The following is a 47460-nucleotide window of genomic DNA, read 5'->3' as shown; positions in this document are numbered from 1 at the left end:
TTTGAATGATATATCATATCTAGCCCTTTCGCATAGATCGCGATCTGACAAAGGATTCAGAATTTTGAGAAGTAATAGTTTCAACATATAAACAGGATCAGCAGCCTTTCTTCCGAAATCAACCGTATAATTCTTTTTTATTTCGTCATAAACAAAAGAGAAATCCACCAGTGTATTTATTTTTCTTAATATATGGTCCTCAGGGACCAAAATATCATAAAGTTGAGCGTAAGGACTCACTGTGAGCCTTTCTTCATTGCGTAGCATAATTATCACCCCTTCATATCTTTATTTTCCTCCAAAATACAAAAAAAGCCAGAAATTTATCTGACTTTTTCAGCAGCCTCAAGCCACTTTGGCGGGGAATGCCACTATGAACGCTACGAACTCGAACCCCATTCCAGACAAACATACCCCCAAACCACAAAGAAGAGGCTGGGACAAAACTCCAGCCTCAAATTATATATTCGAATATTATTTGCGTAAACGTGCGCCAAAAGGCAGGCCCTGGCTCCACTTCACGGAGAATGCTCAGATGGTCTGCGACCATCCTGCGCTTCTTCGCTCCAGTGATCCGGGTTTAAACGCCTATTGACCCACTCTCTTTCTTCTTATTTCGAATACAGCAGAAAGGCTTTCGGCACCGGTGCGCTGAAGCGGACGAGCTCACCGGTCGCAGGATGGATGAAAGCGAGTGTGGTAGCGTGCAGCCCCAAACGCTTCATCGGATTGGTACGGGCACCGTATTTCTTATCTCCGGCAACCGGATGGCCCAAGGATTCCATGTGGACGCGGATCTGATTCTTGCGTCCGGTCTCCAGCTCCACTTCCAAGAGCGAATATTCCTTGTTTGCGCGGATCTTGCGGTAATGGGTCACGGCATGCTGGCCGCCGTTGTCTTTCGGACTGGAATGAACCTTCATGGCTTTGCTCTCGGTCAGCCACGAGGAAATCGTGCCTGCATCCTTCTTGATTTCGCCCTCGACCAGAGCGGTATAGATGCGTTCTTTGACGATTTCTTTCCAATTATTTTGCAGCTTTTCTTTCAGCTCTTCGGATTTTGCGAACAGCATGACGCCGGAGGTATCCCGGTCCAGGCGATGCACGACGAATATCCGGTTTGCTTTGTTGTCTTCTTTGACGTATTGGCTCAATTGGCGATAAGCGGTCGGTTCCTTTGGATCGTCGGTTGCCATCGACAACAGGCCGGCATCCTTGTTGATCACGATGATGGATTCGTCCTCAAACAGGATCTTGAGGCCTGATAGGGAAGTTTTTTTGAGGGCTTCCTTATTTGCCAGAATGCCGACAGTCTGTCCGGGTTCCAATGGGTGATTGTGTTTGGTAATGGACTTGCCGTCGACCGTCACTTGTCCGCGGGTAAGGATCGATTTGACCGAATTGCGGCTTTGTTTGCTGAGGATCTGCAGCAAGAAGGGCAACAATTCGCTCGGTTCGGTCACAGGGTATTGGGTAACCCCTTTGGTGGACGGGCTTTTTTGGGGTTCTGTCGCCTTGACCTGACGATTGCGTTTATTGTTATTTGTATTCTTTTGGTTTGTTTTTTTCATCTGATTTCGCTCCTGACTCTGTTCGCCGCCTGAGTATCGCGGTCGTCTCTCTTCTGAAGTATAACAGAAAACTGAGCATCCATCCCGCCTAATCAGGACAAAAATGCAGCAAGTGGCATATAATTGAAACAAAAGGATATCAAAAGGAAGCGAGGGAGCAGTCATGGAATACATAAGCATCAGCGGTGCCAAGGAAGGGAATCTGAAGAACATCACGGTGGACTTGCCCCGGAACAAATGGATCGTCCTCACAGGGGTATCCGGTTCCGGGAAAACGACGCTGGCGATGGATGTGCTCTATCAGGAATGCCAACGCCAATATCTGGAGGCGATCGGCTACCAAGGTATACGCAAGCCGGATATCGATGCGATCCGAAATGTGTCCCCCGCTATCCAAATCCAGCAGCAAGCCTACAATAAAAATCCGCGTTCGACTGTGGGAACGGTCACTGACATCTATACCGATCTGCGGATGCTGTACGAGAAGTTGAGCACAAGGGACTGCCCGGCTTGCGGGAAGGAATTCAGTTCGGCGGATTGCCGTGAGGAAACCGAAAAGACCGCTGATGACTTCAAGGTGTTCCAGTATTGTCCGCATTGCGCTCAGCGGATGGAAAAGCTGACCCGCACCCATTTTTCCTACAACACCCGTGAAGGGGCCTGCGCCACCTGCCAAGGTTTGAGGGAGGTAATGACAGTTGCTGAAGGGAAAGTGCTCCATGAAGAGCTATCGCTGGAAGCTGGCGCGGTCGTTTTTTGGGAAAAACGCTACCGTGAGTATCAACTGGAGTCGTTCTATGCCGCTTGTGACCATTACGGGATTCCGCTGAAAACAAATATGCCTGTGAAGGGCTTTTTGCCTTCGCAGCGCGTGCTGTTGCTGCAGGGAGCCGAAAGTGAAGCAGTGCGTCGGTTGGTCCCGGATGTGCCGGTGCCCCGAACGGTTGCTGAAGGCCGGTATGAAGGTGTGTTGCCGAACCTTTGGCGCAGAATGGCAGATCAAAAAGGGGCTTCCAAACTTCGGGAAGCCTACTTTGAATCTGCTATCTGCCCGGAATGCCATGGCGAGCGATTGAATGAGCTGAGCAGGAGCGTGACCGTGAAGGGGACGCGCTTGCCTGAACTGTCCGGGTCATCATTGACCGGTCTCGTGGATTGGATCCGCGAACTTGATGCAAATCTGACGCATTCGGAACAACTGTTGGCGGGCGTCTATGTGACGGATCTGAAGACCAAACTGAAAAGGATCCTGAAGTTGGGATTGGGCTATCTGTCGCTCGACAGGCAGACGATGACGCTGTCGGGAGGGGAAGCGCAGCGTCTGCGGTTGGCGGCTGTCCTCGATTCGGATCTGACGGGTGTCATCTACATCCTGGATGAACCGACAATCAGTCTGCATCCAAAAGATACAGCCGGGCTCCTGACGGTCCTGCGCTCGCTGAGGGACAAAGGCAATACGGTGCTCGTCATCGAACATGACACAGCCGTCATGGCGGCAGCGGATTACCTGATTGATATCGGTCCGGGAGCCGGGAAATATGGGGGCGAAGTCATCGGATCGGGAACGCTGCAGCAAATCAAAGATCAAGCGACATCCGTCACCGGTGCCTATCTGAACAGCAACCCGGAACCGCGCGAAATTTTCCGCAAAGGATCCGGTGATTTCATCGAGGTGAGCCAAGCGAACAAGCATAACCTGCGGAACCTGACAGTCCGTTTTCCTATCGGTTGTCTGGTTTGGGTCACTGGCGTATCAGGGTCCGGGAAATCGACACTCGTGTTCGATGTGCTGGCGAAAGGGGACACTGGCCCTTCGGAGGAAGCGGATCAGGTGAGCGGGACCGGCTCATTCGACCGGATTGTCGTCGTGGAACAGGCCCCGCTCACCCGGATGAAACGTTCGAATGTCGCGACCTATTCGGATGCCTACACGGAAATCCGGAAAATTTTCGGCCAACAGCAGACTGCCATTGATAAGGGAATGACAGCCAATCACTTTTCCTTCAATGTGAAAGGGGGGCGCTGCGATCATTGCGAAGGCTTGGGGGTCGTCACTAACAACCTGTTGTTTTTTGAAGACCAGCAAGTCCCTTGTCCCGTCTGTTTGGGTAAACGCTTCAAGGATGAAGTCTTGTCCGTGACCTATCGTGGCCATTCAATCACTGCGGTGCTGGGGTTGTCGGTTGAGGAAGGTGCGGAACTGTTTGCGGATTCGCCCAAAATCAGTGCCATCCTGAAACTGCTCCAGGAGGTCGGCCTCGGATACCTCGAGCTCGGCCAAACGACAACGACTTTGTCAGGCGGGGAAGCGCAACGGCTCAAGCTGGCAGTGGAACTCCTGGCAAATCGGGGGAAAAAGAATCTTTATTTGATCGATGAACCGACTACTGGTCTGCACCCGCTCGATGTCGAAAAATTCCTGAGATTGTTGGATCGGATGGTAGATTCCGGCAGCACAGTGATCGTTGTGGAACACAATCAACAGATCATCGCGGCTGCGGATTGGATCATCGACCTTGGTCCGGGTGGCGGAACTGCCGGCGGGAAAGTCATTGCGGAAGGGACCCCATCTGATATCCGGAAAGACAAAAATTCGGTGACGGGAAAATTCATTTAAGGCCGAAAAAGTGAAAATGATTGACAGATGCCGGGAAAATCGCTATCTTATTAGAAAGCGATGAGGACAGAAGGGGAGGCAGAACCATGCAGAAGATGATGTGTTGTATGTGCGGATGTAAGAAACATGCAAGTATATTCTTATCATCTTTTGATCTCCGCAGCCGGGTGAGCGTGGCCACTCTGTAAAGGGGATCAGGGGCAGATTGTGCATCCACATCCAAGTGAAGCGCTGAAATGATGATGAATACTCGTGCATGTGTGTTTTGTTGACGCGCATGCACTTTTTTTGTGGAAACGATGGGACCCCATCGGAAAATAGAGCCAAGGAGGCAAAAATATGAACCTGCAACAATTGCGTTATGTCATCACAGTAGCGAAATACGGCACTTTTCGGGAGGCCGCAAGGCAATTATATATGGCGCAGTCCAGTCTGTCGTCAAGCATCAAAGATCTGGAGGAAGAATATGGCATCCAGATCTTCGAGCGTTCCAAAAAAGGGATCGAAATAACCAAAGAAGGGGCTATGCTTTTGGAATTCGCCGATCAGATCGTAGCCCAAGCGGACCAATTGGATTACCGCTATCTATCTGCGACCGAAAACAGGAGACTTTTTTCCGTCTCCAGCCAGCACTATGATTTTGCTTCGGAAGGCTTTGCCCGACTGGTTTCGGAAAAGAAGGAAGAATCATTGAATTTCCGTTTCCTGGAGACGAGCACCTCGAAAGTGATGGAAGACGTGCGGGATGCCGTCAGCGAAGTCGGCTTCATCTATCTGAATGATTTCAACGGGAAGGTCATCAAGCAGTATCTCGAAGCCTTCGACCTGAAATTCGATCCGTTGATCGCGTTCCAACCGCATGTGTTCCTCAGCGAATTCCATCCGTTGGCGAAGAAGGAGAGAATAACGCAGGAGGAACTCCATCCGTACCCTGTCATTTCCTTCGATCAAAGCAAAAATAGCACCTTGCAGTTGATGGAAGAATCGATCCAAGTCGATCAAAATGCTCAGCGGATCAGTGCCAGTGACCGCGCAACCGTATTGAATCTGCTGTCCGTGACGAATGGTTACTTGGTCGGATCCGGTCTCCTGAAATCAAACACGCAGGACCATATCGTCGTGGTACCGATGGATGTCGATCAAAAAAATACCATCGGCTTCATTTATTCGAAAGTGCGTCCGCTCAGCAAAATCTCCAAGCGCTACATGGAAATCGTAAGGGAACTGTTGGAGGGAGATCAACGCATCGAACTGACGGATCATGTAGACTGAAACATCCATATTACCGTTTGTCCGATTCTATGCGGATATCGGACAAAGAAGCACAAACCCCAAGCCGCAAAAACATAGCAGCCAACCCCAAACAAACAGGAGGCAGTCCCGCAAGCGGGATAACCTCCTGTTTGTTCATTCTGCGAACAGCGAATCGATTTCCACACGCAGTACCCGGTCGATGCTTGGGTTGCCATGGGCGCGGTAAGGGTAAGCACCTGATTCGAAGAGAATGTAGAGCTGCTTCCCGACCACGGCAATCTGTTCCAGATAGGACGGCATCGTGATTTCGGTGCTGGCGTTCTTATCGGTGAAATTTTCGGTTTCCTTCAAGCGATCGAAAGAAAGCAGCGTCGAGTCCTTCTTTCTGCCGGCAGAGCGCGACAGCATCAGCTTTTCGCGATAAAAAGCCAGACCTTGGATTTCTTTGCCGATCTTGTCGACATCGTCGGGATAAGCCTCTTCTGTGCTTTTTCCTGTATCGAGCGCATGGACTTCCTTTCCGTCTTCGTCTTCTGTTGTGGAAATGAGGTAGCGGTGCATGACACTTGTCTCTTCGTCATCGAAATGCGCTACGTAGAGGTCATCGCCGTGGACCGTGATTGTTGAAGCGCGTTTGATGTCAGGCAGTTCGATGCTGTCCGTATAGGTAATCGGTTCAGCGGAATCCGCGAAGTCATAGGCTTCAATATCCTTCAAAGACAGAGTGATGACCTGCGCGGTGTCGCCTTTTTCCGAGGTGACCCAGAGCAGCTCATGGTTGTTGTCGTAGGCGAGGCCGCCTGCATGCGGAATGCCGTCCAAGACGATTTCCTTGATGAAGGAACCGCTCTTTTTTTCAAGCACATAGATGACGGAATTGTGTTCTTTGGTTTGGCAATAAGCCGATATGAACAGGTAATCTTTGTTGACGGCCAAACCTTGCGGCGTCATGGTGGTGCAGATGTCCGCTTCTTCGTGTTCATGATGGAGCGTCAAAGTGGCATCCATTCCCGGGATGATGAAAATGTTGTCTTCCGGATCGATGCCATCCTCTTCAAAAGCCGCTCGGTACAGTTCGGGATAGTCGGACAATCCCTCCTTTAGTTCATCCAGTGAACCGAGGCTGGCTTCCGTGTTCGTTTCTTCGGCAAAAGTCAACCGTTCGATTTTTCCGTTCTTTGTGAAGAGAACGAGTGTAAGAATGCCTGCAATCACGATGCCGATGAGGGCGAACTTCAATTTTCCCATTTTCCTTGCCATATGATCACTTCCTAAACTATATATTTCGACAAATTTGTTATTGTATATAGTTTACTATAGGAGTTTATCAGTAACCAACGAAAAGCCTCTGGTGCAAAGGCAAGTGAGGAATATCTGTCCTTACAAAAGCATTTTTTGATGCAGTAAAATAAAACTATTGAAGTATTGATAATAGTTGGGAATGTTATCCAGTCTGAAATCGAGTACCTATCCATAACAATGTAGATAACGTATAATAGAAGGACGCAATCAGGCGCAGCGCAATCGGCCTGACGAAGGGATCAACACTACCAATATTGAACAGAAAGAGGATTTTACCATGTCGAAGTTAGGTTTGCAGCTCAGCCCGGCAGACAGCGAAAGCAAATGTTTGGTGGCGGAAATTACCGGAGCGGACGAAGTATACATTTTAAAAAGAGACTTCATCCCGGCCGAACCGGAAGGCGGATGGATCCTCTACGATGGCTGGTACCAGCTGAATGGAGCGGTGCCCGGTGTCACGGAGTTCAAAAAGGAATATATCCGCATCAAGGACGGAAAAGTCAGAAGGAACCTTCCATTCCGGGAACTCGTCGAAAGCCTGGATGAAATAAAAGCCGGTGAAGGCCCTCGTGTTGAAAGGATGCGCAAGGAAATCATCGCCATTTTGGATGAAATCAAAGAAGCGGCCTACTGTGAGCCTGTGGTGGAGGGCATCGAAAAACAAAAGGAAGATTTGGATATGGCGGATGAGCCGGATCAGATCAAAAACGCGCTCTACATGCTGAAAAAACAAAAGCAATCCTATATCCAGCAGTACCGAAAGATGTTCAACCTATAAGAATCCAGATTGTCGGGGATGAAAACAATAAAAATGCAGGAAAACAATAAAATTTCCGGTATAATCTTATTTAAATGGAAAAATGGAAGGCGGTGGAGCAATGATCAGAAAAGCAATGCCAGCGGATCTGCCTGCAATCATGGAAATCATCAATGAGGCGAAAGTCACACTGAAGGCATCCGGCATCGATCAATGGCAAAAAGGGTACCCGAACGAAGCGGTCATTCTTCAGGATATGGCCGGAGGGTACAGCTATATCTACTTGCGGGACGGTATCCCAGCGGCAACTTTTGCATTTTTTTACGGCGAGGACCCTACCTATAAAGTCATCACCGAAGGCCAATGGCTAACGGATAATCCTTACACGGTCATCCATCGCATCACGATAAAAGGAACATTCCGTGGTCAGGGCGTTCTTGGGGAAATCGTCGCATGGGCTGGGGATGAATCGCGTAAAAGAGGCTATACGAGTATGCGCATCGATACGCATCCCGACAACAAAAGCATGCAGCGGGCCCTGCAGAAAGCCGGCTACACCTACTGCGGCCACATCCTGACGAGCATCGGCGATATGCGTTGGGGTTACGAAAAGCTACTGTAAAAAGAACTCTGCAGATTTTCAAGAAGGATTGCGCCTGACCAAGAGGCGCAATCCTTTTCGCATGGAATGGTCGACCAGTGGAAACGATGAGGAGATAATGAAATGAACGTGCAACTAAAAAATTTACCATTGAACGAGGAACTGATCCAGGCAGTGTGCCGTTGGGAAAATGACCCGGCTATTTCACCGTTCATCACGCCGCACTATGTTGAAACAAGTGAGCTGCCTTCGGTGACGGAAGGCAATGTCCGCGAGAGCCTGTCCAATCCGGACAAACGCAATTATTTCATCTGCGTGGATGACAAGCCGATTGGGATTGCATCGATCATCCGCGACTTTCCTGCCCTGTTGAAGAATGACGGGAAAACAGCTTGGCTGGGAATCTATATCGGCGATCCGGATTGGCGCAACAAAGGCATCGGCAAAACGGTCATGGCTCTGTATGAAGAGGAATGCCGGAGTCTCGGCTATCGGCGCATCGAACTGGGGGTGTTTTCCCACAATGCCGGCGCAATCAGATTGTATGAAAGATCCGGCTTCACACAAATAGGCGTCATTCCTCACTTCACCTATTCACAAGGCCAATGGCGCGACGACATCCGAATGGAAAAGATTCTCTGTCACAATCTAGGATAAAATCCATGCGGCAATCTATTGGAGGGAGGAAAAACAACGGATGAAAAAAGGAGTGCTGGTTAGATCTAAACGTATATTACTGACCTTCTTTGCGGCGTTGTTGGGGCTGCTGACACTATTCAGCTATCATAACTACGCATGGTACGAAGAACCGATCGCCAAAATAACCGCAGCGGAAGTTGTTGGAACCGATGAAACGATTGGTGCAGGTCAGGAAAACTATCCCATATACAACCAAAAACTGACGGCTGTACTGATGAACGGGGAGTCGAAAGGGACGCAAGTCGTGATAGAAAACAACTATTCCGACTCACTTGCCTATAGCCAGATGTACCGTTCAGGGGATGAAGTGTTCCTTTCCTTAAGCGAGCGTGCTTCGGGTACCCTGACAGGTAAAATTTCCGGAATAAAGCGGGATAAATATGTTGTCCTTTTTGGATCCTTATTTCTTTTCGTATTGGTGGCGGTAGCGGGGAAAAAAGGTCTGCTTTCCCTCGTCAGTATTGCAGGGAACATATTGCTGTTCAATATCGCTTTGGACAGCTATGAAATTGCAGATAACGCACAGCTATTATGGATAAGCAGTGCTGCAGTGATCGGATGGACCGTCCTGACACTGCTCTTGGTCAGCGGCCGAAACAGAAAGACTTACGCGGCTATCCTTTCTACTTTGATCGGAACATTCCTGACTTTGATCATCGCTTATGGGGTCATTGCCGGGACGAACGGGCAAGGCCTGCGCTATGAGGAAATGCAGTTTGTGACGCATTACCCGCGACGAATCTTCCTATCCAGCATATTGATCGGATCGTTGGGTGCGGTGATGGATGTCGCCATTACGATGACCGCGGCCATTCAGGAACTGTACGAAAAAGACCCCGCAATATCCGGCAAAGCTTTATTCCAGTCGGGACGCGAAATCGGCAAGGACATCATGGGAACGATGGCAAATGTGTTGCTTTTTGCCTATGTTAGCGGAGCGATTCCGACGCTCGTTTTTTATCTGGAGAACGGCTCCGATGTGTTCCATACCTTTTCGATGCAATTATCTTTGGAAATCACCCGAGCTTTGGCGGGCAGTTTGGGTATCGTTTTGACGGTTCCGTTGGCAATGCTCACAGCTGTCCGTCTGATTCCCAAGAAAGCGGGTGATCGGCGATGAGCGTGCAACTGGTATTGGCGCTGTTGCTTTTGCTGCTGATGGTTGTAGTGGGCGGCAGACGTGGTATTTCTTCGTTCCTGTCGTTGTTTTTCAACTTTGCTGTCCTCTATGTATTGGTGTTGCTGTTGATAAATGGCTTTCCTGCACTTGTTGTTACCCTGCTGGCTTGTGCGGTGGTCAGCTACATCAATTTATTCTACATAAACGGCGTGAATGTTAAAACGAAGGCGGCCTTTATTGCGACGATCGTTACGACTTTTTTTTTGTTGTTACTGACTATTGTTGTGCATCGGTTTGCGATGATCCAGGGCTTCGGTCCCGAGGAAGTGGAGGAGTACACCACGCTTTCCTTTTTTGTGAATGTTGATTTTGTCCAAATCGGAATTTGTACCATGATAACCGGAACGATAGCTGCCATTACGGACACGGCTATCTCCATTTCATCTTCATTGTATGAGGTCTATAACTGCAATCCGCAGTTGGGGGAAAAAGAATTATTCCGTTCGGGGATGACAATCGGAAAGGACATCATCGGAACAACGACGAATACGCTCTATTTTTCTTTCGTCGGCAGTTATCTCGCACTTTTTCTCTGGTTCAGGGACCTGTCTTATCCTTTCGGGGAGGCGCTGAACGCAAAAGTGCTCGTTTCGGAAGTCCTTTCCATGTTCGTCATCGGCATCGGAGTGACCGGCATTATCCCACTCACCGCGTGGGTTACGGCTCGCATGTTGTTGAACGAATCATCGCGGGATTAAAATGCTTATTGCCAATCAAAGAAATTGCTCTATAATAGTTAGAGTTGAAAACAAAGCTTTTTGGATGAGGCAGATCATACAGTTTCGCATCCGGGAAGAGACGCATAATAGTAAGTATACAGATACACCATTCAGACAATCGGAGGAAAACAGATGAAAAAAATCGGCTTTGATCCACAGAAGTACATTGAAGAGCAATCGAAATATATTCTCGAACGGGTCAACAATTACGATAAATTGTATCTTGAATTCGGAGGGAAACTGATCGGCGACAAGCATGCGAAACGCGTATTGCCTGGTTTCGATGAAGACGCAAAAATCAAATTGCTGCAGAAACTAAAAGACCAAGCGGAAATTTTGATTTGTGTATATGCGGGGGATATCGAACGCAATAAAATCCGCGGCGACTACGGCATCACTTATGATATGGATGTCTTCCGCTTGATCGACGAGCTGAGGGATTATGGATTATCCGTCAACAGTGTCGTCATCACGCGCTATAACGGACAACCGGCCACTAAAGTGTTCATCAACAAACTCGAAAAACGCGACATCAAAGTCTATACCCATGGCGCCATCGAAGGTTATCCTTCCAATATCGAAAAGATCGTCAGCGAAGAGGGGTTCGGCCAGAACACTTATATTCCGACGACCAAGCCGATTGTCGTCGTTACCGCTCCGGGTCCCGGCAGCGGCAAGTTGGCTACCTGCTTGAACCAACTGTACCACGAACGCCGTCAAGGGCGCGTGGCCGGCTATTCTAAATTCGAGACTTTCCCGGTCTGGAATGTTCCTTTGAAGCACCCGCTGAACATTGCCTATGAAGCCGCAACAGTCGATCTGAAGGATGTCAACATGATGGACAACTATCATTTTGAGACTTACAACGAAGTGGCAGTCAACTACAACCGTGATCTGGAGACTTTCCCGGTCATCAAACGGATCATCGAGCGCATCACCGGCAAGGAATCCGTCTACCAATCACCGACTGACATGGGCGTGAACCGAGTAGGCTTCGGCATCACCGATGATGAAGCGATCCGTGAAGCGTCGAAGCAGGAAATCATCCGCCGCAGCTTCGACACGGAATGCGACTATAAGAAAGGTTTGAGTGATGAAGAGACGCGCGATCATATGCGTCTGATCATGGAAGAACTTGAGCTGAAGCAGGAAGACCGCGCACCAGTAAAACCTGCCCGCGCATACGCGGAACGCTTGATGAAACGTACGGTTGACAACGAAATTCCTGCGGTCATCGCTTTCGAATTGAACGACGGAAGAATCATCACCGGCAGGACTTCCGATCTGATGGATGCTTGTTCCTCAGCCATCTTGAACGCTATCAAAGCCTTGGCGAACATTTCCGACGACATCCTGTTGTTGTCTCCGGTCATTCTCGAGCCAATCAAAAAGCTGAAGAGCGATGGCTTGCACAAGCGCATCCCGACATTGACTGCGAACGAGATCCTGATCGCGCTATCCATATCAGCGGTCACGAATCCGACAGCCCAGTTGGCTTACGATAAACTTTCCGAGCTGAAGGATGTGCAAGCCCATTCGACGGTCATCCTTAACAAAGATGATGATCAGATCCTCCGGAATCTTGGCCTCGACATCACCTGCGATCCGGTTTACCCATCCGAGAATCTTTACTACGTATAATAGAGTGTGATGAATCGCGTTTAGACACCCGTACGTTGGAGAAACCAGCTGCCGTTCACCTCTTTTATGGACGACAGCTGGTTTCGAAACGGTAGTGGTGTCTGCGAATCAGAACACGTTTGCGATAAATCGTCAGAATCCAATTTCAAAGGCTATCCGCTCCCTATCATTTTCGGGAGCGGATAGCTTTTTTTCGGGGCTGATGCGGATCGTTATTGTCATTGGTCCTCAAAATGGATGCCCCTGGGACCGACCGAGGTTGAGAAGACGATCTGCGTGTAGGTCTTGCCGAACTGCTGCAGTTCGCCGATGAAAGTATCCAATTCCTTCGTCGTCGGAAAGGCGACCTTCAGGAGCATCGAAAATTCTCCGGTCACGCAGTTGCATTCCAACACATTCGGGATGCCTTCCACGAATGGATAAAATACCGGCTTTTGCTTGGGATCGACCTCCAGATTGATGAAAGCTTTGATGTTGTAACCCAGCGCCTGAAGGTTCACGTGAGCGCCGTAATCAGTGATGATGCCGTTCCGCTCCAGCTGGGCGATCCTTGCGGAAATCGCCGGCGAAGACAAAAAAGTGGCCTCACCGATTTCCTTCAGCGAAGCCCGCGCATTCGTCTGCAGAATGTTCAAAATTTGTTTATCGATTTTATCCATTGGAGGTTCCTTCCCTTTTCTTGTTTGCTTTGTATTCTTAAGATTTTATATCATACCTATCATGGGAAGCAAACCAATACTGACATGTCTTAAGAAAATAAAGTTATATCGGAAACAGCATGGGATTCTTCTGTGAAAAGGTCGAATATGCAGGTTTTGTTCGCAACTTCTTGTGAGTTGTTTTAATCAGTTTGTCAAGGTGGTATTGTTTCCTCTATGAAGTACAGAGAAGTACAGAAAAATTTCAGGGGGCAAACAGAGATGAATATGAGAATTGAAGCGGACTCGATCGGAACGTTGGCAGTACCCACAGAAGCGTATTATGGTGTGCAATCATCGCGTGCAAAGGAAAATTTTGCCATCACGGGCACGAATCTGCATCCGGAATTGGTCAAAAGCTTGGCATGGATCAAGAAAGCCGCAGCTGTCGTGAACGCTCAATCCGGGAACCTGACAGCCGTTAAAAAGGATGCGATTGTCCAAGCCTGCGACGAAATTATGGCGGGATATTTTCATGAAGCCTTCATCGTGGATGCCATCCAAGGCGGTGCCGGTACTTCAGCCAATATGAACGCCAACGAAGTCATCGCCAATCGCGCCATCGAAATATTGGGTGGGAGAAAAGGCGACTACCGCATCGTTCATCCAAATGATGATGTGAATCTTTGCCAGTCCACCAACGATGTCTTCCCGACAGCGGGTAAAATGACCGTGCTGCAAATTCTGCCTGAGCTGATTGCCGAACTGGAAAAGTTGGAGAGCGCATTGGGTGAAAAGGCCGAAGCATTTGCCGGTGTCATCAAGATGGGGCGTACGCAAATGCAGGATGCGGTCCCGACTACGTTGGGGCGGACGTTCCGGGCTTATCAATCCTTCGTCAAGAGGGATATCCGCCACCTCATGAGTGCCGCGGAAGAGATGAAGATCCTTAACCTCGGCGGGACCGCAATCGGTAATACCATCAATGCGACGCCGGAATACCTGGAAAACATCACAGCTTTTGTGAGCGAGGAAGTGGGGATTGCTTTCACGCAGGCGGATGACCTTTTCGATGCGACCCAGAACGTGGATGGCTTTGTCAGGGTCTCGGCGGCAATCAAGACGGCGGCGGTGAACTTGTCGAAGATGAGCAATGATCTGCGCTTGTTGTCGAGCGGACCGAAGGCGGGCATCGGCGAAATCAATTTGCCTGCCAAGCAAAACGGCTCTTCGATCATGCCGGGAAAAGTAAATCCGGTGATACCCGAAGTCGTTTCGCAAGTCGCTTTCCGCGTAATCGGAAACGATTTGACCATCACGATGGCCGCCGAATCGGGTCAGCTGGAGCTGAATGCCTTCGAACCGATCATTTTCCATTCGCTGTTTGAATCAATCGACTGCTTGACGCATGCAGTCGCCACTCTAACCGCCAATTGCATCACAGGGATCCAAGCGAATGAGATGATCTGCTACAAACAGGTGGAGGAGAGCGCCGGTATTGCGACCGCCCTTTGCCCGACAATCGGGTACCAAAAAGCCAGCGCAATCGCCAAAGAATCACTGGAGACAGGGAAAACAGTCAGGGAATTGGTGCTTGAAAAAGGCTTGTTAACAATTGCGGAAACGGACAGCATCCTCGATCTAAAGCACATGGCCGGCATCCCAGCTGCGATATTGCTGAGGGATAAAGTCATCTGAGCGACAAATGAAAAGCAAGCCCAGGAGATGATCCTGGACTTGTTTTTTTGTTGGACATATGCGTGCCCAGCAAGCCGTAAATTGCTAACTGGTGAAAGTCCAGTCCGAGTAAGCGCCAAGGCGCTCGGTAGCTATCAGACAACTGGTGAAGAAATTCTAAGGTTGAAGCTCTGTGATAAAGTACCAACGAAAGTTGGGCAAGCAAGCCATCAGGTTGTAACATAAAGTGAATTCTGCAGCTTCGTCAAAAGAACCCGCTTTGCGGCCAAGGAGAAGTCGAGCCTTTATATGTTGGGCGAAGACCATGGACGGTGTATAGAACTTGGAACAGCACTCAAGAATCTCTCGGAGTATGGGAAGCGACATGATGGGAAAGTAATTTACGGAACTGGGGAGACCCTCCCCGCCACTTCCGAAGGAAGTAAAGTTGAAATCTATAAGGGCAACCGAAGTGAGGACAAGGCGGAAGGGAGTCGGAGGGGAACATAGTACCAATGATAATCAAGACAACAAAACTTGTTTTAGGGAAGGTTCCTTACTTCATTCAGTACATTTGAAAGGAGGATTCTGTATATGAATGTCAAACAAATGACTAATACCATGTTGAAACAAAAAGCGGAGTCCTTCGGACAGATGCTATATCACTGTGCCAAGGCACAACCGAAACGAAAGTTTCATGCACTATATGATAAGATTTACCGTCCGGACATACTCAAAACGGCATGGCTGAAAGTGAAAGCTAACAAGGGCAGTGCAGGTGTGGACAGGCTGACCTTCGATTATATCCAAGACGAAATCGGTGAAAATAACTTCCTGAACAGCTTGTATCTGAAACTGAAAAACCAGACATATCAACCTCAGCCGGTTAAAAGAGTATGGATTCCAAAAGGAAATTCAAAAGATATGCGTCCCTTAGGGATACCGACAATCGAAGACAGGGTTGTTCAACAGGCAACAAAGATGGTGATAGAACCAATCTTCGAAACGATGTTTAAAGATTCATCCTATGGGTTCCGTCCAAACCGGAATGCCCATCAGGCTATGAAGGCGATTCGCAAAGCCAGCCAGAAAAGCTATTGGGTGGTGGATATAGATATAAAAGGATACTTTGACAATATTCACCATGACAAATTGATGAAACTGGTGAAACAGCGTGTCTCGGATAGAAGGGTACTGAAACTGATTCGGCAGTGGTTGAAGGTAGGGGTGCTTGATGAGAAGGAGTTGAAACCTTCTTTTCTGGGATCGCCTCAGGGCGGGGTAATTTCACCGTTATTGGCGAACATATACCTGAACTATCTGGATACAATTTGGGAAAAGCGGTATGCCAGTCTGGGGACGTTAGTGCGTTACGCAGACGACATGGTCATACTATGCCACACGAAGAAGGATGCGATACAGAGTATCCAGATTCTTAAGGCAGTTTTCCAAAAGCTCGAACTGGAGATGAATCTGGACAAGAGTAGGTTGGTTAATATCTGGGATGACAAGGGAGGATTTGACTTCCTAGGATTCCACAATAGAAAGTTCCCAAAAAGGAAGAAAAACGGACAAGTGATGTACTTTCTCGAGCACATCCCTAAAAAGGGAGCTATGAAAAAGATGAGACAAACGTTTAAAGATTATATATCTCCAAGGAGTAAGTTGGTCTGCAATACAATGGACTTGATTGACGGTATCAACCGCAAGGTTGTTGGAATGCGAAATTACTATCGCATTTCACCAATTGCCACGAGGTGGCTAAATCGGATCGACTGGTACATTCTGGAATTGCTGACACTACACTACAACAAACGGAGAAATAACAAGAATAAACGGAGCAATCTGAGCATAGTGAGAGAAATGACCAAATATAGGCTTAAGAAACTGTCGGTTGTATGACCGTAATGCACATGACGAAGAATGTCGGAAAGCCGTATGAGGGAAAACTTCACGTACGGTTTGATGAGGGGGAGCTGAAAGTAAAACAACGACCCGCTAAGGAGTCGTTGTTAGAAATCAGTCCTCTACTCTACAGGAATTTATAAAATTTTTTCAACTCAAAAGTGCATCACCGTAGGTGTTTCACAAGTTTGCAACATGTTTCATGCATCTAAAATGATGTCCAGCTTCACGGGTTAGCCCTTCGGAAAAAGGATATAGGAACCTCTTGTCTCTGCGAGCCAAGACATACTGTTCGACTTGTCATGGTTCTTGCCATCTTTGATGGCTTAGAAACATGATACAACTGACCGGTACGGTCACGTTGATTCCTTTGTTTCGGAAGTCTCTCAGCAATTGCGCTCTGCGATGCTCAGTTGCATGGGACTCTTAGGGATTCATCCCTTAGAGCCCCAGTACAAGGTGACCGTAGGGAACGTTGCGTGGACAGATTTCCTAAATTGTCATGACTCTTGCGATTTCAATCGCTTAGTCCTGTCATCAGGCCATCCAACTGGTCTCGTAGTGAGGCCCTCTGATGTCGCACTGTGACATCAGAGTACTTGACCGATTAGGTCACAGTGTTTCCTTAATCAGGGCTGAACGAACCCGTTCAGCTTTCCTTATTGAATTGGATCAGGTGCCAAGTTTCCGGATAACACCGGTTTCTGATAAATGCTTTCCTTGCTTGGAAATAGTATAATTGGGGCACATAGAGAGGCTGATTTTCAGATTTACAGAAAATGGGGAGGGGATGATGATTTGAAAACCAGAGTCAAGGAAATTTCGGAAGAATTGAAATTGGTCATCTCAGGGAAGACGGTCGATGCTGTATTGCCGCCCTTACTGTTTGCCGTGGTCAACAGCCGTTATCAGTTGACTGTCGCCAGTATTATGGCTATTGCTTTGGCTTTGCTGTTGGCCATCATCCGGTTGGCACGGAAGCAACCGTTGCGCTATGCCATGGGTGGTTTGGTCGGGGTTATGTTTGCCTCCGCAATCGCTTATTTTTCCAATAATGCCGCTAATTATTACCTGCCCAAAATAATGTCCAGCGCCATGTTCGTGTTGGCGGCGTTGGTGAGCCTCATCATGGGGAAACCGATGGCCGCTTTGACGAGCCATCTGACGCGCGGGTGGGATCTGGAATGGTATTGGCGTAAGGACGTGAAGCCGGCCTATCAGGAAGTGACAATCATTTGGTTACTGTTTTTTCTGATGCGATTGGCTTTGCAGGTCATTCTTTTCCGACGCGGTGATGTTGCCGAGTTGGCTTGGACAAATACGCTCCTGGGACTTCCGTTCACGCTTGCTGGATTGATCCTTAGCTATCTTTACGGCATTTGGCGTCTCCGCAACCTGAAAGGGCCCAGCGTGGAAGAACACCGGGAAGGCAAGCAGCAGCCGTGGGAAGGGCAGACACGTGGTTTTTAGTCGGAAGGGTTTCGGAAAGAAGGCATTTTGATGAAAAAAGTGAAAAAAGTCGGAGCAAAGTGCCACTATAATAATCGCATTCTCAATAAATGCCTAGTTCTGTTGCTTAGTTTGTTATTTTTTGGTTGTGGAACATCGAATGATGACACTTCAAGCCAAACTGATCTTCAAGAACTGACCAAAATCGAGGTGACCGAATACGAGGGGAAAGATTTATCTTCCTTGACCGATTTTCGGGAAAACTCCATCAAGGGCCCGCAATATATAAACACTGATGTCTACACGCTGACGATCGATGGTTTGGTCGAGCAGCCAATTTCCCTGACCTACGACGAAGTGCTGGATAATCAGAAGTACACGAAGGTTGTGACCTTGCATTGCGTGGAAGGATGGAGCGTGGATATCCTTTGGGAAGGGATCCTGCTTGCGGATCTATTCGAAGCAGTGGACATTCAAGAAAGCGCCGATACGGTCATTTTTCATTCAGAGGATGGCTACAGTACAGCCTTGCCGTTGCAGACGATCATGGACAGGCAACTGATGATCGCCTACAAGATGAACGGTGTTGTCCTGCCGCCGGAAAGAGGCTTTCCGTTCCAACTGGTGGCGGAGGATAAACTGGGATACAAATGGATCAAATGGATCACCCGCATCGAACTGTCCGATGACGCGAACTATAAAGGGTATTGGGAACAGCGCGGCTTTGACAATGAGGCGGATGTCAACCCGTAAAAAGAGTGACGACAGTGAGGGCAGGTTGTAACCGCGTATGCTGCCGATTTCGGGAAAGACAGAATGGCTGGGGCAGTTGTCCTGGTCATTTTTTCGTCAGAAGTCAGTTTTCCCAAAACTATAGGCTGGAGTCTCGGCATTTGGTATGATGGACCTATCATTTTAGGAGATTTGACAGAAAGAACGATAGAAAAAATAACAATGATGATGAGGGACCGTATGATACTTGTAATAGATAATTATGATTCCTTCACCTACAATCTCGTCCAATATCTGAGGCAATTGGATGAGACTGTTGTGGTGAAACGGAACGATAAAATAACAATCGAAGAGATAGCGGCACTGAATCCGCTGATGATCCTGATTTCTCCGGGTCCGAAGACACCAAATGAAGCGGGCATCAGTCTGGCTGTCGTCAGACATTTCGCAGGAACGATCCCGATTCTGGGTATCTGCTTGGGTCACCAAACGATTGCAGAGCTGTTCGGCGCGGAAATTGTGAAGGCGAAAGAGCCTGTCCATGGCAAAGTGCATGCCATCCAACACACAGACAAAGGCGTCTTTCAAGGCTTGAAAAACCCGCTGAATGTCACAAGATACCATTCCCTGATCGTGGCAAATGGGAGCTTACCGGAAGCGCTGGAAGTCACTGCCTGGACAGAAGCTGGCGAAATCATGGGCTTTCTTCACCGGGAAGAGCTGATCGAGGGGGTTCAGTTCCATCCCGAGGCGATTCTGACGGAGCACGGTTTGGATATGTTGCGCAACTTTTATGGGCGCGCCCAAAAAAAGCGGGAAGGGGTGATTTTCGATGAAAAAAAGAGCGACTGATATCGTGATCAAGGAAATCGTCACCGGGCTTTCGAGCTTCGAACTCTTTTCTTTGTTCCGCGACCGCAAGCATTGTTTTTTCCTGGACAGCGGCATGGATCCGGGGAAATTGGGACGCTATTCCTTCATCGGATTCGATCCCGAACGGACGCTGACTGCCAAAGCGGGCGTAGATTCGTTCGAAGAATTGAAAGCATTGCTGGAAGACTATCAGCTGGACTATACGGGGGAACTCCCTTTCATCGGCGGAGCTGTCGGCTACTTCGGCTATGAACTGCGCCATCAAGTGGAACGGTTGCCGAAGGAAGCGCACGATGATGTCCAGATCCCTGACAGCTTCTTCGGCATTTATGACGGGGCGATTGTGGTGGACCACCTTTTTGGAAAAGTCCAACTTGCCTCGCCGGGGTTCTTCGGTAATCCGGAAAAGTGGGTGGCTGAGGTGGAAAAAACCATCGTGGCTGCGGAGGGGATGAGATTCCCTCTCCGTGCCTTGGAGTTGGCCAGTGAAGCCAGACCAAAGCTCACCGCGAACATGACAAAAGACTATTATTTGGATGCAATCGCGCGTATCAAGGAATATATCCGGTCCGGCGACATCTATCAGGTCAACATGACCCAACGCTTCCAGTGCCGGACGGAAGCATCGCCCTACGAGCTGTACACGCGTTTGCGCGACATCAACCCGGCTCCATTTGCCGCCTACATCGACTTCGGCATGGGTCAGCTATTGAGCAGTTCGCCTGAACGGTTCCTGCAAATCCGCAACGGCAAGGTACAGACGCGGCCGATCAAAGGTACCCGGCCACGCGGCGCTACCGAGCAGGAGGATAGCGCCAATCGCCAAGAATTGCTGGAAAGCGAGAAGGACCGTGCCGAATTGCTGATGATCGTCGATCTTATGCGCAATGATTTGGGTCGAGTTTGTAAAACCGGCAGCGTCAAGGTAACGGAAATGTATCATATCGAAGACTACAGCACCGTTTTTCAGCTTGTTTCGACAGTCGAAGGGGAGTTGGAGGAAGGCCTCCACGCGCTCGATTGCATCAAAGCCGCCTTCCCGGGCGGATCGATAACGGGTGCGCCGAAAATCAGGGCGATGGAAGTCATCGATGAAATCGAACCGACGCAACGCAACGTCTATACCGGATCGATCGGCTATGTCGGGTTCAACGGCGATGCCGATCTGAACATTGTCATCCGGACGATCCTCCAAAAGGGAGATACTGCCTATTTTCAGGTCGGCGGCGGTATCGTCTGGGATTCGGATGCGGAAATGGAATACGAAGAGACGCTTGTGAAGGCGAAGGCACTCATCGAAGCGCTGCAGGCGGAATTACCGGAAGGAGAATGACAATGCAAGTATTTTTGAATAATGCCTATCTTGAGGAAGATGCAGCATTGATCAGCCCACTGTCCCCGGGTTTCATGTACGGATACGGGGTTTTTGAGACGATCCGTGTCTCCGGTAAACAAGTGTTGTTTCTGGACCAGCACTGCACACGCATGGTCCAGGCGCTGTCGGTTCTGGGGATGGTTTGCCCTTATGAGGAAAATGAGCTCCAGCCGATCGTCGAAAAATTACTGGAGCTGAATGGCGTTTCCGAAGGCTTCGTAAAGGTCGTCTGCAGCAAACCGACCCCTACAAAACAGACACAACAGAAAGCGGATATCCTTATCCTGACAGGAACGAAAACTTACAAAGAGGAATATGCGAAAGGCTTGAAAGTATGTCTGGCTGATGCGAGAAGGAACGAATTCTCGAAAATTGTCGGCATCAAAAGTATGAACTATGCGGACAACATTCTGGAAAAGGAAGCGGCCGTTCAGAAAGGCTTTGATGAAGCCATCTTTTTGAACACGCATGACCATGTTTCCGAGGGGTGCGTTTCGAATGTTTTTTGGGTGAAGGACGGAATCGTATACACTCCGTCGCTGCATTGCGGTATCCTGGAAGGAACGGCTAGAGCGCGGATAATCAAGAAATGCGCTGCATTACAGATTCCGTTCCAAGAAGGAGCGTACGTTCTGGAGGAGCTTTTGAGTGCGGATGAAGTATTCGTCACCAATGCCTTGATGGATGTCATGCCGGTGAGTCTTCTGGAGGAGCGTCATTTGGACCTCGGGGCATATCAAGTGGTGCCCCAGCTCCAGGGAAACGGGCGCTAACCGGAGCAAACGATACACATTAAAATCAACCGGATAACCTGCAAGAAAGGAAACCCTTATCAAATGGAAAAATGCGATCAAATCGAAAGAAGCCTCATCAAAAAATACCGGAAACCCTTATGGCGGCCCTTCATCAAAGCGATCCAGGAATATGACCTGATCCAGAACGGTGATAAGATAGCCGTCTGCATCTCCGGCGGAAAAGATTCGATGCTGCTGGCCAAACTGATGCAGGAACTGCAACGGCATGGTCCGCTCCGGTTCGAGTTGGTCTTTTTGGCGATGAATCCGGGCTACAGCGAACAGAATCAGCAACAGATTTTGGACAATGCCGCATTGATGGACATCCCGCTGACTGTTTTTGAGTCCGCTATTTTCGATGTCGTGGAGAATGTGGATTCGTCCCCTTGCTATCTTTGCGCGCGCATGCGCAGGGGCAACCTGTACCAAAAAGCCCAGGAAATCGGCTGCAACAAGATCGCTTTGGGCCATCATTTCGATGACGTCATCGAGACGATTCTGATGAATATGTTTTACGGCGGAACGATCGAGACGATGATGCCGAAACTGCACAGCCGGAACTTTGAAGGGATGGAGCTGATCCGGCCACTTTATCATGTGAAGGAAGCAGATATCATCGCTTGGAAAGACTATCATCAACTGACCTTCCTACAGTGCGCTTGCCGTTTCACGGAAATGTACGAAAATCAACCGAGCGATCTGGGAGGTTTTAAGCGCAAAGAGGTGAAGGCATTGATCGGGCAACTGCGCGAAACGAGTCCGCTTATCGATGCGAACATTTTTCAGAGTGTGCAGAGCGTGAACCTCGAAAAGATCATTTCCTACCGCGATGGGGAAGGAAGGCATCATTTTCTTGAAAAATGCGCTGATGGGGCTGAACGCCCGCAGCCGGATATGGTAGAATGAACCGAGCCTCCGCAAAATCGGAGAACATTAACGAGGAGTGAATAAAATGACCCTGTCATTCGAAGAAAAAAAAGCGATATTTGATGATTACGAGGAATTGACGGCTGTACCGGTTTCGATGAACCGGATCAATTATCATTTCAATGCGAGTGCGGTGGACCACAAGATAGTTGTCCGCTTCCTGCATCCAAACGGCAATGCCTTCATTTATGCAGGCTATCTGCCGAAAGAAGAGACGGATAAAGGCTATATTTCCGTATTGGAAAGCGACGAAGGAACGATCCGTTTCCTTTTGGAAAAGGCGATTTCCTTCCTGAAAAAAACCGCAGACGGCTATGTGGAAGGTTACTCGGAAAAATGGGTGGACCGGTCCGGAGATGTTCTGTTGCTGATCTACGATAATCCGATGTGGTCGGTTGCGTTGAAGAGCGGTCAAATGGAAGGAATCTTCAAGACACGTGATGCGGCTGTCGGTTATCTGAATGATGAAGGTTTCTCGCGAACCAATTAACCGCTAAAAGCATGTGAAAGGAGGGCTATCATGGAAATCAGACAATTGCTTGCGGACTATTCTCCCTTTAATGAACAGGAAGAAAAAGATCGTGAGCTGATGCTTCGGTATCTAGATCAATTCGATGATTTGTTCAAGCGCGAGAATCAGTTAGCCCACTTCACCGCTTCGAGTTGGGTCGTCAATCGCGATCGTACCAAGGTGCTGATGGTTTACCATAACATCTACCAGTCTTGGGCTTGGATGGGTGGTCACATGGATGGCGAAACCGATTTTCTGGCGACAGCCATCCGGGAAACGAAGGAAGAGACCGGTATCGAGCGGGTAACGCCGATATCGCAAGAGCTCTTTTCGCTCGAAATATTGAGTGTGGACGGGCACGTCAAAAACGGCAAACAGGTAGGGACGCATGTACATCTGAACCTGACTTACTTGCTGGAGGCGGACGAAACGCAACAGACGAGCGTCAAACCGGACGAAAACAGCGGCGTCGCTTGGATGGGGTTGGAAGAGGCGCTCACCAAGTGCAGCGAGCCTTACATGAGGATCATTTACGCCAAGCTGAATGATAAATTGAACAGAATACAATAGCCGCTCAGCGCCGATGGTTCTCATTTTCCATCGCCAACGAAAAGTGGCATAATGGCAGTGGAGAGCATCGACTTCGCCGAAGAACTTCTTCGGCGGGTCGGTGCAGCCGCTATTTTTTTTGTCCATTTGCACTGTCGGGATCGGTATGAAAAAGATCAAGGAGGATTTTATATATGAATAAAATTGTTCCGCATTTTTGGTTTGATACGCAGGCTACAGAAGCAGCCGAATTCTATATCTCGCTGTTCGATAATTCCAAAATCACAAACATCAGCCAAATCCAAAATCCACCACCATATGGAACGGCCGATATTGTCTCGATGACGTTGGCTGGTCAGGATTTCATGGCGATTGCGGCAGGTCCGTATTTCCGCTTCAATCCATCCATTTCCATCCGAATCGATTGCGCATCGATGAAGGAAGTCGATTTCCTTTGGGAAAAGCTTTCCGATGGCGGCACGGTGCTCATGCCGTTGGACGCTTATCCCTTCAGCAAAAGGTATGGTTGGACAGAAGACCGCTACGGCCTGTCCTGGCAGGTCATGCATGTCGGCGAACGGGAGATAGAACAGAAATTGACACCAACCTTGATGTTCACAAAAAAACAGTGTGGCAAAGCAGAGGAGGCCATCCTTTTCTATGAGGCTGTATTTTCAGATACTTCAATCGATGCAATGGATTACTACGGAGTGGGTGAGGAGCCGGATGCGCCAGGGACGGTAAGGTTCGCCTCGTTCAAGCTGGAAGGCCAAACGTTCGCATCCATGGACAGTGCTCAGGCCCATGATTTTGAATTCAATGAAGCCTTCTCTTTCATCGTCAATTGCGAAAATCAGGAAGAAATCGATTACTATTGGGAAGCCCTTTCTTATGTCCCGGAAGAGGAAAACTGCGGATGGCTGAAGGATAAATACGGGGTATCTTGGCAAATCGTTCCAACGGACATGAACGAGATGATGCAGACCGCGGATCTTGAAAAATTGGCACGCGTCACAGAGGCGACTCTGAAAATGAAAAAATTAGACCTTGGGGAACTGAGAAGAGTTTACGAAGGATAGTCAATTTGTCACTTGCGCTTTATTTGAAAGAAGGAAGCAAGATGAATAAGAAGGTTTGGTGGAAAGGGTTCTTCTGGAGCATCAACTTGTTATTTTTGGTGATTTTGTTGGGATTTTCAGGTGTTGCTTCGGCCACTACCATGAATGCGGAAAATTTGGATACTTTAGCTGCAGGTGAAACGATTGAAGGGCCTGGTTTCTTTGCGGGCAATGTGGTGAAGGTGGACGGAAATGTTGAAGGGACTACGTTTGTGTCCGGGCAGGATGTCCGGATCAACGGCAACATCAACGGCGATCTGTTCGTGGCTGCCCAATCGATTACCATCAACGGGACGGTGATCGGCAATATTTATGGAGCGGGGCAAGCGCTCACCTTTGATGGGCAGTCGGAAAGCGATGTTTTCTTTGCCGGTCAGAATATCGCCATCGGTCAGGATGCATCTGTAGGCAGGGATATCTTCGTTGCAGGCGCAACCATCCTGCAGGAAGGGGTTATCCAACGCAACCTCTTCGGGGGTGGAGCCGAGATTGTGCTCAGCGGCCAAATTGGCGGGGATGTCAATCTGCAAACGGATAGTCTGAAACTTCAGGACGGCGCGAACATAGCCGGCAACCTCAACTACAAGGGCGGAAACGAAGCTGACATCGGGACTGGTGCAACGATCGCAGGAGACACGGATTGGGAATTTGCCGAAACGATGGATAGGGGAACAACTGTCATGCGGGAAACGCGCAGGCCGTTCATGACAGTTGTCTGGTTCCTCTGGAGTTTGGCGAGCGCTTTGCTGATTTGGTTCCTTATCCGGATCTGGCGCCCCGCTTTCTGGCAAAATACAGCCCGGCCATTGACTGAACGGCCGCTGAAGACGTTGGGAGTCGGTCTGCTGACATTGTTGGTGGTGCCGCCGCTGATCATCTTGGCGATGGTCACCGTCATCGGCATTCCGATTGCGATTATCCTTGGTACCGTCTATCCGATTGCTTTATATCTGTCGCGGATCATTGTGGCGGTATTCATCGGGCAGTGGTTGGCGAAACGCTTCAAATGGCCCGAGCTGCATAAAGGCGTCTGGTTAGTATTGTTGGGATTGATCATCCTCGGTGCTTTGCGGATGCCGCCTTACATCGGCTTCCTGAGTTCCTTGCTGATCGTGATGGCAGGGTTGGGATCGCTGGTGATGGCCCATCATCGGGTTGCACCTGAAACGGCAAGCGTGCAGACCGAGTTGGATCTGTAGCCGGATCAGCAGGATGGGAACAGGAATGGGAATGCGAACGCATCATTTTCTTTTACCAAGAATGCGGTCTGTTTGCTATAATGGACTTTGAGGTGAATTCATGAGATTCGTAGTGGCAAGGACATTCAAAAAGAACGGCAGTGCGGCAATCGCAATCGATGCAGTGCCATCCATTTTTGGCTATTCGGAGGAATTGGAGCAACGATTCGGCCGGAAAATCGAGGTGCTCCTCCTGAGCGGGGACTCCGCGGAAGCCTTGGAAGAGGCGTGGCCGGAGTACGCACCGATTGCGGTGACAGAAGACAAAGAAAGCTTCGAACGCATGATAGAAGAAAAAGTCAACCGGAAAAAATAGCATCGGATCGGCTTGGCAGCACATGGAAATGCTGCCAAGCCGGTTTTTTTCGATTTTACTCCGGTGAACGCTTGCCTAACCGGAGCAGAGACTTCAGATTCGCCCTCAACTACGGCGAAAACTGCCTGGCCGGAGCAGCCGGCCCAAGATCCGACATTCCTCCGGTGAACGCTATCTTCACCGGAGCAGGCACCGTTTTTTCGATGCGCATCAGCCCGTCCTTGGCCGTGCGGGAACCCATCTGGTATAATCGGAGCAGAATCAAAAAAGCATGCCAAAGCAACGAGAGGAGAGGCAAGAAACATGACCTTAAAACAATTAAGATACATGCTAGCAGTCGCCCAATACAAATCGATCAACGAGGCCGCCAAAAAATGCTTCATTTCACAACCGAGCCTCTCGAATGCCATCAAGGACCTGGAGGAAGAAATCGGCCTGGAACTGTTCATCCGGACCGCCAAAGGCATCACACTGACAGCGGAAGGCAGCGAATTTCTGAAGTATGCCCAACAGGTGATCGAGCAAGCCGAATTGCTGGAACAGCGTTATCTCGACAAAAAACCGGCCAAACAGTTGTGTTCCATTTCGACCCAACATTACGCGTTCGCTGTCAGCGCATTCGTGAACATGATCAAAAAGAGTGGAGCGGATGAATACAAGTTCACGCTGCGTGAGACACGCACCCATGAAATCATCGAAGACGTCAAGAGTTTCCAGAGTGAAATCGGCATCCTCTATCTGGATTCGTTCAACCGCAATGCACTCCAAAAAATTTTGCGGGAGAATCAATTGGAGTTCCATCCTTTGTTCGAAGCAGAACCGCATATCTTTGTGAGCGTCCGCAATCCATTGGCGGCCAAACAAAGCGTTACCTTGGCGGATCTCGAGGATTACCCCTACCTGTCGTTCGAACAGGGCGAGCATAATTCCTTCTATTTTTCGGAAGAGATCCTCAGCACCGTTTTCCATAAAAAAAGTATCCTGGTCAGCGACCGCGCAACTTTGTTCAACTTAGTGATCGGCCTTGACGGCTACACTATCTCCACCGGTGTACTTAGTGAAGAGCTGAACGGCACAGATATCGTTTCCGTACCTTTGGATGTAGAGGACAGGATGGTGATCGGTTGGATCGCCAACAAGAAAGCCGGGATCAGCCGGCAGGCGGCCGCCTACATCAAAGAGCTGAAGGCAGTGATCCGGACCTATGGGAATTAAAAGGTCCGGTCTATTTTGGGTATAGTCTTTTGCTATAACTAAATATATTTTTTTGGTGTTACTCTATATCTTCATTCCATGGCATACTATTGGAAATAAATGACTTCTTTCGGGAAGTCATCAACTGACATGATCAATCATACACAAAGTAAGTGCGCTTGAAAAATTGCCACTTTGAACAAATTGAGGGAGGACATTGTTATGAAGATTAGAGAGATGATCAGCAAAGGGGAACCGACCGTTTCATTTGAAATTTTTCCGCCGAAAAGCAGCTATGCCCTTGAGACGGTATTCGACACCTTAACTGAATTGAAGGACCTGCATCCCGATTTTATTTCCGTGACCTACGGCGCTGGCGGGACAGCCCAAAGCAACACGGTCGAAATTGCATCGCGTATCAAAAAGGATTTCGGCATCGAATCGATCGCCCATTTGACCGGCTGCACCTCGACAAAAGAGGGCATGAAACGGACACTGGCATCGATCAAGGATAGCGGCATCGAAAACATCCTGGCTTTGCGTGGGGATATCCCGCAGGAAAAATTGGCGGACAAAAATTGGAATCCGGAATACCGTTATGCTTCCGAGCTCATCGACGACATCAAAGCAGCAGGCGATTTTTCGATCGGAGCTGCCTGCTATCCGGAAGGACATGTCGATTCCATCAACAAAGTGGATGACCTGAAAAATCTGAAAAGGAAAATGGACCATGGCGCTGACTTCATGATCACGCAGCTTTTCTACGACAATGATCTTTTCTATCAGTTCAAGGAGAAACTGGATCTTGTCGGCATCGAACAGCCGGTCATCGCCGGGATACTGCCGGTGCTGAACATCAAACAGGTGAAACGGATCCAGGAAATTTCCGGCTGCAACCTGCCGCCTAAATTTCTGCGGATACTTGATAGATATGCGCACGATCCGGCATCACTGCAGGAAGCCGGTATTGCTTATGCAGTCGATCAGATCATCGACCTGCTATCTTCAGGTGTGGATGGTGTGCACATCTACACGATGAACAAGCCCGACGCGACAAGAAGGATCATGGAGAACATCTCCTGTGTACGCAAGGCGGTCTGCAGAAAAGAGCCGCAAAGATGAAGACGGATCTGAAGTTGGTCGCAAAGTACCTTGGCTTCGGCAACAAACAACCGGACGAACGGACAAAGCACGATATGGAGAGGATCGCCGCTCAGTTTGAGCAGGTGATCACTGGGAAGTGGACTTATGGGCATTATCTTCTGGACCACTCCGTTGAGGGACTGATCACGCTGGAGGGGACCGCAGTTGTGCTGGAAGGGAAAAGCATCACCCGCACGCTCAAGCGATGTAAAGAGGTCTACATCATGGTCTGTACATTAGGCGTGCAGGGAGACCTCCTCATCGAGCGCAACAAAATGATGTCGCCGACCTTGGGCATGATCGCTGATGCCTGTGCATCCGCATTCGTCGAGACAATTGCGGACAGTTGCCAGCAGGAAATCGAAAGCCAGCTGCCAGCGGGATTCGCATTGACTTTCCGTTACGCGCCCGGATACGGGGATCTGCCTTTGGCCACCAACAAAACGCTGCTAGGGGAATTGCAGTCGGACAAGCGGATCGGGGTCCATCTGACGGATTCGATGCTGATGACGCCAAGAAAATCAATCGTGGCGATTTTAGGCGTTCTGGAGGAAGGCATCTCCAAAGGCAAGAATCATCGCTGCGGAAACACAAGTTGCAGCGAATGCGATCTGAACGACAGCTGCACGGCCAGAAGTTAAGCTAGGGGGGACAAAAAATAATGGATATCAGAAAACAAATCGGCGAAGAACTGCTTCTCTTCGATGGAGCGATGGGTACGATGCTCCAGGCATACGGGATGAAAGCAGGCCAAAATCCGGAAGCGTTGAATCTGGAAGATCCCGAGCTGCTGGGCCGGATTCATCGGGAGTACGTCGAAGCCGGTGCGCAGTTCATCACGACAAATACTTTTGGTGCGAATGCCTACAAACTGGAGGAGACCGGTTACTCCGTTACGGAAGTGATCACTGCTGCTATTGAAATCGCCAAAACGTCAACGGCAGGGACCGAGGCGAAAGTGGCGCTCGATATCGGACCGGTCGGAAAGATGATGAAACCGATCGGATTGCTTGATTTCGACCAGGCTTACGATTACTTCCGCGAACAAGTGATGATCGGGGCTGCGGCCGGAGCGGATCTGATCCTCATCGAAACGATGTCGGATCTGGCGGAAATGCGCGCGGCCGTGTTAGCGGCGAAAGAAAATAGCGACCTGCCGATCTTTGCGACGATGACCTTTACGGAGGACGGCAACACTTTGACCGGAACCGAGCCGGAAATCATGGCGCTCTCCTTGGATGCATTGGGTGTAGATGTGCTGGGCGTAAACTGCTCATTGGGGCCAAAGGAATTGATTCCCATCATCAAAAGGATTTTGGCCTTCACGAATACGCCGGTGATGGTGCAGGCCAATGCCGGTATCCCTGTGACGGAAGCTGGGGTCGCCAAATATAACGTCGTTTCCAAGGATTACCTTGAGGTGGCCAAGGAATTGGCCGGTTTGGGGGTCTCCGTGATCGGCGGGTGCTGCGGCACGACTCCGGAATACATCCGTGATCTGCAGCAGGCCAAGGCGTCTTTTGTGAAAAGAGAAGCCAATAAATTGAAGCGGTACATCTGCTCGGCGCAGAAAAAAGTTTGCCTGGACGGCCAGATCACCCTCATCGGGGAGCGGATCAACCCGTCAGGCAACAAGGGTTTGAAGGAACAATTCGTGGCAGGCAATCCCTTGGCGGCCATCAAAGTCGCTTTTGAGCAGGTCCAAAAAGGTGCGGATGTTTTGGACGTCAACACCTCTTTGCCGATGATCGACGAAACGGACTATATGACAAAAATCATCGATGGCATGAGCGGTCTAGTGGAAGCGCCGCTCCAGTTCGATTCGACCAAACCGGAAGTGCTTGAAGCAGCTTTGAGGCGCTACAGCGGTGTCGCAATCGTCAATTCGGTCAACGGGAAAGAATCCTCGATGGCCGAAATCTATCCGATCGTCCAGAAATACGGCGCCTTTGTGGTTGCCTTGTGTCTGGATGAAGCGGGCATCCCGGATGACGCTGACGGCCGGACCAAGGTCGCCCAGAAATTGATCGAGCGAGCGGAAGCGTATGGCATCGGTGCAGAGCGCTTGTTGGTGGATTGCCTTGTGCTCACTGCGGCAGCCCAGCAGAAAGCGGTCATGGAGACGTTGAAGGCATTGCGTTGGGTCAAGGAAAACACGAAGGCGTTGACTACTTTGGGGTTGAGCAACGTTTCCTATGGACTGCCTTTCCGAGCCTTGATCAACCGAACCTATTTTGCGATGGCCCTGACTTCGGGATTGGATACGGTCATCATCAACCCAGGGGCCGACGGAATCGTCGACACGATGCGCGCCTTCAATGTTCTTTCAGGGCAAGACGAAGGTGCCATCGACTATATCGACTACAACAACAAAAAGGCTGTGGTCAAATCCGATGGTCCCAAGCAGGAAAACGTGGTACGTTCCTACCGGGAAATGCTGTTGGAGGGCGATGAAGCTGGGATCATGAAGGCAACCAACGCGCTGCTTAAAGACAATACGCCATTGGCTGTCGTGGACGATCACATCGTGCCGGCATTGGATGAAGTCGGCAAACTCTATGAGCAGAAAAACATCTTCCTGCCTCAGCTGATCCGCGCCGCCGAAACGGCCGGTAAAGCCTTCGAGACGATCCGTGCAAAACTTGCTGGAGGCAATGAGAAGCTGGAATCGAAGGGAACCATCGTGATGGCTACCGTAAGAGGGGATATCCACGATATCGGAAAGAATCTGGCGAAAGTTCTGCTTGAAAACTATGGCTACGACGTCATCGACCTGGGCAAAGATGTTCCGATTGAGGAGGTTGTGGCGGTTGCCAAGCAACATCAGGTCAAACTGGTCGGGCTGTCTGCGTTGATGACGACGACCGTCACTGCGATGGAGGATACAATCTCGGCCCTGCGCGAGGCGGATTTGTCTGTGAAGGTCTTCGTCGGAGGAGCCGTACTGACAGAAAAGTACGCCAAAGCCATCGGCGCGGATTACTACTGCAAAGATGCCCGAGCCGGTGTCACAGTAGCCGAAACAGTTTTCGGACAAGCTTAAAAAAATCCGGCGACGAGTCATACGTGATGACTTGTCGCCGGATTTTTATTTGTTGTGTCAGTGGTGGACGGGATGTATCTTTTTTTGGTCCGATTTGGCCCGTAACAGGAAAGCGCTGATGAAGAAAGCGACAGCATACATCGCCAAGATGGCATACAAGACATTGTTATACGAGCCGGTCTTCGCGATGATGAGGGCGCTCAGCTGGTTACCGGACAAACCGGCAAAAGCCCAAGCCGATAAAGTCAGTCCATGGACAGTACTGATGGTCTCCATTCCGAAGCGGTCCGCCAATAGCGGTGGAAGACTTGAAAAACCACCGCCGTAACCGGCGTTGATGACACATAGCAACAAAATGATCAGCGGCACGATGGCATTGTCCACTCCGTTCGCTAAAAGCGTAATCGTCGTAGCTCCAATCGATAGCCCGAAAATCCAAATATAAATGGTATTCCGGTCCTTTAGCCTATCGGCGAACGCCGAAAATCCGAGCCTTCCGCCGGCATTGAAAATCGCAGTCAAGGAACTGATCGTGGCAATTGCGCCAAAACCAATGGAATGAAGCAGATCCTTTTCCTGGGAGATGAGTGCCAGTCCGCAAGTGATGTTGAGATAAAACATCAGCCAGATGCCGATGAATGTCTTATTCTTGAAGATATCAAGCGTATGGGTGCCTTTTGCCTGTGCGCTCACTTCGACCCAATCCGCCGGCTTCTTCAAAAGAAGATGACCCGCGAACATCATGATGAAGTAGACAACAGCCAGGATGTAGAATAGCTTGTAGAGACGAGAAGGATCAGCGAGTGTACCGTCTGAGTTTGTTGCACCCAGCAACATCTCGATGATTGGGCTGGCGATTACTTTGGCCAACCCGAACCCTGCAACCGCTATTCCAGTGGCGAGGCCTTTGTTATTCTTGAACCAAAGCATCAAGGTCTTTACCGGCGAAAGATATCCGATACCGCACCCGATGCCCATCAAAACGCCATAGCTCAGGAAAATCCCGATCAGCGACTTTTGCTGGATGAAAAAGCCGGTACCAGCCATTCCTGCTGCGAAGCACACAGCTGCAATCAAGGAAGCCTTATGGATATCCCTTTCGACGATTTTACCGGCGAAAGCTGCCGACATCCCGAGACAGAAAATTGCCAGACTGAAAGCCCATTCGACCTCGCCTTTCGGCCTGCCGATGTAGTCGGCGATGCCCCCTTTCAGCAAAGACCAACAGTAGACTGTGCCGATGCTGCAATGGATCAGCAGTGCCGGGATAGCGGCTCGCATCCATTTATTTTCGATATTGTTCATTTTGAAGCCCCCCTTAGGTAATGATAATATGGATTGCGTGAATATTTTATCAAGCTATCGTAATCATACTCTCGATCCGCAGGGAATGCAATCGCTTTCCTGAACAGTGAGAGAGGGCGGTTTGTCTAATCCGGACAATGTTTTTTCCCTAGGAGGCCGCCCAGATGGAATTCTCTGGAAAAATCGAAAATTTGTCGGTAATATGAACTATGTACAGAAAGGGAGGAATCAGCGGATGAAAGTTGAGATCAGGAAAGCGGATCTTCAGGATTTGGTTGCATTGAAAATAATTGAGGATGCGTGTTTTCCGGAAGCCGAGGCAGCGACGCTAGCATCACTCAGCGAGCGGCTGAAACTGTTCCCTGAAAGCTTCCTTGTTGCCGAAGTCGAGGGCGAATTGGTGGGGTTCGTGAACGGGGCAGTCATCGATGAACCGATCATCCGCGATGCCCACTACCATGATGCTGGCCTGCATAATCCGGAGGGTGCTTATCAAAGCGTATTCGGTTTGGATGTGGATCCGGCTTTCAGAAGGCAGGGAATTGCGGAAAAGTTGCTTATGGCACTGATAGATGCCAGCAGGAAAGCGGCCAGAAAAGGCTTGACGCTTTGCTGCAAAGAAGAAAAGATCCCTTATTATGAGAAATTCGGGTTGGTGAACAGCGGCAAATCAAGTTCAACGCATGGGAATGCTGTTTGGTATGACATGATTTTGCACTTTGAAGAAGAAAGGGTAGAACAAATGAATCCGAAAATCATATTGGCGAGCCAATCGCCAAGACGCAGCGAGTTGCTGTCCTTGTGCATAAAGAATTTCGCGGTCCAGGCTGCGGATATCGACGAAAAAGCGATAGAAGAACGCATCCTCGCCGAAGCGGGACAGGATCCGTTCGTTGAACCGGCCACTGAGCTGGTGGAAACGTTGGCGCGGGAAAAAGCGGCGGTTATCCACCGTGAGAACAGCGAAGCGATGGTCATCGGCTCCGACACTGTGGTCATGTTGGACGAAAAAATCCTCGGCAAACCGGTTGATGAGGCCGATGCCTATGCGATGTTGCGCGCACTGGCTGGTAAGACCCACTCGGTCCTGACCGGCGTTAGCATTTTATGGGGCGAAAAGGAAGAGACCTTTGCTTCTGAGACGAAAGTCAGCTTCTTTGAGTGGGATGATCGCATGGAGGCGGAAGTGAAGGCATATGTGGCATCGGGCAAGCCGATGGACAAAGCCGGAGCATACGGCATCCAAGAGGAAGCTGCGCTTTGGGTTTTCGGGATCGAAGGGGACTACAATACGATTGTCGGGTTTCCAGTCGCCTTGGTCGATAAAGCCATCCATCGGTTGCTGACGGAAGAACAGACAGAGAAGTAGTTGTTGAAAGCAAAGAAACGATCGCGCTCAGCTGGATGCAGCTTACGCGATCGTTTTTTTACTCGTGTATTTAGGACTTGGCTTCGGAAAGTTCGATTTGGCGGATGACGCGCGCCGGGTTCCCTGCAATCACGACATTGTCAGGAAAAGATTTAGTCACGACACTGCCCATACCGACGACAACATTGTCCCCCAGCGTGACCCCCGGACCGATTACGGAAGAGCCTCCGATCCAGACGTTGTCACCGATCGTGATCGGTTTGCCGTACTCCGTTCCACTGTTCCGTTCGACCGGATCAATCGGATGGGTGGCCGTATAAAAGCTGACGTTCGGTGCGATCATCACGTTGTTCCCGAATGTGACCGGGCAGGTGTCCAGTATCGTGCAATTGAAGTTCGCATAGAAATTCTCGCCGACAAAGATATTGGAACCGTAGTCCAATGAAAGCGACGGCTCCATGTAGATTTTCTGGCCGGTCTTCCCGAACCAGTTTTTCAACAGCTCGCTGCGCTTGCGGGGGTCTATTTCGTCGTTGAATGCGCGCATGTTTTCACGTGCGTTCTGCCTTAAGGCGACGAGCTCCGCATCACCGGCCAAATAGGGTTCTCCGGCGATCATTTTTTCTTTTTCTGATTTCATTTTATACTCTCCTGACATATAGTATTTTTACTAATTATAGCCCAATATTCACCAACTTGATCAATAAAATGAATCAGAGGCTATTTTACTTTTTCGTTTACAAAAAAATTTATGCCAGTATCAAGGCATGGTGGATTTTTCGGAAATCTGCCTGTTAAATTTTTGTATTGTGAAACCGCATGAAGGCCACGGTTTTGAAGTGCCCATGCATTATCTCGACAGACAACTGCCGCCCAACCTGGAAACGGAAAAGATTTTGGTGACGGTGCCTTCCTACGAGCACTACTACGAATGGGGAAAACGTTATGGGGAAGCTTACGACCGATCGGATCTGCGCACTGCCATCATCGCTTCTTCCGATCTGTCGCACGTGCTGAAGCCGGAGGGGCCTTACGGCTACCATTCGGCGGGGCTTTTGTTTGATAAATTAGTGGTCAAAGCCATTAAGGAAAAGGATGCCGGGCAGCTGTTGCGGTTGGATGCCGGGTTCCTTGAAAGGGCGGCGGAGTGCGGGTTGCGCTCCATCCTGTTCCTGACGGGAGCGTTCGAAGGCAGGGCATATGAAGCGGAAGTGCTCTCCTACGAAGGTCCTTTCGGGGTCGGTTACCTTGTCGCAACCTTCATGCCTTCGGAGTCCGAAGAGCAAATCAAGGATGCGTGAAGTTTGTAAAACAAGTTTTTGGAAGGTTGTGTCATTCATTTTTTAATAAAAAGAGGCGATAAAGTATGAAGAGAACATTTTTCACCTCGGAATCGGTCATGGAGGGGCATCCGGATAAGCTCTGCGATCAGATAGCCGACGGGATATTGGATGCCATTCTGAAGGAGGATCCGTTCGCGCGGGTGGCTTGCGATGTTTCCGCCAGTACTGGTTTGATCACGGTTTTCGGCCAGATCACGACTGTCAGCACGGTGGATATTCCGGCCATCGTGCGGTCCATCATTCAGGCTGTCGGCTACACGGACAGCGACTTTGGTATCGATGGGAAGGCTTGTTCCGTCCTGATCGGTTTGGACAGGCAATCACCGGATATCGCTGCGGGGGTCGGCTCCTCTTTGGAAAAGCGGCTCGGATCGGACGATGAAGCGGACCAATTGGGAGCAGGCGATCAGGGATTGATGTTCGGCTATGCCTGCAAGGAAACGCCGGAGTTGATGCCGCTGCCGATCATGTTGGCTCATAGGCTGGCCAAAAAGGTTGCCGAGCTGCGGAAATCAGGGGAACTGCTCTATCTGAGGCCGGACGGAAAAACGCAGGTGACCGTGGAATATGCGGACGGCCATGTCAAAAGGATCGAAGCGGTCGTGATCGCCTGTCAGCATGACGAATCGGTCGATCAGGAACGGATCAGAGAGGACATGCTTCGAATGGTGATTCCGGCCGTTATCCCGGCGGAGCTGTTGGATGATCAGACGAAATATTTCGTCAATGCCACCGGCCGTTTCGTCATCGGCGGTCCTGCAGGTGATTCGGGATGGACCGGTAAAAAGATTATCGTCGATACTTATGGTGGTTATGCACGGCATGGCGGAGGCTCCTTCTCCGGGAAGGACCCGACCAAAGTCGACCGCTCCGCCGCATACGCTGCCCGATATGTGGCGAAGAACGTCGTGGCTGCCGGCTTGGCAGACAGCTGTGAAATCCAGCTGGCCTATGTCATCGGAGTGGCGAGGCCCGTTTCCGTCCGTGTTGAAACGTTCGGGACGGCTAGCCTCTCCGAAGAATTAATCGAAGAACTGATCAATAAGCACTTCGACCTGCGTCCAGCTGCAATCATCCGCAATTTTGATCTGCGGAAGCCAATCTACAGAAATCTTGCTTGTTATGGACATTTCGGCAGGCCCGAATTGGATCTTCCTTGGGAGCGTACCGATAAGGCCGATTTGCTGGCTGATGAAATGAAAGCTTTGAATAAGGATATGGAAAATCAGGAAGGGAATGCTGGACAAGGACAGTAAGCTGGATAGGCAGGAAAGCAAACGTTTGCTTCTGTATGTATGGTGACCCAGAGACTGGACAGTTGCCTTTGGTGAAAACAAATAGCCCTCCGGATGATCCACAGCAGCGGAACAGCCAGAGGGCTATTTTTTCTTATTTATTCAAATATTCTGCCAGTCCGGCGTTGCGGAGTTTGCAGGATGGGCACTCGCCGCAACCGCCGGGGACTCCCATATAACAAGTATGGGTATGTTCCTCGATGTAGGCGAGGCAACCCAGCTGATCCGCCAGCTCCCATGTCTGCGCTTTGGTCAGGTACATCAACGGCGTTTCGACGTTGAAATTGTAATCCATGGCCAAGTTCAGGGTCACGTTCATCGATTTGACGAACACATCGCGGCAGTCTGGATAGCCGCTGAAGTCCGTTTCGCACACGCCTAGGATGATGTTGCGGATGCCTTTGGACTTGGCAAAGATGCCGGCCAGCAACAGGAATAGGGCGTTCCGGCCGTCGACGAAGGTATTCGGATAGTCCTCAGCATCGGCTTCCTTGATTGTCTGCGACTCATCCATCAATGCGTTCGTCGTGACTTTGCCCATGACGCTCGCGTCCAGGATGTGGTGCTCGACCCCCAGATCGTTAGCGATCCAGGCCGCCCGTTCCAGTTCGATGCCATGGCGTTGGCCATAGCTGAAGGAAAGGGCCACTGTGTTTGCCGCGCCGTACTTTTGGATGGCTTGGATCAGGCAAGTCGTGGAATCCTGCCCGCCTGAAAAGATGACCAAGGCTTGTTTTTGCGTTGTCCCGTTCACATTTTCCATCTAGCGGTTATCGACTTTCTCGGGATAAAGATCGTGCTGCGCCAATCGTTGCCAAGCCACGTCTGCCCATCTTGTGTCGGGTTTGCCGTAGTTGCAGTAAGGATCGATCGAGATGCCGCCTCTCGGTGTGAATTTGCCCCACACCTCGATGTATTTCGGCGCCATCAATGCAATCAGATCCTTCATGATGATGTTCATGCAATCCTCGTGGAAGTCGCCGTGGTTGCGGAAACTGAAAAGGTAAAGCTTCAACGATTTACTTTCGACCATGATCTCTCCCGGGACGTAGGAAATGTAGATGGTCGCAAAATCGGGCTGTCCCGTCATCGGGCACAAGCTTGTGAATTCGGGGCAGTTGAATTTCACAAAGTAATCGTTGTCCGGATGCTTGTTCGGAAAAGTTTCGAGGACTTTCGGATCGTAGTCCTGCGGATATTTAGTCTGTTGGTTGCCCAATTGGGTGATGCCGTTCAGATCGGCTTCATTTCTGCCTGCTGTCATTGTGGTTCCTCCTTGCGCTTAAGATTTTAATAGTGCACTTTTGTAGAATCGTTTTTCCAGTGCCTGCACCAAAAAGTAGCCGACGAATGCCGGTACCGATTGGCCGATGCAGAGGCTGACGACAAGAGGCAGGAACGGGATGGCCAACAGTTGCGACAGGTAGATCGGCACAACGATTCCAGGGATGAAGATGATCGGCAAAATCAGACACCACTTCGGCAGGTTGTATTTGCGGACAGCGTAAACGAGCGAAGCCGTGATGATACCGACGAGGGTTCCTCCAAGCATGTCAATGATCCCAAGTCCGCCGAAGAACAGGTTCGACATAAGATTGGCGAGACCAGCCGGGATGATCAGAAACGGGTTAAAATAAGCTAGGGCGTAAAGAGTTGTGGCGATGCGGATTTGATATTGTCCAAAAGCGAAAGATTGCGTCAGAGCCATGATGACGATATACATAGCGATGTACATTGCTGAGAAAGTCAATTTTTGTGTTTTTGTGAATGTTTTTTGCATCAGTCCACCGTTGCCATAAATCTAACTAAATCTAGTTTATGTTTGCTTCCCTGTTCTTCGTGCCCGATTTGGTCCTGACGGACTACTTTCGTTTGATGCAGCACTCCGAGGGCGTAAATTCCGATGCAACGAATCGTACATATCCGAGCTACCGTTAGACTGCTTGGTAATCCCTCAGATTATAGCTTGCGTTCAGATCCCTATCGCAATGGTGGCCGCATGTGCAGTGATAGACCCTGTCACTGCGTTTCAGGTCCTTTTTGAGCGTTCCACAGTTGTTGCACAACTTGGAGCTCGGAAACCACTGGTCTGCTTCCACAAATTCAATGCCATTTAGTTCGCATTTGTATTGCAGGCATTGTTTGAAGAAATAGAGTTTCTGATTTGCGACCGCCTTAGCCAAATGCTTGTCTTTCATCATGCCGCGGATGTTCAGCGTTTCCATCACAATGCGGGAGGGTTTGGATTTCACGATCTCCGCGGTTGTTTGATGGACATGATTGGTTCGGATGTTGGCTAAGCGTCTGTGCTGCCTTCGGATTTCACTTTCTAGATTTAGGAGATGTTTAGATTTAGGCGTTCCTTTTTTGTATTTTTTGCTTGCACGCCGCTGCAATCTCTTGAGGCGTCTCTCCGCTTTCCTCACGGAGGCTGTCTTGTTGATGTTGTTGTAAAAAACACCATCGGAGGTGACAGCTAACTCCTTGATGCCGATATCCACCCCGACATTCCGACCATCCAATTTAACTTTTACCGGATTCACCTCGATGCCAACCGTCAGATACCAGTATTTGCCGTCGAATTTGATGCGCGGGTTGTAGTATTTGCAGTCCACGGGCAAAGGTTCGTTGGTTTTCACCCAACCGATTTTTTCCAACAGAACGTGGTTGCCTTTCACTTTCAGCTTGACACAGTCATTGTAGAAACTCGGTTTGGAGCGGCGTCTGGTCTTAAATCTGGGATGCTGAGCTTGCCCATTGAAAAAGGCTTTGTAGGCTCTGCAGGCATCCTTGACCGCTTGTTTGACAACATTGTTGGACACGTCATTCAACCATTCGTATTTCTTACGTTTCTTCATCTTGGTGATGTGTCTGCGCAGATCATTATCGCTGATGAACGTCCCACCGAAGCGATGGTTCATTTCCTGCATTCGAATCGTGTAGTTGTAAGCCCAACGAGCAACGCCTGCTGCTTGGTAGAGTTTGGAAGTTTCGCCTGTAACAATCAAACGGACCTTCTTAGTCAGCATCATCTCGGATCATCCCTTTCTATACACAAAGTATAGAGGAAATGAAATCAAAAATAAAAGAATTGAATGCATTTGAGGAGATTTTTGTAGACTGTTTAAAAGCCTCATAATACTTTATTCAACGCCTTACAAGAATAGACAAAAAAAGACGCACGGATGCCGAGAAGGTTGTATCTAAGGATAACAAGCCATCTCAAAAAACATTCCTGCGTTTTGATTGCATGATTCTATTTCCCTAGTTTTATTTAACGACAGGATGGTTACGAACTGTCTCGAACAGTTTAACAAAGAATGGTGTTCTTGCCAAGAGTGGTTTTCGAAGTTTATCAAGCCAAGTTTGTATAAGGGAATTTATTTGATTATGAATGAAGATAAAGATAACGCTATCGCAGTCGTAAATGAGGGCAGTAGGTTCAATCAGCAGGAAGGATGAATAAAATGGACTACATCAAAAGCCACATCAAGAAAAGTATTTTTATCGAAGCACCACTGAGCAAAGTATGGCAATACGCCGCCAATGTGGGGAATTGGCAAGACATTCATGAGGGCCTGAAAATCGTCAAGCAGATCAGCGGGGACGGCGGCATGTCCAGTGTATACAAAGCAGAATACGACATGTTCGGGAAAATGGTGCCGGTGAACATCGAAGTGCAGCAGGCGGAGCTGTTCCCTGAGGAGTTCATCATGCGCGCAGCCATCCGGGTGGACACGGTCGATCCGGCCGAAGATTCTTTCGTGCGGCAAAATTACACGGCCAAAGCGGAGGAAGGCGGAACGACGTTACACTTGGAAAGCATCCAGAATATTCCTTATGTCGATAAGAACAAAACATTCGACAAAGAAGCTTACCAGGAAAAACGGTATGAAATGGCGCAACAAGCGATCGAGCGGATCAGGCTGTTCTGCGAAGAGTGAACTGGCGCAAGCGGTGATGGTGGAACTGGAAGCGGAACCCTTTGCGGGATTCAAACCCGGTTCCATTTTTTAGTCCCATGCTGCACCCTGTTTTCACAAAAACGCGGATTTATTACGTTTTTCCTGTTATACTGAGACGACAAATCAAAAGTGAAAGTAGGACAAGATGAATTATACAACATTTGAAGACTTCGCAATCAGCGAAGAAATCGTTACGGCACTAAAGGCATTGCGTTATTTCAAACCGACGCAAGTACAACAGGAGGTCATCCCGCTGACCTTAAAGGGCAAAGATATCATTGTCGAATCGCAGACCGGTAGCGGCAAGACCGTCAGTTTCGGCGTACCGTTGTGCGAAAGTGTGAGCTGGGAGGAAAACCGTCCGCAAGCGCTGATTTTGGTTCCGACAAGGGAGCTGGCTCTGCAAGTGAAAGAGGACATCACCAACATCGGACGGTTGAAGCGGATTAAGGCTACTGCTGTCTTCGGCAAAACTTCCTTCGATACGCAAAAATCGGAATTGAGACAGAAAAGCCATATCGTAGTCGGCACTCCGGGCAGGGTATTGGATCATCTGCAAAAAGGGACAATGAAATTTGACAAGATACGCTACCTGGTACTTGATGAGGCGGATGAGATGCTGAATATGGGCTTCATTGAGCAAGTGGAAGCCATCATCGATTTCCTTCCGAAACAAAGACAAACGTTGTTGTTCTCCGCGACCATGCCGAGTGAAGTGGTGCGTTTGGCAAGCTTCTACATGAAAAACGACCGCGTATCGGTGAAAATGGAAAGCGATGAGGCATCCAAGCCGAAGATTCTGCAATCCTTCATCCGTGTCCAAGAATCGGGCAAAGCCAAGCAACTATTGGATCTGCTGACCGTTGAGAATCCGGACAGTTGCATCATCTTTTGCAATACGCAGGAAGCCGTAAACGGACTGTACACATTCTTAAGTAAAGCCGGTTTGCCGATTGATAAGATGCATGGCGGGATGGTGCAGGATGACCGCACTGCCGTTATGGAAGATTTCCGCAAAGGCAGGCTGCGTTATTTGGTGGCTACGGATGTGGCTGCGCGCGGGATTGATGTCGATAACGTGACCCATGTCGTCAATTACGATGTTCCCGAGGAGAAAGAAAGTTTTATCCACCGTACCGGCAGAACCGGCCGCGCCGGCAAAACGGGGGTAGCCTTGACCTTGGTTACGCCTAGTGAGGAAAGAAGCTGGCAGGGAGTGAAAGACTTCGCGCAGCAGGAAATCACCGAAATTGATCCGCCGAGCGCCCGCTTCGTGCAGCATCATAAAGCGGCTTTCGAAAAGAAACTGCAGGAACGGCCTGTCATCAAACGCGCGCGCAACCGGGAATTGAACAAGGACATCACCAAAGTCTATTTCAACGGCGGCAAGAAGAAAAAACTGCGCGCCATTGATTTCGTAGGTACGCTGACCAACATTCCCGGTATCGATGCGGATGACATCGGCATCATCACAATCCAGGAAAACGTGACCTACATCGAAATCCTGAACGGAAAAGGGCCGCATGTGATTTCTGAGATGCAGAACCGCACCGTCAAAGGCAAAGCGTTGAAAGTGCATAAAGCAAAGAAATAGATGCAGCAAAATTGAACGATTGAATGCAAAACGACCCGCATGTCTCCGTTAAATAAGGAGCTTGTCGGGTCGTTTTCATGCGCTTGCCTCAAGATTTTGGGTGGAATTCCTGACCGACAGAGGCTATACTAAGAATCAGAAAGTGGTGAACCAATTGAAACCAGTCGCAACGTATGAAGAAATAGAACAGCAACGCGGAGACAAATCGATTTTGTATGTGGATGTCAGGAGCTCTTCCGAATATGCGAAGTCGACTATACCAGGCGCCGTAAATGTACCGGTCCTGAATGATGAGGACCGGAAAGTGGTCGGGACGCTTTATGTTGCCGGCCGAATCGACGAAGCGAAAAGTCACGGTATCCAAGTCATTTCCCCAAGATTGCCGGAGATATTCAGCCTCTTCCAGGAATACACGAAGGCCTACGACCAAGTCGTCATCTTCTGCAGCAGGGGAGGATTCCGCAGCAATTCGATTTTTTCCTTGCTTAAATCTTTGGGGATGAATGTCCACCGGATGGAAGGCGGCTACAAAAACTACCGCAGCACGATCAATAATCTGATTCCCGTATTGTTCGAAAAGATCCAGTTTGTGACCCTCTATGGCAACACTGGGACCGGGAAAACAGCCATCCTGGAGCAACTGAAGAAACGTGGAGCCAATGTGCTTGATTTGGAGGCTTGCGCCAACAACAGAGGGTCCGTCTTCGGAGGCGTCGGTCTGAAGAAGAAACAGCCGCACAACCAAAAAATGTTCGAAAGTCTGTTGGTCGAGAGCGCAACCGGCTGGAAGGAACCGCTGGTCGTCTTTACTGAAGGCGAAAGCAAGCGGATCGGACAGGCCGTACTGCCGCCTGCGTTGATTGATGCGATGCAAAAAGGCATAAACCTGAACATCGAGGCTTCATTGGATTACCGGATCGGACAGATCAAAAAGGATTATCTCCACAGCAATGAAACAGAGCTTCTCGCGGCCCTGGACCGCTTGAAATCTTATCTGAATGAGGCGCGTGTCGAGGGCTACAAGGAACAAGTGCGCCAGCATGATTTCGAAGCTGTCATCGCAGATCTATTGGTGAAATACTATGATCCCCGCTACAACTTCAACAAAAAGGAATTTTCCGCCGTTTTCCGCAACGAAGACGCCGCAGCAACGGCCGAAGCCATTATGGAATGGATGAAGCAGAGGAACGATTGACTAGAGAGAAAATAAAACAGAGCAGCCGCCCTTGATGATTGGGGTGGCTGCTCTGTTTTATTTTTTACAAGAAGATACTCGCTATATTAAGCCTCTCCTGCTGTGGTTGTCCGATTCTTCGGGTTTATAGGACAACGCGAAGACCATTCGCAGTCCGGATGTCCGATTTTTTCCGGTTATCGGACAACTTTTGATTGTTACCCTTCTTCTGCCAAGCTCCTCAACGCTTTGGCTGCGTAGTCGATTTCCTCCACCGTGTTGAAGCTGGAGAAGCTGAAGCGGACCATACCGTTTTTTTCAGTTCCAAAAGCTTGATGGATGAGCGGTGCGCAATGGGCTCCGGGACGCACGGCGATGGAGTAGTCCATGAAAAGTGCATCGCTGAGGTCACCGGAGGACCAGCCCTCCAAATTCAGCGAAACGACCGGCGCGCGCTCCATGTTTTCAGCGAAGCTACCATAGAGAGTGATTCCCGGGATATTCTTGATCTGGTCATGGAAGCGGAAAGTCAGTTCCTGCAGGTGGCTAGTGATCGCTGCCAGCCCTTTCTGGCTGATGTAATCCAAACCGGCGGAAAGGCCCGCCAAGCCATGGACATTCTGGGTGCCGGCCTCGAAAAGGGTCGGCATCTCTGTCGGGTATTGCTTATCGAAAGAATGGAAGCCGCTGCCGCCGGTGAACACCGGCACGAATTCCAAGGGCCTGTCGCCGAGGCAGATGCCCCCCGTTCCTTGCGGGCCGTAGAGTCCTTTGTGTCCGGTGAAGCAGAGAACGTCGATGTGCAGTTTCACCATGTCAATATCGAGGACGCCTGCGCTCTGGGAAGCATCGACGATGAACAGCAGATCGTGCTCCCGGCAGAAGCTGCCGATCCGTTCCAGATCCGCCACGTTGCCGGTAACATTCGAGGCATGGTTGACCACGACTGCCCGCGTATCGGGTCGCAACAGGCGTTCGAAATCAGAATAAAGGAGCGTCCCAAACTCATCAACTCCGACAAAAGATAGGGCAGTGCCCTGTTCTTCCAGTTGGTAAAGCGGACGCAGGACGGCGTTGTGCTCTGTCACTGTCGTGATGACATGGTCCGCTGGCGTCAGCAAGCCCTTCAGGACCAGGTTCAGCGATGCGGTGGCGTTTGCCGTGAAAGCGACGTTTGCCGCATCCGGCACACTGAACAGGGCTGCCGTTTTCTGGCGCAGCCTTTCCGTCAACCGCAAAGCGTTAAGAGAAGCGGTATGGCTGCCGCGTGCCGGGTTGCCCAGCTGAGCGTCGGCGATGGCATGATAGACAGCTTCAGCCACCGCGGCCGGTTTCTTCAGCGTGGTTGCACTGTTGTCGAAATAATAAAGTTCAGTCATGCCATTCCTCCACAGTTTTTATCCGGTTCTCAAAACGCACTTCGTAGCAGCCATCGTTGGAAATGGCCTGCTCCGACAACAACAAGCGGACAGCGTTCAGTTCGTCGAGATGCGTCTGCAGCACCAATCCGCATCCGGCCGAAATCTGTTCCGGCATGGGAATCAGCCGGCATTCCCGATCGGCATCCAGGATAATAGCTTCAGCGGCTGCCGCGGCCTGAGACGTCGGAAACGCGACGATACCGTAATGTTTGCGGTCGATCATGGCGATACGGTCTTGGCGGTGCGCAGGATTTCAACGATGCGGTACATGTTCGTGAAAGTACCCACAGCCAATTTGTCCTTCACGCCGTAAAATTCTCCGCAAATGCCGCACGTCAGCACCTCGACGCCGTCTTCCTCCAGCGCTTTGAGGTCGTCCAATACGGCTGAACCTTCCGTCGTCAGCAACGCGCCGGCATTGTAGCAGAGCACTTTGTCGGGCAGAACTTCCTGCTCCGTCAGGGAAAAGAGGAAGCTTTTCATCAGCGTTCGGCCCAATTCTTCGCTGCCGTTGCCGATGAAGTCGCTGTTCAATACGACGACATAACTTGCTCCGGATGGTGCGACTGTGTCGGTGGCTTGCTCCGGAAGCGCGGTGTGTTCGGCGGCGTGTGCTTCGTTACCGGCATTCGGATCTGAAAGCTGGACTTCATAAAGGGAATCGTTGATTTTTTCGACTTGGACTGAAAGCTTCAGTTGCTCCGCCATCTTGGCAAGGTTCTGCGTCGCAATCTCATTGTCCACGCTGATGAGTATGGCCTCCCCGTTGCTCTCCTTCAAAGCCCGTTTGGTCAGAATGACCGGCATCGGACAAGCTTGTCCGACTGCATCTATTTTTTTCATGATCGTTTCCTCCTGGTTAAGTCATATTTTTTCATGCTTTTCTCAATGGACGACCGTAATCTTCTTGGCGCCTTTTTCGGTCACTTCGCCGATGATGGCGCAGGGCAACAAGCCCAATGCTTCAATTTCAGCAAGCAGAGCGGCCGCTTCTTCGACAGGGACGCTCACCAGCAAGCCGCCGGATGTCTGCGGATCGAAAAGGATTTCCTCCAAGGCATAGTCATCGATCTGGAAGTCCACATCGTCTTCCAAGTGATTCCGGTTACGCTGCCCGCCGGCTGTGATCAGGAATTCCTTGGCTCCCTGATAGGCTCCACTCAGGCAAGGCACACTGTCAGCATAGACCGTCGCTGAACAGCGGTCGCTGACCATTTCCGACAGATGCCCCAACAGGCCGAAGCCGGTGATATCGGTGCAGCTGTGGACTGTGTAATTTTTCAGGACTTCCGCCGCATAACGGTTCAGCGTGGTCATCGAGACGACCGCCTGATCGAAGGATTCCTGGGCCATTTCCCCGGCGCTGTAGGCCGTCGTGATGATGCCGGTCCCCAATGGCTTCGTCAGCAGCAGGACATCGCCCGGCAGACAAGTATCATTCCGGTAGATCCGATCGGGATGGACTCTTCCCAATACTGATAGACCGTATTTGGGCTGGGGATCGTGGATCGAATGTCCGCCGACCAGCACGCCGCCTGCCTCCTGGACTTTCCTGAAGCCGCCCGCCAATATTTTCCCGAGTGTATCGGTACTTTTTGTTTCGGGCCAGCAGACGATGTTCATAGCCGTCAGCACTTCGCCGCCCATCGCAAAGACATCGCTCAAGGCATTGGCAGCAGCGATTTCCCCGAAAAGCGAGGCATCCGCGACCATTGCGGGAAAGAAGTCCAACGTCTGGATCATGGCCGTCTCGGCGTCTATCCGGAACACGGCCGCATCATCGGACGAGTCGAAACCGACCAAAAAATTCGGGTTTTCCTGTTTCGGAAACTGGCTGAGAAGATCACCCAGCACGCCGGGGCCGATTTTCGCATTGCACCCCCCGCAGATAAATAGTTCATTTGATAATTCCTGTTCCATATTTCTCACTCCTGTAGGTCATGACGTACTGTCAAAGTTTAGCTCTGCCAGACGTTCAATTTTGTATTTTTTCGTTGATTTAACGGGGTTAACGACAAAAACAACTTGCCACCCCCCAATTTTTGGTTAATAGTGATGGTAACTACACCGCACTATTTCCCCAAAAGAAAGGAAGATGACAAGTTGCTACCTCTATTATTAACCTATTTAGTTGATATTATCAAGCGTCAACGAATGATTATTCTTGCGTT

Annotated in this window: 45 protein-coding genes; 31 read left to right on the top strand and 14 right to left on the bottom strand. The window is 49.8% G+C overall.

The features are described 5' to 3' along the window. Positions 1 to 267, bottom strand: a 267-nt coding sequence (locus BMZ71_RS07325) for a transposase (protein WP_177187532.1), incomplete at its 3' end; no start/stop codon positions are given. A 344-nt stretch (positions 268 to 611) separates the two neighbouring features. After that, on the bottom strand, positions 612 to 1571 hold the full coding sequence (locus BMZ71_RS07320) for an RluA family pseudouridine synthase (protein WP_086989224.1): 960 nt from the start codon (positions 1569 to 1571) through the stop codon (positions 612 to 614). Positions 1572 to 1734: 163 nt separating this feature from the next. Between BMZ71_RS07320 and BMZ71_RS07315 the strand changes: the two genes are divergently transcribed. Both BMZ71_RS07315 and BMZ71_RS07310 read left to right on the top strand, forming a co-directional pair. After that, a complete protein-coding gene (locus tag BMZ71_RS07315; protein ID WP_086989225.1) occupies positions 1735 to 4188 on the top strand; it encodes an ATP-binding cassette domain-containing protein in 2454 nt (817 codons plus the stop codon). 339 nt (positions 4189 to 4527) lie between these two features. Beyond that, a complete protein-coding gene (locus tag BMZ71_RS07310) occupies positions 4528 to 5460 on the top strand; it encodes a LysR family transcriptional regulator (RefSeq protein WP_086989226.1) in 933 nt (310 codons plus the stop codon). 135 nt (positions 5461 to 5595) lie between these two features. Here BMZ71_RS07310 and BMZ71_RS07305 read toward each other — a convergent pair whose 3' ends face one another. Continuing rightward, on the bottom strand, positions 5596 to 6702 hold the full coding sequence (locus BMZ71_RS07305) for a YncE family protein (protein ID WP_086989227.1): 1107 nt from the start codon (positions 6700 to 6702) through the stop codon (positions 5596 to 5598). A 319-nt stretch (positions 6703 to 7021) separates the two neighbouring features. Between BMZ71_RS07305 and BMZ71_RS07300 the strand changes: the two genes are divergently transcribed. From BMZ71_RS07300 to BMZ71_RS07275, 6 genes are all read left to right on the top strand, one after another. After that, the gene (locus BMZ71_RS07300) at positions 7022 to 7522 is read left to right on the top strand and encodes a hypothetical protein (protein WP_086989228.1); all 501 of its coding nucleotides are present in this window, start codon (positions 7022 to 7024) and stop codon (positions 7520 to 7522) included. Positions 7523 to 7622: 100 nt separating this feature from the next. After that, complete coding sequence (locus BMZ71_RS07295) at positions 7623 to 8123, top strand: GNAT family N-acetyltransferase (protein ID WP_086989229.1); 501 nt, start codon at positions 7623 to 7625, stop codon at positions 8121 to 8123. Positions 8124 to 8225: 102 nt separating this feature from the next. Further along, positions 8226 to 8759, top strand: coding sequence for a GNAT family N-acetyltransferase (locus BMZ71_RS07290; protein WP_086989230.1), 534 nt, complete (start codon positions 8226 to 8228; stop codon positions 8757 to 8759). A 40-nt stretch (positions 8760 to 8799) separates the two neighbouring features. Further along, on the top strand, positions 8800 to 9921 hold the full coding sequence (locus tag BMZ71_RS07285; protein WP_086989231.1) for a YibE/F family protein: 1122 nt from the start codon (positions 8800 to 8802) through the stop codon (positions 9919 to 9921). Beyond that, entirely contained in the window at positions 9918 to 10679 is a 762-nt protein-coding gene (locus tag BMZ71_RS07280) for a YibE/F family protein (protein ID WP_086989232.1), read from the top strand. Before BMZ71_RS07285 ends, BMZ71_RS07280 begins: the two co-directional genes overlap by 4 nt. A 153-nt stretch (positions 10680 to 10832) precedes the next feature. After that, positions 10833 to 12341: a DUF1846 domain-containing protein gene (locus BMZ71_RS07275; RefSeq protein ID WP_086989233.1), complete on the top strand. Its 1509-nt coding sequence runs from the start codon at positions 10833 to 10835 to the stop codon at positions 12339 to 12341. Between the two features lie 218 nt (positions 12342 to 12559). Here the strand turns inward: BMZ71_RS07275 and BMZ71_RS07270 are convergent, their stop codons facing one another. Continuing rightward, positions 12560 to 13000 carry an Lrp/AsnC family transcriptional regulator gene (locus BMZ71_RS07270; RefSeq protein ID WP_086989234.1) on the bottom strand — a complete coding sequence of 147 codons (441 nt, stop codon included), beginning with the start codon at positions 12998 to 13000 and terminating at the stop codon, positions 12560 to 12562. A gap of 261 nt (positions 13001 to 13261) precedes the next feature. Here BMZ71_RS07270 and BMZ71_RS07265 point away from each other — a divergent pair, with 261 nt between their 5' ends. The 17 genes from BMZ71_RS07265 (at position 13262) to BMZ71_RS07175 (ending at position 31823) form a co-directional block, all read left to right on the top strand. Continuing rightward, positions 13262 to 14677 carry an aspartate ammonia-lyase gene (locus tag BMZ71_RS07265; protein ID WP_086989235.1) on the top strand — a complete coding sequence of 472 codons (1416 nt, stop codon included), beginning with the start codon at positions 13262 to 13264 and terminating at the stop codon, positions 14675 to 14677. 573 nt (positions 14678 to 15250) lie between these two features. Beyond that, positions 15251 to 16558, top strand: coding sequence for a group II intron reverse transcriptase/maturase (ltrA, locus tag BMZ71_RS07255; RefSeq protein WP_218142784.1), 1308 nt, complete (start codon positions 15251 to 15253; stop codon positions 16556 to 16558). Positions 16559 to 17359: 801 nt separating this feature from the next. Then, positions 17360 to 18031, top strand: coding sequence for a DUF3159 domain-containing protein (locus BMZ71_RS07250; protein WP_218142783.1), 672 nt, complete (start codon positions 17360 to 17362; stop codon positions 18029 to 18031). Positions 18032 to 18061: 30 nt separating this feature from the next. Continuing rightward, positions 18062 to 18763 carry a molybdopterin-dependent oxidoreductase gene (locus tag BMZ71_RS07245; RefSeq protein WP_086989238.1) on the top strand — a complete coding sequence of 234 codons (702 nt, stop codon included), beginning with the start codon at positions 18062 to 18064 and terminating at the stop codon, positions 18761 to 18763. 219 nt (positions 18764 to 18982) lie between these two features. Then, positions 18983 to 19594 carry an anthranilate synthase component II gene (locus BMZ71_RS07240; protein ID WP_086989263.1) on the top strand — a complete coding sequence of 204 codons (612 nt, stop codon included), beginning with the start codon at positions 18983 to 18985 and terminating at the stop codon, positions 19592 to 19594. Beyond that, the gene (gene pabB / locus BMZ71_RS07235; RefSeq protein ID WP_218142782.1) at positions 19575 to 20948 is read left to right on the top strand and encodes an aminodeoxychorismate synthase component I; all 1374 of its coding nucleotides are present in this window, start codon (positions 19575 to 19577) and stop codon (positions 20946 to 20948) included. Before BMZ71_RS07240 ends, pabB begins: the two co-directional genes overlap by 20 nt. A gap of 2 nt (positions 20949 to 20950) precedes the next feature. Beyond that, a complete protein-coding gene (locus tag BMZ71_RS07230; protein WP_177187531.1) occupies positions 20951 to 21763 on the top strand; it encodes an aminotransferase class IV in 813 nt (270 codons plus the stop codon). 63 nt (positions 21764 to 21826) lie between these two features. After that, the gene (locus BMZ71_RS07225) at positions 21827 to 22690 is read left to right on the top strand and encodes a tRNA 2-thiocytidine biosynthesis TtcA family protein (protein WP_086989240.1); all 864 of its coding nucleotides are present in this window, start codon (positions 21827 to 21829) and stop codon (positions 22688 to 22690) included. A 46-nt stretch (positions 22691 to 22736) separates the two neighbouring features. Continuing rightward, positions 22737 to 23201 carry a hypothetical protein gene (locus BMZ71_RS07220; RefSeq protein ID WP_086989241.1) on the top strand — a complete coding sequence of 155 codons (465 nt, stop codon included), beginning with the start codon at positions 22737 to 22739 and terminating at the stop codon, positions 23199 to 23201. Between the two features lie 30 nt (positions 23202 to 23231). Further along, entirely contained in the window at positions 23232 to 23792 is a 561-nt protein-coding gene (locus tag BMZ71_RS07215; RefSeq protein WP_086989242.1) for an NUDIX hydrolase, read from the top strand. 173 nt (positions 23793 to 23965) lie between these two features. Further along, positions 23966 to 24850: a VOC family protein gene (locus BMZ71_RS07210; protein WP_086989243.1), complete on the top strand. Its 885-nt coding sequence runs from the start codon at positions 23966 to 23968 to the stop codon at positions 24848 to 24850. Between the two features lie 41 nt (positions 24851 to 24891). Further along, positions 24892 to 26088, top strand: coding sequence for a bactofilin family protein (locus tag BMZ71_RS07205; RefSeq protein WP_086989244.1), 1197 nt, complete (start codon positions 24892 to 24894; stop codon positions 26086 to 26088). Between the two features lie 100 nt (positions 26089 to 26188). Next, entirely contained in the window at positions 26189 to 26443 is a 255-nt protein-coding gene (locus tag BMZ71_RS07200; RefSeq protein ID WP_068561902.1) for a DUF6718 family protein, read from the top strand. Positions 26444 to 26746: 303 nt separating this feature from the next. After that, the gene (locus tag BMZ71_RS07190) at positions 26747 to 27658 is read left to right on the top strand and encodes a LysR family transcriptional regulator (protein WP_068561898.1); all 912 of its coding nucleotides are present in this window, start codon (positions 26747 to 26749) and stop codon (positions 27656 to 27658) included. Positions 27659 to 27859: 201 nt separating this feature from the next. Further along, positions 27860 to 28759 (top strand): methylenetetrahydrofolate reductase [NAD(P)H], encoded by a 900-nt coding sequence (metF, locus tag BMZ71_RS07185; RefSeq protein ID WP_086989245.1) that lies wholly within the window; start codon positions 27860 to 27862, stop codon positions 28757 to 28759. Beyond that, positions 28756 to 29421, top strand: a complete 666-nt coding sequence (locus BMZ71_RS07180; RefSeq protein WP_086989246.1) for a vitamin B12 dependent-methionine synthase activation domain-containing protein — start codon at positions 28756 to 28758, stop codon at positions 29419 to 29421. Before metF ends, BMZ71_RS07180 begins: the two co-directional genes overlap by 4 nt. A gap of 20 nt (positions 29422 to 29441) precedes the next feature. Continuing rightward, the gene (locus BMZ71_RS07175; protein ID WP_086989247.1) at positions 29442 to 31823 is read left to right on the top strand and encodes a homocysteine S-methyltransferase family protein; all 2382 of its coding nucleotides are present in this window, start codon (positions 29442 to 29444) and stop codon (positions 31821 to 31823) included. A 57-nt stretch (positions 31824 to 31880) separates the two neighbouring features. On the opposite strand, the gene BMZ71_RS07170 is transcribed toward BMZ71_RS07175, so the two are convergent. Continuing rightward, positions 31881 to 33119 (bottom strand): OFA family MFS transporter, encoded by a 1239-nt coding sequence (locus BMZ71_RS07170; RefSeq protein WP_218142785.1) that lies wholly within the window; start codon positions 33117 to 33119, stop codon positions 31881 to 31883. A 244-nt stretch (positions 33120 to 33363) separates the two neighbouring features. Here BMZ71_RS07170 and BMZ71_RS15060 point away from each other — a divergent pair, with 244 nt between their 5' ends. Then, entirely contained in the window at positions 33364 to 34497 is a 1134-nt protein-coding gene (locus tag BMZ71_RS15060; RefSeq protein ID WP_218142781.1) for a Maf family nucleotide pyrophosphatase, read from the top strand. Between the two features lie 70 nt (positions 34498 to 34567). Here the strand turns inward: BMZ71_RS15060 and BMZ71_RS07155 are convergent, their stop codons facing one another. Beyond that, complete coding sequence (locus BMZ71_RS07155; protein WP_086989249.1) at positions 34568 to 35137, bottom strand: sugar O-acetyltransferase; 570 nt, start codon at positions 35135 to 35137, stop codon at positions 34568 to 34570. A 169-nt stretch (positions 35138 to 35306) separates the two neighbouring features. On the opposite strand from BMZ71_RS07155, the gene amrB reads away from it, so the two are divergent. Beyond that, the gene (amrB, locus tag BMZ71_RS07150; RefSeq protein ID WP_177187530.1) at positions 35307 to 35798 is read left to right on the top strand and encodes an AmmeMemoRadiSam system protein B; all 492 of its coding nucleotides are present in this window, start codon (positions 35307 to 35309) and stop codon (positions 35796 to 35798) included. Between the two features lie 65 nt (positions 35799 to 35863). Next, positions 35864 to 37096, top strand: a complete 1233-nt coding sequence (gene metK, locus BMZ71_RS07145) for a methionine adenosyltransferase (protein ID WP_086989251.1) — start codon at positions 35864 to 35866, stop codon at positions 37094 to 37096. Positions 37097 to 37229: 133 nt separating this feature from the next. Here metK and queC read toward each other — a convergent pair whose 3' ends face one another. The 4 genes from queC to BMZ71_RS07125 form a co-directional block, all read right to left on the bottom strand. After that, positions 37230 to 37889 (bottom strand): 7-cyano-7-deazaguanine synthase QueC, encoded by a 660-nt coding sequence (gene queC, locus BMZ71_RS07140; protein ID WP_245734400.1) that lies wholly within the window; start codon positions 37887 to 37889, stop codon positions 37230 to 37232. A gap of 9 nt (positions 37890 to 37898) precedes the next feature. Continuing rightward, entirely contained in the window at positions 37899 to 38399 is a 501-nt protein-coding gene (gene queF, locus BMZ71_RS07135) for a preQ(1) synthase (protein ID WP_086989253.1), read from the bottom strand. An 18-nt stretch (positions 38400 to 38417) separates the two neighbouring features. Then, a complete protein-coding gene (locus BMZ71_RS07130) occupies positions 38418 to 38915 on the bottom strand; it encodes a QueT transporter family protein (RefSeq protein WP_086989254.1) in 498 nt (165 codons plus the stop codon). 154 nt (positions 38916 to 39069) lie between these two features. Next, the gene (locus tag BMZ71_RS07125) at positions 39070 to 40167 is read right to left on the bottom strand and encodes an RNA-guided endonuclease InsQ/TnpB family protein (RefSeq protein ID WP_086989255.1); all 1098 of its coding nucleotides are present in this window, start codon (positions 40165 to 40167) and stop codon (positions 39070 to 39072) included. Positions 40168 to 40602: 435 nt separating this feature from the next. On the opposite strand from BMZ71_RS07125, the gene BMZ71_RS07120 reads away from it, so the two are divergent. From BMZ71_RS07120 to mnmH, 3 genes are all read left to right on the top strand, one after another. Further along, positions 40603 to 41079, top strand: a complete 477-nt coding sequence (locus BMZ71_RS07120) for an SRPBCC family protein (RefSeq protein ID WP_086989256.1) — start codon at positions 40603 to 40605, stop codon at positions 41077 to 41079. Positions 41080 to 41245: 166 nt separating this feature from the next. After that, a complete protein-coding gene (locus tag BMZ71_RS07115; protein WP_086989257.1) occupies positions 41246 to 42694 on the top strand; it encodes a DEAD/DEAH box helicase in 1449 nt (482 codons plus the stop codon). A 145-nt stretch (positions 42695 to 42839) separates the two neighbouring features. Continuing rightward, on the top strand, positions 42840 to 43889 hold the full coding sequence (gene mnmH / locus BMZ71_RS07110) for a tRNA 2-selenouridine(34) synthase MnmH (RefSeq protein ID WP_177187529.1): 1050 nt from the start codon (positions 42840 to 42842) through the stop codon (positions 43887 to 43889). Between the two features lie 197 nt (positions 43890 to 44086). Here mnmH and BMZ71_RS07105 read toward each other — a convergent pair whose 3' ends face one another. Genes BMZ71_RS07105 through selD form a run of 4 tightly spaced genes read right to left on the bottom strand, consistent with a single transcriptional unit; the run spans position 44087 to position 47209 of the window. Next, a complete protein-coding gene (locus tag BMZ71_RS07105) occupies positions 44087 to 45247 on the bottom strand; it encodes an aminotransferase class V-fold PLP-dependent enzyme (protein ID WP_086989259.1) in 1161 nt (386 codons plus the stop codon). Further along, positions 45240 to 45512, bottom strand: coding sequence for a putative Se/S carrier protein (locus BMZ71_RS07100; protein WP_086989260.1), 273 nt, complete (start codon positions 45510 to 45512; stop codon positions 45240 to 45242). Before BMZ71_RS07100 ends, BMZ71_RS07105 begins: the two co-directional genes overlap by 8 nt. Then, on the bottom strand, positions 45509 to 46132 hold the full coding sequence (gene yedF, locus BMZ71_RS07095; RefSeq protein ID WP_068561867.1) for a sulfurtransferase-like selenium metabolism protein YedF: 624 nt from the start codon (positions 46130 to 46132) through the stop codon (positions 45509 to 45511). The genes BMZ71_RS07100 and yedF overlap by 4 nt, the downstream gene beginning before the upstream one ends. Before the next feature lie 42 nt (positions 46133 to 46174). Continuing rightward, positions 46175 to 47209 carry a selenide, water dikinase SelD gene (selD, locus tag BMZ71_RS07090; protein WP_086989261.1) on the bottom strand — a complete coding sequence of 345 codons (1035 nt, stop codon included), beginning with the start codon at positions 47207 to 47209 and terminating at the stop codon, positions 46175 to 46177. Positions 47210 to 47460: the final 251 nt, after the last annotated feature.

It is taken from the genome of Trichococcus flocculiformis (genome assembly GCF_900113645.1).
Taxonomy (GTDB): Bacteria; Bacillota; Bacilli; order Lactobacillales; family Aerococcaceae; genus Trichococcus; species Trichococcus flocculiformis.
The sequence above is the reverse complement of the archived record's forward strand: the minus strand, read 5'-3'. Positions and strand labels throughout refer to the sequence as shown.

Bases quoted from the DNA above. Each gene is read 5' to 3' on its own strand.
- pabB (WP_218142782.1), top strand. From the start codon at position 19,575: ATGAAAAAAAGAGCGACTGATATCGTGATCAAGGAAATCGTCACCGGG.
- BMZ71_RS07320 (WP_086989224.1), bottom strand. From the start codon at position 1,571: ATGAAAAAAACAAACCAAAAGAATACAAATAACAATAAACGCAATCGT.
- BMZ71_RS07315 (WP_086989225.1), top strand. From the start codon at position 1,735: ATGGAATACATAAGCATCAGCGGTGCCAAGGAAGGGAATCTGAAGAAC.
- BMZ71_RS07225 (WP_086989240.1), top strand. From the start codon at position 21,827: ATGGAAAAATGCGATCAAATCGAAAGAAGCCTCATCAAAAAATACCGG.
- ltrA (WP_218142784.1), top strand. From the start codon at position 15,251: ATGAATGTCAAACAAATGACTAATACCATGTTGAAACAAAAAGCGGAG.
- BMZ71_RS07215 (WP_086989242.1), top strand. From the start codon at position 23,232: ATGGAAATCAGACAATTGCTTGCGGACTATTCTCCCTTTAATGAACAG.
- BMZ71_RS07100 (WP_086989260.1), bottom strand. From the start codon at position 45,512: ATGATCGACCGCAAACATTACGGTATCGTCGCGTTTCCGACGTCTCAG.
- yedF (WP_068561867.1), bottom strand. From the start codon at position 46,132: ATGAAAAAAATAGATGCAGTCGGACAAGCTTGTCCGATGCCGGTCATT.
- BMZ71_RS07305 (WP_086989227.1), bottom strand. From the start codon at position 6,702: ATGGCAAGGAAAATGGGAAAATTGAAGTTCGCCCTCATCGGCATCGTG.
- BMZ71_RS07295 (WP_086989229.1), top strand. From the start codon at position 7,623: ATGATCAGAAAAGCAATGCCAGCGGATCTGCCTGCAATCATGGAAATC.
- BMZ71_RS07265 (WP_086989235.1), top strand. From the start codon at position 13,262: ATGAATATGAGAATTGAAGCGGACTCGATCGGAACGTTGGCAGTACCC.
- BMZ71_RS07155 (WP_086989249.1), bottom strand. From the start codon at position 35,137: ATGAAATCAGAAAAAGAAAAAATGATCGCCGGAGAACCCTATTTGGCC.
- BMZ71_RS07285 (WP_086989231.1), top strand. From the start codon at position 8,800: ATGAAAAAAGGAGTGCTGGTTAGATCTAAACGTATATTACTGACCTTC.
- BMZ71_RS07200 (WP_068561902.1), top strand. From the start codon at position 26,189: ATGAGATTCGTAGTGGCAAGGACATTCAAAAAGAACGGCAGTGCGGCA.
- BMZ71_RS07120 (WP_086989256.1), top strand. From the start codon at position 40,603: ATGGACTACATCAAAAGCCACATCAAGAAAAGTATTTTTATCGAAGCA.
- BMZ71_RS07105 (WP_086989259.1), bottom strand. From the start codon at position 45,247: ATGACTGAACTTTATTATTTCGACAACAGTGCAACCACGCTGAAGAAA.
- BMZ71_RS07280 (WP_086989232.1), top strand. From the start codon at position 9,918: ATGAGCGTGCAACTGGTATTGGCGCTGTTGCTTTTGCTGCTGATGGTT.
- BMZ71_RS07125 (WP_086989255.1), bottom strand. From the start codon at position 40,167: ATGATGCTGACTAAGAAGGTCCGTTTGATTGTTACAGGCGAAACTTCC.
- BMZ71_RS07245 (WP_086989238.1), top strand. From the start codon at position 18,062: ATGAAAAAAGTGAAAAAAGTCGGAGCAAAGTGCCACTATAATAATCGC.
- BMZ71_RS07300 (WP_086989228.1), top strand. From the start codon at position 7,022: ATGTCGAAGTTAGGTTTGCAGCTCAGCCCGGCAGACAGCGAAAGCAAA.
- BMZ71_RS07190 (WP_068561898.1), top strand. From the start codon at position 26,747: ATGACCTTAAAACAATTAAGATACATGCTAGCAGTCGCCCAATACAAA.
- BMZ71_RS07230 (WP_177187531.1), top strand. From the start codon at position 20,951: ATGCAAGTATTTTTGAATAATGCCTATCTTGAGGAAGATGCAGCATTG.
- BMZ71_RS07175 (WP_086989247.1), top strand. From the start codon at position 29,442: ATGGATATCAGAAAACAAATCGGCGAAGAACTGCTTCTCTTCGATGGA.
- BMZ71_RS07210 (WP_086989243.1), top strand. From the start codon at position 23,966: ATGAATAAAATTGTTCCGCATTTTTGGTTTGATACGCAGGCTACAGAA.
- BMZ71_RS07290 (WP_086989230.1), top strand. From the start codon at position 8,226: ATGAACGTGCAACTAAAAAATTTACCATTGAACGAGGAACTGATCCAG.
- selD (WP_086989261.1), bottom strand. From the start codon at position 47,209: ATGGAACAGGAATTATCAAATGAACTATTTATCTGCGGGGGGTGCAAT.
- BMZ71_RS07220 (WP_086989241.1), top strand. From the start codon at position 22,737: ATGACCCTGTCATTCGAAGAAAAAAAAGCGATATTTGATGATTACGAG.
- BMZ71_RS07240 (WP_086989263.1), top strand. From the start codon at position 18,983: ATGATACTTGTAATAGATAATTATGATTCCTTCACCTACAATCTCGTC.
- BMZ71_RS07130 (WP_086989254.1), bottom strand. From the start codon at position 38,915: ATGCAAAAAACATTCACAAAAACACAAAAATTGACTTTCTCAGCAATG.
- BMZ71_RS07310 (WP_086989226.1), top strand. From the start codon at position 4,528: ATGAACCTGCAACAATTGCGTTATGTCATCACAGTAGCGAAATACGGC.
- BMZ71_RS07180 (WP_086989246.1), top strand. From the start codon at position 28,756: ATGAAGACGGATCTGAAGTTGGTCGCAAAGTACCTTGGCTTCGGCAAC.
- BMZ71_RS07275 (WP_086989233.1), top strand. From the start codon at position 10,833: ATGAAAAAAATCGGCTTTGATCCACAGAAGTACATTGAAGAGCAATCG.
- BMZ71_RS07205 (WP_086989244.1), top strand. From the start codon at position 24,892: ATGAATAAGAAGGTTTGGTGGAAAGGGTTCTTCTGGAGCATCAACTTG.
- BMZ71_RS15060 (WP_218142781.1), top strand. From the start codon at position 33,364: ATGAAAGTTGAGATCAGGAAAGCGGATCTTCAGGATTTGGTTGCATTG.
- metK (WP_086989251.1), top strand. From the start codon at position 35,864: ATGAAGAGAACATTTTTCACCTCGGAATCGGTCATGGAGGGGCATCCG.
- metF (WP_086989245.1), top strand. From the start codon at position 27,860: ATGAAGATTAGAGAGATGATCAGCAAAGGGGAACCGACCGTTTCATTT.
- queF (WP_086989253.1), bottom strand. From the start codon at position 38,399: ATGACAGCAGGCAGAAATGAAGCCGATCTGAACGGCATCACCCAATTG.
- BMZ71_RS07115 (WP_086989257.1), top strand. From the start codon at position 41,246: ATGAATTATACAACATTTGAAGACTTCGCAATCAGCGAAGAAATCGTT.
- BMZ71_RS07270 (WP_086989234.1), bottom strand. From the start codon at position 13,000: ATGGATAAAATCGATAAACAAATTTTGAACATTCTGCAGACGAATGCG.